This is a genomic window from Pararhodonellum marinum, assembly GCF_015354735.1.
In the GTDB taxonomy this organism is placed as follows: domain Bacteria; phylum Bacteroidota; class Bacteroidia; order Cytophagales; family Cyclobacteriaceae; genus Pararhodonellum; species Pararhodonellum marinum.
Map to the genome: position 1 here is coordinate 57672 of NZ_JACEFJ010000012.1, position 57671 is coordinate 115342.

The 57671-nt window shown below is 41.8% G+C and carries 60 protein-coding genes (2 of these 60 cut by a window edge); 44 read left to right on the forward strand and 16 right to left on the reverse strand.

All coding sequences use genetic code 11. The annotated features are described in order from the left end of the window. Both H1A14_RS18430 and H1A14_RS18435 read right to left on the reverse strand, forming a co-directional pair. A protein-coding gene (locus H1A14_RS18430) for an anthranilate synthase component II (protein WP_194777766.1) crosses the window boundary here: on the reverse strand, positions 1–444 show its 5' portion. Its footprint begins 123 nt before the window's first position; the window shows 444 of its 567 coding nt (coding positions 1–444); the start codon lies at positions 442–444; its stop codon lies off the left edge, out of view. Positions 445–472: 28 nt separating this feature from the next. Then, a complete protein-coding gene (locus H1A14_RS18435; protein ID WP_194777767.1) occupies positions 473–1936 on the reverse strand; it encodes an anthranilate synthase component I family protein in 1464 nt (487 codons plus the stop codon). 194 nt (positions 1937–2130) lie between these two features. On the opposite strand from H1A14_RS18435, the gene H1A14_RS18440 reads away from it, so the two are divergent. Further along, positions 2131–2361, forward strand: coding sequence for a hypothetical protein (locus H1A14_RS18440; protein WP_194777768.1), 231 nt, complete (start codon positions 2131–2133; stop codon positions 2359–2361). A gap of 288 nt (positions 2362–2649) precedes the next feature. On the opposite strand, the gene H1A14_RS18445 is transcribed toward H1A14_RS18440, so the two are convergent. Beyond that, entirely contained in the window at positions 2650–2961 is a 312-nt protein-coding gene (locus H1A14_RS18445) for a hypothetical protein (RefSeq protein ID WP_228527866.1), read from the reverse strand. A gap of 90 nt (positions 2962–3051) precedes the next feature. Beyond that, complete coding sequence (locus tag H1A14_RS18450) at positions 3052–3273, reverse strand: hypothetical protein (protein WP_194777769.1); 222 nt, start codon at positions 3271–3273, stop codon at positions 3052–3054. A 104-nt stretch (positions 3274–3377) separates the two neighbouring features. Here H1A14_RS18450 and fsa point away from each other — a divergent pair, with 104 nt between their 5' ends. The 6 genes from fsa to H1A14_RS18480 all read left to right on the forward strand — a co-directional run bounded on the left by fsa (position 3378) and on the right by H1A14_RS18480 (position 7417). Continuing rightward, the gene (gene fsa / locus H1A14_RS18455; protein WP_194777770.1) at positions 3378–4037 is read left to right on the forward strand and encodes a fructose-6-phosphate aldolase; all 660 of its coding nucleotides are present in this window, start codon (positions 3378–3380) and stop codon (positions 4035–4037) included. A gap of 95 nt (positions 4038–4132) precedes the next feature. Beyond that, positions 4133–4336 (forward strand): fructose-6-phosphate aldolase, encoded by a 204-nt coding sequence (locus tag H1A14_RS18460; RefSeq protein WP_194777771.1) that lies wholly within the window; start codon positions 4133–4135, stop codon positions 4334–4336. 3 nt (positions 4337–4339) lie between these two features. Next, the gene (locus H1A14_RS18465; protein WP_194777772.1) at positions 4340–5050 is read left to right on the forward strand and encodes a cell division ATP-binding protein FtsE; all 711 of its coding nucleotides are present in this window, start codon (positions 4340–4342) and stop codon (positions 5048–5050) included. Positions 5051–5136: 86 nt separating this feature from the next. Next, complete coding sequence (locus H1A14_RS18470; RefSeq protein ID WP_194777773.1) at positions 5137–6519, forward strand: S41 family peptidase; 1383 nt, start codon at positions 5137–5139, stop codon at positions 6517–6519. Positions 6520–6614: 95 nt separating this feature from the next. Further along, positions 6615–7085, forward strand: a complete 471-nt coding sequence (locus tag H1A14_RS18475; protein ID WP_194777774.1) for a GNAT family N-acetyltransferase — start codon at positions 6615–6617, stop codon at positions 7083–7085. A gap of 17 nt (positions 7086–7102) precedes the next feature. Beyond that, positions 7103–7417 (forward strand): antibiotic biosynthesis monooxygenase family protein, encoded by a 315-nt coding sequence (locus tag H1A14_RS18480; RefSeq protein WP_194777775.1) that lies wholly within the window; start codon positions 7103–7105, stop codon positions 7415–7417. A gap of 190 nt (positions 7418–7607) precedes the next feature. Here H1A14_RS18480 and H1A14_RS18485 read toward each other — a convergent pair whose 3' ends face one another. Beyond that, the gene (locus H1A14_RS18485) at positions 7608–8486 is read right to left on the reverse strand and encodes an alpha/beta fold hydrolase (protein WP_194777776.1); all 879 of its coding nucleotides are present in this window, start codon (positions 8484–8486) and stop codon (positions 7608–7610) included. A 248-nt stretch (positions 8487–8734) separates the two neighbouring features. On the opposite strand from H1A14_RS18485, the gene H1A14_RS18490 reads away from it, so the two are divergent. From H1A14_RS18490 to H1A14_RS18500, 3 genes are all read left to right on the forward strand, one after another. After that, on the forward strand, positions 8735–9781 hold the full coding sequence (locus tag H1A14_RS18490; RefSeq protein ID WP_194777777.1) for a sensor histidine kinase: 1047 nt from the start codon (positions 8735–8737) through the stop codon (positions 9779–9781). After that, positions 9771–10475, forward strand: a complete 705-nt coding sequence (locus H1A14_RS18495; RefSeq protein ID WP_194777778.1) for a LytR/AlgR family response regulator transcription factor — start codon at positions 9771–9773, stop codon at positions 10473–10475. The genes H1A14_RS18490 and H1A14_RS18495 overlap by 11 nt, the downstream gene beginning before the upstream one ends. A gap of 131 nt (positions 10476–10606) precedes the next feature. Continuing rightward, on the forward strand, positions 10607–11122 hold the full coding sequence (locus H1A14_RS18500; protein ID WP_194777779.1) for a flavodoxin domain-containing protein: 516 nt from the start codon (positions 10607–10609) through the stop codon (positions 11120–11122). 126 nt (positions 11123–11248) lie between these two features. On the opposite strand, the gene H1A14_RS18505 is transcribed toward H1A14_RS18500, so the two are convergent. Genes H1A14_RS18505 through H1A14_RS18515 form a run of 3 tightly spaced genes read right to left on the reverse strand, consistent with a single transcriptional unit; the run spans position 11249 to position 13875 of the window. Then, positions 11249–11956: a tetratricopeptide repeat protein gene (locus tag H1A14_RS18505; protein WP_194777780.1), complete on the reverse strand. Its 708-nt coding sequence runs from the start codon at positions 11954–11956 to the stop codon at positions 11249–11251. A 12-nt stretch (positions 11957–11968) separates the two neighbouring features. Then, the gene (locus tag H1A14_RS18510; protein ID WP_194777781.1) at positions 11969–13387 is read right to left on the reverse strand and encodes a CCA tRNA nucleotidyltransferase; all 1419 of its coding nucleotides are present in this window, start codon (positions 13385–13387) and stop codon (positions 11969–11971) included. Continuing rightward, the gene (locus H1A14_RS18515) at positions 13384–13875 is read right to left on the reverse strand and encodes a hypothetical protein (protein ID WP_228527867.1); all 492 of its coding nucleotides are present in this window, start codon (positions 13873–13875) and stop codon (positions 13384–13386) included. The genes H1A14_RS18510 and H1A14_RS18515 overlap by 4 nt, the downstream gene beginning before the upstream one ends. 226 nt (positions 13876–14101) lie before the next feature. Here H1A14_RS18515 and H1A14_RS18520 point away from each other — a divergent pair, with 226 nt between their 5' ends. The 9 genes from H1A14_RS18520 (at position 14102) to lepB (ending at position 23298) form a co-directional block, all read left to right on the forward strand. Then, positions 14102–14581, forward strand: coding sequence for a DUF4442 domain-containing protein (locus H1A14_RS18520; RefSeq protein ID WP_194777782.1), 480 nt, complete (start codon positions 14102–14104; stop codon positions 14579–14581). A gap of 163 nt (positions 14582–14744) precedes the next feature. Continuing rightward, on the forward strand, positions 14745–16367 hold the full coding sequence (locus H1A14_RS18525) for a CTP synthase (RefSeq protein WP_194777783.1): 1623 nt from the start codon (positions 14745–14747) through the stop codon (positions 16365–16367). A gap of 65 nt (positions 16368–16432) precedes the next feature. Further along, positions 16433–18247 (forward strand): membrane protein insertase YidC, encoded by a 1815-nt coding sequence (gene yidC / locus H1A14_RS18530; protein ID WP_194777784.1) that lies wholly within the window; start codon positions 16433–16435, stop codon positions 18245–18247. 211 nt (positions 18248–18458) lie between these two features. Then, positions 18459–19163 (forward strand): metal-dependent hydrolase, encoded by a 705-nt coding sequence (locus H1A14_RS18535; RefSeq protein WP_194777785.1) that lies wholly within the window; start codon positions 18459–18461, stop codon positions 19161–19163. Continuing rightward, positions 19151–19933, forward strand: coding sequence for a ParA family protein (locus H1A14_RS18540; RefSeq protein ID WP_194777786.1), 783 nt, complete (start codon positions 19151–19153; stop codon positions 19931–19933). The genes H1A14_RS18535 and H1A14_RS18540 overlap by 13 nt, the downstream gene beginning before the upstream one ends. A gap of 3 nt (positions 19934–19936) precedes the next feature. Continuing rightward, on the forward strand, positions 19937–20854 hold the full coding sequence (locus H1A14_RS18545) for a ParB/RepB/Spo0J family partition protein (protein ID WP_194777787.1): 918 nt from the start codon (positions 19937–19939) through the stop codon (positions 20852–20854). Then, complete coding sequence (locus H1A14_RS18550; RefSeq protein ID WP_317174907.1) at positions 20814–21485, forward strand: DUF5683 domain-containing protein; 672 nt, start codon at positions 20814–20816, stop codon at positions 21483–21485. The genes H1A14_RS18545 and H1A14_RS18550 overlap by 41 nt, the downstream gene beginning before the upstream one ends. Positions 21486–21487: 2 nt before the next feature. Then, on the forward strand, positions 21488–22210 hold the full coding sequence (gene dapB, locus H1A14_RS18555) for a 4-hydroxy-tetrahydrodipicolinate reductase (RefSeq protein ID WP_194777788.1): 723 nt from the start codon (positions 21488–21490) through the stop codon (positions 22208–22210). Positions 22211–22221: 11 nt separating this feature from the next. Further along, positions 22222–23298 carry a signal peptidase I gene (gene lepB, locus H1A14_RS18560; protein ID WP_194777789.1) on the forward strand — a complete coding sequence of 359 codons (1077 nt, stop codon included), beginning with the start codon at positions 22222–22224 and terminating at the stop codon, positions 23296–23298. A gap of 104 nt (positions 23299–23402) precedes the next feature. Here the strand turns inward: lepB and ung are convergent, their stop codons facing one another. After that, positions 23403–24065: a uracil-DNA glycosylase gene (gene ung / locus H1A14_RS18565; RefSeq protein ID WP_194777790.1), complete on the reverse strand. Its 663-nt coding sequence runs from the start codon at positions 24063–24065 to the stop codon at positions 23403–23405. A gap of 68 nt (positions 24066–24133) precedes the next feature. Between ung and apaG the strand changes: the two genes are divergently transcribed. Continuing rightward, positions 24134–24520 carry a Co2+/Mg2+ efflux protein ApaG gene (gene apaG, locus H1A14_RS18570; protein WP_194777866.1) on the forward strand — a complete coding sequence of 129 codons (387 nt, stop codon included), beginning with the start codon at positions 24134–24136 and terminating at the stop codon, positions 24518–24520. Between the two features lie 161 nt (positions 24521–24681). Then, positions 24682–25302, forward strand: a complete 621-nt coding sequence (locus tag H1A14_RS18575) for an O-methyltransferase (RefSeq protein WP_194777791.1) — start codon at positions 24682–24684, stop codon at positions 25300–25302. Between the two features lie 30 nt (positions 25303–25332). Here H1A14_RS18575 and H1A14_RS18580 read toward each other — a convergent pair whose 3' ends face one another. Next, on the reverse strand, positions 25333–25923 hold the full coding sequence (locus H1A14_RS18580) for a methyltransferase (protein ID WP_194777792.1): 591 nt from the start codon (positions 25921–25923) through the stop codon (positions 25333–25335). A 37-nt stretch (positions 25924–25960) separates the two neighbouring features. On the opposite strand from H1A14_RS18580, the gene H1A14_RS18585 reads away from it, so the two are divergent. The 4 genes from H1A14_RS18585 (at position 25961) to rplI (ending at position 28144) form a co-directional block, all read left to right on the forward strand. Next, positions 25961–26881 (forward strand): coiled-coil domain-containing protein, encoded by a 921-nt coding sequence (locus H1A14_RS18585; protein WP_194777793.1) that lies wholly within the window; start codon positions 25961–25963, stop codon positions 26879–26881. A gap of 163 nt (positions 26882–27044) precedes the next feature. After that, positions 27045–27416, forward strand: coding sequence for a 30S ribosomal protein S6 (gene rpsF / locus H1A14_RS18590; RefSeq protein WP_194777794.1), 372 nt, complete (start codon positions 27045–27047; stop codon positions 27414–27416). After that, positions 27413–27664, forward strand: coding sequence for a 30S ribosomal protein S18 (rpsR, locus tag H1A14_RS18595; RefSeq protein WP_194777795.1), 252 nt, complete (start codon positions 27413–27415; stop codon positions 27662–27664). Before rpsF ends, rpsR begins: the two co-directional genes overlap by 4 nt. A 36-nt stretch (positions 27665–27700) precedes the next feature. Beyond that, entirely contained in the window at positions 27701–28144 is a 444-nt protein-coding gene (gene rplI, locus H1A14_RS18600) for a 50S ribosomal protein L9 (protein WP_194777796.1), read from the forward strand. A 104-nt stretch (positions 28145–28248) separates the two neighbouring features. On the opposite strand, the gene H1A14_RS18605 is transcribed toward rplI, so the two are convergent. Continuing rightward, complete coding sequence (locus H1A14_RS18605) at positions 28249–28497, reverse strand: hypothetical protein (protein ID WP_194777797.1); 249 nt, start codon at positions 28495–28497, stop codon at positions 28249–28251. A 278-nt stretch (positions 28498–28775) separates the two neighbouring features. On the opposite strand from H1A14_RS18605, the gene trhA reads away from it, so the two are divergent. From trhA to H1A14_RS18630, 5 genes are all read left to right on the forward strand, one after another. Then, the gene (trhA, locus tag H1A14_RS18610; protein WP_317174908.1) at positions 28776–29462 is read left to right on the forward strand and encodes a PAQR family membrane homeostasis protein TrhA; all 687 of its coding nucleotides are present in this window, start codon (positions 28776–28778) and stop codon (positions 29460–29462) included. 39 nt (positions 29463–29501) lie between these two features. Beyond that, positions 29502–30485, forward strand: a complete 984-nt coding sequence (locus H1A14_RS18615; RefSeq protein ID WP_194777798.1) for a GSCFA domain-containing protein — start codon at positions 29502–29504, stop codon at positions 30483–30485. Between the two features lie 17 nt (positions 30486–30502). Further along, complete coding sequence (locus H1A14_RS18620) at positions 30503–32539, forward strand: thioredoxin domain-containing protein (RefSeq protein ID WP_194777799.1); 2037 nt, start codon at positions 30503–30505, stop codon at positions 32537–32539. A 3-nt stretch (positions 32540–32542) separates the two neighbouring features. Next, positions 32543–35062 carry a replication restart helicase PriA gene (gene priA / locus H1A14_RS18625; protein ID WP_194777800.1) on the forward strand — a complete coding sequence of 840 codons (2520 nt, stop codon included), beginning with the start codon at positions 32543–32545 and terminating at the stop codon, positions 35060–35062. Positions 35063–35295: 233 nt separating this feature from the next. Next, positions 35296–35820 carry a YfiT family bacillithiol transferase gene (locus H1A14_RS18630; protein ID WP_194777801.1) on the forward strand — a complete coding sequence of 175 codons (525 nt, stop codon included), beginning with the start codon at positions 35296–35298 and terminating at the stop codon, positions 35818–35820. A 447-nt stretch (positions 35821–36267) separates the two neighbouring features. Here the strand turns inward: H1A14_RS18630 and H1A14_RS18635 are convergent, their stop codons facing one another. The 3 genes from H1A14_RS18635 to H1A14_RS18645 are packed head-to-tail and all read right to left on the reverse strand — an operon-like array spanning position 36268 to position 40935. Continuing rightward, a complete protein-coding gene (locus H1A14_RS18635; protein WP_194777802.1) occupies positions 36268–37320 on the reverse strand; it encodes a 2-oxoacid:ferredoxin oxidoreductase subunit beta in 1053 nt (350 codons plus the stop codon). Then, positions 37295–39160: a 2-oxoacid:acceptor oxidoreductase subunit alpha gene (locus tag H1A14_RS18640; RefSeq protein WP_194777803.1), complete on the reverse strand. Its 1866-nt coding sequence runs from the start codon at positions 39158–39160 to the stop codon at positions 37295–37297. Before H1A14_RS18640 ends, H1A14_RS18635 begins: the two co-directional genes overlap by 26 nt. Then, positions 39157–40935 carry an FAD-dependent oxidoreductase gene (locus H1A14_RS18645; RefSeq protein WP_194777804.1) on the reverse strand — a complete coding sequence of 593 codons (1779 nt, stop codon included), beginning with the start codon at positions 40933–40935 and terminating at the stop codon, positions 39157–39159. The genes H1A14_RS18640 and H1A14_RS18645 overlap by 4 nt, the downstream gene beginning before the upstream one ends. A gap of 552 nt (positions 40936–41487) precedes the next feature. On the opposite strand from H1A14_RS18645, the gene H1A14_RS18650 reads away from it, so the two are divergent. The 6 genes from H1A14_RS18650 to H1A14_RS18675 all read left to right on the forward strand — a co-directional run bounded on the left by H1A14_RS18650 (position 41488) and on the right by H1A14_RS18675 (position 45911). Then, positions 41488–41937, forward strand: coding sequence for a hypothetical protein (locus tag H1A14_RS18650; RefSeq protein WP_194777805.1), 450 nt, complete (start codon positions 41488–41490; stop codon positions 41935–41937). A 207-nt stretch (positions 41938–42144) separates the two neighbouring features. Further along, on the forward strand, positions 42145–42723 hold the full coding sequence (locus H1A14_RS18655; RefSeq protein WP_194777806.1) for a DUF4738 domain-containing protein: 579 nt from the start codon (positions 42145–42147) through the stop codon (positions 42721–42723). A gap of 295 nt (positions 42724–43018) precedes the next feature. Next, positions 43019–43903, forward strand: a complete 885-nt coding sequence (locus tag H1A14_RS18660) for an RHS repeat-associated core domain-containing protein (protein WP_228527868.1) — start codon at positions 43019–43021, stop codon at positions 43901–43903. 1 nt (position 43904) lies between these two features. Then, positions 43905–44231: a hypothetical protein gene (locus H1A14_RS18665; RefSeq protein ID WP_194777807.1), complete on the forward strand. Its 327-nt coding sequence runs from the start codon at positions 43905–43907 to the stop codon at positions 44229–44231. Between the two features lie 99 nt (positions 44232–44330). Continuing rightward, positions 44331–45002, forward strand: a complete 672-nt coding sequence (locus tag H1A14_RS18670) for a hypothetical protein (RefSeq protein ID WP_194777808.1) — start codon at positions 44331–44333, stop codon at positions 45000–45002. 681 nt (positions 45003–45683) lie between these two features. Beyond that, positions 45684–45911 (forward strand): hypothetical protein, encoded by a 228-nt coding sequence (locus tag H1A14_RS18675; protein WP_194777809.1) that lies wholly within the window; start codon positions 45684–45686, stop codon positions 45909–45911. A 223-nt stretch (positions 45912–46134) separates the two neighbouring features. On the opposite strand, the gene dnaB is transcribed toward H1A14_RS18675, so the two are convergent. Further along, positions 46135–47718: a replicative DNA helicase gene (dnaB, locus tag H1A14_RS18680; protein WP_194777810.1), complete on the reverse strand. Its 1584-nt coding sequence runs from the start codon at positions 47716–47718 to the stop codon at positions 46135–46137. Between the two features lie 218 nt (positions 47719–47936). Here dnaB and H1A14_RS18685 point away from each other — a divergent pair, with 218 nt between their 5' ends. Beyond that, positions 47937–49304 (forward strand): UDP-N-acetylmuramate--L-alanine ligase, encoded by a 1368-nt coding sequence (locus H1A14_RS18685; protein ID WP_194777811.1) that lies wholly within the window; start codon positions 47937–47939, stop codon positions 49302–49304. Between the two features lie 4 nt (positions 49305–49308). Further along, entirely contained in the window at positions 49309–50115 is an 807-nt protein-coding gene (locus H1A14_RS18690) for a 3'-5' exonuclease (RefSeq protein ID WP_194777812.1), read from the forward strand. A 175-nt stretch (positions 50116–50290) separates the two neighbouring features. Here the strand turns inward: H1A14_RS18690 and H1A14_RS18695 are convergent, their stop codons facing one another. After that, a complete protein-coding gene (locus H1A14_RS18695; protein ID WP_194777813.1) occupies positions 50291–51088 on the reverse strand; it encodes a M48 family metallopeptidase in 798 nt (265 codons plus the stop codon). Positions 51089–51257: 169 nt separating this feature from the next. Between H1A14_RS18695 and H1A14_RS18700 the strand changes: the two genes are divergently transcribed. The 6 genes from H1A14_RS18700 to H1A14_RS18725 form a co-directional block, all read left to right on the forward strand. Then, positions 51258–53063, forward strand: coding sequence for a mechanosensitive ion channel domain-containing protein (locus H1A14_RS18700; RefSeq protein WP_194777814.1), 1806 nt, complete (start codon positions 51258–51260; stop codon positions 53061–53063). A gap of 309 nt (positions 53064–53372) precedes the next feature. Further along, complete coding sequence (locus H1A14_RS18705; RefSeq protein WP_194777815.1) at positions 53373–54605, forward strand: hypothetical protein; 1233 nt, start codon at positions 53373–53375, stop codon at positions 54603–54605. 318 nt (positions 54606–54923) lie between these two features. Further along, on the forward strand, positions 54924–55463 hold the full coding sequence (locus tag H1A14_RS18710) for a ferritin (protein WP_194777816.1): 540 nt from the start codon (positions 54924–54926) through the stop codon (positions 55461–55463). 199 nt (positions 55464–55662) lie between these two features. Then, positions 55663–56079, forward strand: coding sequence for a hypothetical protein (locus H1A14_RS18715; RefSeq protein WP_194777817.1), 417 nt, complete (start codon positions 55663–55665; stop codon positions 56077–56079). A 418-nt stretch (positions 56080–56497) separates the two neighbouring features. Continuing rightward, on the forward strand, positions 56498–57148 hold the full coding sequence (locus H1A14_RS18720; RefSeq protein ID WP_194777818.1) for a hypothetical protein: 651 nt from the start codon (positions 56498–56500) through the stop codon (positions 57146–57148). Between the two features lie 384 nt (positions 57149–57532). Beyond that, on the forward strand, positions 57533–57671 hold the start of the coding sequence (locus H1A14_RS18725) for a formylglycine-generating enzyme family protein (RefSeq protein ID WP_228527869.1). The gene runs 833 nt beyond the window's last position; only the first 139 of its 972 coding nucleotides appear in the window; its start codon is at positions 57533–57535; its stop codon lies off the right edge, out of view.

Below are 57671 nucleotides of genomic sequence, written 5' to 3' on the forward strand. Positions count from 1 at the left end.
GGTTTTTGCGGTAACAAACAACTGTTGATCCAAGGTGGCCTCATCGATCACCCAGCTGTGGTAGCGACCAATTCGGAAAGTGTCAGGTAGCCCTTCAAACAAAATATCCTTCTGGACTTTTACAGTAGAGGCAACTCCGTGAACTACTTCTGTCAGATTGATCAAACTGCTTCCGAAGGCCTCTCCAATCCCCTGATGGCCGAGGCATATTCCCAGAATGTCTTTTTGGTCGGCATAATGCTTTAGCAATTTTGGCATGATGCCGGCGTCTGAAGGTACTCCAGGACCAGGGGAAAGTAGGATTTTATCATATTGAGCCACTGACTCCAAAGTGATTTTATCATTTCTGAAAATGTCCATGTTGGGTCCATAACCCAACTCCCTAATGATGTAGACCAAGTTATAAGTAAAGGAATCGTAATTGTCGAGTACTAAAATTTTCATCTTGTCGTAAATCCTTGTTGACGTGGTCTTAAACTTTTTCTGCCATTTTGAGCGCTACCCTTAAGGCTTCTAATTTATTGGTTACCTCCTGCAATTCACTCTCTATGGTGGATTTGGCTACGATTCCCGCCCCAGCCTGATACCGAAGTTGGTTGTTTTCAGAAACAAAAGAACGGATCAATATAGCATGGTTAAAGTCTCCATTGAATCCCAAAAACCCTATGGCTCCTCCATAAAACTTCCTACTGACATTTTCTAGGCTATCAATCAATTCCATGGCCTTGTATTTCGGTGCACCTGATAGGGTTCCTGCAGGAAAGGTATCTGCTACGAGCTGCAAAGGATTGGACTTGTCAGGCAAAACCCCTGTAACCTTAGAAACGAGATGGATGACATGGGAGTAATATTGAATTTCTTTGAATACCTCCACTTCCACCTTTTCAGAAGAGCGACTTAGATCATTTCTGGCCAAGTCCACTAGCATAACATGCTCAGAATTTTCTTTGGGGTCATCGTACAGCTTTCGCGCTAATTCTGCATCAGCTTGATCATTTCCGGTTCTTTTAAAAGTACCTGCGATAGGGTAAATGGTGGCCTTGTTGTTTTTAACCACGATCTGCGCCTCTGGGGAGCTTCCAAAAACCTTAAATGAACCGTAATCAAAATAAAACAGGTAGGGAGATGGATTAACGGATCTCAAGGCCCTATACACATTAAATTCATCCCCTTTGAACCCTGTGGTATAGACCCTGGAAAGAACAATTTGAAAAACATCACCCAGAAAGCAATGCGCTCTTCCTTTTCTAATGATGTCCAAAAACTGCCCATCGGTGTAATTGGATTCTTCTTCACCATCCATAGTGAAGCTATAACTGGGAATATTTTTGTTATTGAGCAAACTCTCGATCTGATCCAGGTCAAATTCACTTTCTATTCCATCTACATGATGTTCAAAGAGGTGCAATTCATTTTTGAAGTGATCGATTACAATGACATTTTTATAAACAGCATACTGAAGCATGGGGACATCAGATGTTTTGGTTTGTTGAAGCTTGATGTCCTCAAAATAGGAAACAGTATCGTACTGCATGTACCCAAAAAGTCCATTTGTGCTAAATTTAAAATCGTCAGATTCCACCAGAAACTTTTGTGAAAAAGACCTCAGTGCATCTATCAATCCATTATTTGCCGTTACCTCATATTTGAGTTGTTTTCCTGAAGGTAAGTTTTCCTTTACTATTCCGGCATTGAAAATAAAGGTGGAGAGAGGATTGAAGCAGATATAAGAAAAACTGTTTTCTTGACCGTGGTAATCAGAGCTTTCAAGCAAAATTGGATTGGGGTATCTATCCCTAATTTGAAGGTAAATACTCACGGGTGTTATGGTGTCAGCAAGTAACTTTTTATAATGGGTGTTAATCTTGAATTGTTCTTTCACTTTTCCTGGTTTGATGGGTATAAAAAAAGGCTTACCGGGATTCCAGCAAGCCATCAATCTTTTAAGATATCAATGATTAGGCAATAAGCAGCTGTCTTCCCTTGTTTAGAAGTTTAGCATGCCACCACCTATATTGCACTTTGATCATTTTCATTTTGATAATTGAACAAATATAGAAATGCATTTTATTTAACAAAAGTTTAATCCGAAAAAAAATTTATTAATTTTATACCCAATTCAAGGTAAACATGACCGAAGCCACGCCACGATATTTTAAAAGAATCTTTGATGATTATACTGTTTTAGTTAAAGTTAATGTAAATGACTTTTCAGGAATTGAATTGATTAAACACCCAAGCGGTCAAATCGAAAAGACCATTTTGGAATTTGATGAAGAGATTTTTGAAGACTTAGAGGTAGATGAATTTCAGCCCTGTAGTCCTTTGGAATTCAATCTGCTTCTGAAGGGTTTGGGATAAATAAATAGTTTGATGCAATCTTACTAACGAAATGTCAGTATTTAAATTCTGAGATACTCATAGATATTGGATATCCATTGATATTTATTGAAAAGGAACTCCCCCAGTTAGAATCCCTAGACTCAGAGTCAGATATATAGCTATTCACAAAGTGGCAGCCACTCAAAAAAAATGCCTTGATTTTACACCAAGGCATTGAATGAAAATTAATATGGGAAGCAACCTCTAAGGTATTCCAAGGCTTATAAATCAGCATAAAGACCAAGCCTTAAAGATATAAGTATTCTTTTATCTAGGTCGATTGTTTGGGATGGTTCCATCAGGGTTTGGTTGATTTTGCATCCATACTGGAATGATTTCCCGCTCTTCGACATTGACTAATTTTCTGTCTTGGAAGGTAATCAAAACATAGAAGCGTTCATCCCTTTGGATTCTGTAAATTTTACCATTGTCCTCCAAACTGCTAATCCTTGCATCACTATTTTGTCTAAGGAAACGGTTCTCACTCATTCCCATCCAAAATTCATCTCTTGGAGTGAAAATTGCGCATGAGCCCAATAAAAAGCTGATGGCCAGTATAAGAAAGGTATTTTTCATCATTATCAAATTAAATAATTCTATAATTGGTTCGGTTTCCCTCTAAGATGAACAAATATGTTGCCACAAAATTTTGATTTGAGCCTCAGTCACTTATTCATTAAACATTGCAAAAATAATCTCAATTTTTGTAATCGGAGAATATTGACTTACATTTGTAGCCGGCGGCACGACCAGCTCCTGCTGAATCCCCCAGGTCTTGACGGAAGCAAGGGTAAGCGGTCGTAGCGGTGCGATGCCGCCTCTTTTTTTAATCTGCTTGCATTCGCCATCCAGTTTCCTTTTTACATAAGAAAATAGGTAATTTGCCTTCATATTGAGGGTTCAACAAACTTATTCCTCTATTCTAGTCCACTGGCTTCAAATTCTTAATTAATCGTTTAACTTTGTGTCATCACAAATCAAAACCTATTTATCCAATGAAATTCTTTATTGATACAGCAAATCTTGATGAGATCAGGGAAGCCTATGATCTTGGTGTGCTAGACGGCGTCACCACTAACCCTTCTCTAATGGCCAAAGAAGGCATTACAGGACAGGAAAACATCATCGAACACTACAAAGCCATTTGCGACATCGTAGATGACAAAGTGAGTGCAGAGGTCATAGCGACGGATTACGACGGTATCATCAAGGAAGGTCTGTCATTGGCAAAGCTGGATGATAAAATTGTGGTAAAAGTACCGATGATCAGGGACGGGGTGAAAGCCATAAAGTATTTTTCCAATGAAGGCATCAGAACCAATTGCACTTTGGTCTTTTCAGCAGGACAAGCGATATTGGCAGCGAAAGCAGGTGCCACTTACCTTTCTCCGTTTCTAGGCAGATTGGACGACATTTCTTACGACGGACTCGATTTGATCGAACAAATTGTACATATTTATCAAACCTACGGATTTGCCACTGAAGTCTTGGCAGCCTCAATCAGACACACCATGCATTTGATCAAATGTGCAGAATTGGGTGCTGATGTAGTAACCTGCCCCTTAAAAGTCATTACCGGTCTATTAAAACACCCTTTGACAGATTCAGGTCTCGCTACCTTTTTGGCTGACCATGCCAAAGCGGCTGGAAAATAATTCAGTTTAAAAACGGAAGGAAAATACTTGATAGGTTTTCCCTCCGTTTTTTTCGAAGAAAGATGAAATCAAAACGTCTTCAATAAGTCCTTCACATGTATATCATCAAAGTCAAAGGAAAAGCAAAGATTCCGGATTATATTCAAATCAGAGACGAAAACTTTGTTCTTGTGGCCTATTTTAGGGCTGACAGGCCGATGAAAAACATGGAAAAATTTGGATTGGAAGGCAAGGAAGCTGAGATGGAATCACTGATCCAATCTCTTCCATTTGGCAAATTGCAAAAATTAGATCTTTAACCCATGGTGTTTTCCAGTGATCCTGTTGTAAAAGTAGAAAAAGCCTGCATCTTTCAAGGCATGAATGCGATTTTGCAAGATGTGTCCTTCAGTATTGAAAAGGATGAATTTATTTTTTTGATTGGAAGAACGGGAAGTGGGAAAAGCTCCCTCCTAAAGACGCTCTATGCAGATCTGACCTTACATATGGGGGAAGCCGAGATAGCTGGATTTAACCTAAAAGGCATCAAAAGCAAAGATATACCCTATTTAAGGAGAAAGTTGGGCATTGTCTTTCAGGACTTTCAATTGTTCAATGACAGAAGTGTTGCCGAAAACCTCTATTTTGTCATGAAGGCCACGGGATGGAAGGACAAAACAAAAATGAAAACCAAGATGGCCGAAGTCCTGATGCGGGTAGGACTTGGTTCGGCAGCGACCAAAATGCCCCATCAACTTTCGGGGGGTGAACAGCAACGTGTGGTAATTGCAAGGGCATTGTTGAATGATCCCATCATTCTATTGGCTGATGAACCTACAGGTAACCTGGACCCGGATGTAGCAGATGGTATTTTTAAACTTTTTCAGGACATCAACAAACAAGGCACTGCTATTTTAATGGCCACCCACAATTATGACTTGTTGAGAAAATACCCATATCGGGTATTGAAATGCGAAAAGGGCGTATTATTAGACAGCAAAACAGCCGATATTAGCCTCAATACTTCTATATAGCAAACCCATCTTTTTTGGCTCAATTTTCGTATCTACAAAAACTAATTCATTATTTTGCCTGTTATTGATTTGCTAAAGATATATTTATGAAAACCAAAAACTACTTGTGGTTTGCATTTGGATTGGTCCTTTTGGCTTTTACCTCATGCAACCAAGACGACCAGCCCCAGCAACCTCCTCAAGGATTAACTTTAAATGAAGAAATCAATACCTGGATCCAAGATGTCATGGATCAAGTTTATTATTTTTTGGAGGACATGAGGCCACCTATTTCTAAAACCGCTGACCCTGAGGCCTATTTTGATGCGCTGCTCGCCAATCAGGATCAATTTTCAGTGATCTATCCGGACTTTCAAGAGCTCATGAATTCTCTGCAAGGAATAGAAACCGAAGCTGGATATGAATTTATCTTGAGAGGAAACCAACAAAACAATGATGTGATTGCAGAAGTGACCTATATCAAACGGGGAAGCCCTGCAGCTGGATTGGACATTAAAAGAGGAGACAGGATCACCCAGTTTAATGGAAGGGGCATCAACCAAAACAATTTCAGAGAATTCCTGAATGAAATCAGAACGCCCCATAGCATAGATTATTTAAGATTTGATGAGAGTGTCGGGGGATTTGTTCCTAAGCCTACTTTGGATGTCAGCACATCAATCGTTTCTGAAAACCCTAACTTTTTGGACACAATCTATACCGTTGGCAATCAAAAAATTGGTTATGTCGTTTATCATTTTTTTGCCCCGGGAACAGAGTCTGATCCAAACCGCTTTGATGCAGAAATGGACAATATCTTTGGACATTTAAAATCGCAGGGAATAAACCACCTCATCGTAGACTTCAGATACAACAGTGGTGGATTTGTGTCAAGTGCAGTCAATTTGGCCAGCTTGATCGGTCCAGGGGTTTCTTCCAGTGATATTTTTTCGAAAACCAAATACAACAGTTTTCTATCTCAATTTTCAGATTTCCAAAATGTCCAGACCCGATTTAGAGATAAGTCCCCGAACTTAGGCAATACGCTTTCTGACAACAGATTGTATGTGCTTACTACCTCTCGGACTGCCTCTGCAAGTGAGTTGATCATCAATGGTTTAAGGCCATATATGGATGTATTCCTTATAGGTACCAGGACCGTGGGAAAAAACCTAGGTTCCGTACCTATAGACGATGATGAAAATCCCGAAAACAATTATGGCCTTTTGCCCATTATTTCACAAAGCTTTAACAGTCTAGATGAATCAGATTATGGGGATGGTTTTGTGCCGGATATTGAAGTCAATGAATTAAGCGAAAGACTTTTGCCCTTTGGGGATACCAATGACATCCTTCTACGCACCGCCATATCCCAAATCACCGGAGAACCAAGTTTGGAACGCTTTCAACAATGGGATCCCAGTGAACTGGGCAGTACCATGGACCGGAAAATCAGATCGGGTAAGTTGATAGAAACCTTGGAAAAATAATTCAGATAAAGGAGCTTTCGAGCTCCTTTTTTTAGTTATTTTGGTCTGTGCTTTGCAAATTGCAGGCAAAACCCAGTAACTAAAAAACCTGAATTATGGAAGATTATTTGATCCGGGAATGCAAAGAAAATGACCTCCCAGAACTTGTTGAACTCTGTGCCAAACACGCAGCCCATGAAAAAGCTGAATACCAAAAAGATGGCAAACTAGAAGGATTGAAAGAGGGGATTTTTGGTCAACCCAAAAAGCTTCACTGTTGGGTGATCGAAGTGGAGGGTAAGGTAGAAGGCTACGCAAGTTATACCATTGATTTTTCCACTTGGGATGCTGCCCCTTTTCTCTACATGGATTGCCTTTACATCAATGAAAGTCAAAGAGGCAAAGGAATTGGCAAAGACCTGATGAAAAAAATCCAACAGGTAGCCCAAGAAAAAAATTGCGTCAACATTCAGTGGCAAACCCCAGAATTCAATGTCAGGGCCATTAAATTTTACGTGGGAATCGGAGGTCTAGGCAAACAAAAGATGCGGTTTTTTATGGATCCCCATGAAGTGAGTCAATTCTAGCTAATTTCAGGGAAAATATGTCCATTGCCCTCACGCCTGAACCCCCATATTACGCTGTCATCTTCACTTCCATCAGGAAAGAAGATTCAACGTTTTATGATGAAACCGCCGCTAAAATGGAGGAATTGGTTTTAAAACAACCAGGATATCTGGGACATGAACATGCACGGGAGGATATAGGCATTACGGTTTCCTATTGGGCCAGTTTGCAGGCCATCAAAGACTGGAAAGACCAAACAGATCACCAGATGGCTCAGAACAAAGGCAAGTCCGACTGGTACCGACATTACAAAATCCGCATCTGTAAGGTAGAAAAAGAATACGGGATGTAAATGAATCTGACTTTATAAAGGGTTTCATAGAGGGGTTCTGACTAATCCCCATATTTTAGGATATTGGGATATTACCTAAGTCTTATGATTATTTGTTGGGTTGATGTTTAGGGTTCTGGATGCTGTTAGAGACAAACCCTTTCTTGGCTTATCAAGAAAGGGTTTGTTTTTTGTATGAGAAAGAAAAGTGTCAATCAGCCAAAAATGCATCCACTTCGTCGAAAAACCATTGGGGTTCATCATAGAACACAAAGTGGTAGCCTTTTTCAGCCAAAGCGATTTTCACATCGGCCACATCTTTCATTTGAGCTTCGTATCCAGTCATCACAGAGGCCTTTGTTGCACCATAATTTTGATACGCTGCCCAAGCTCCAAAAAGCAAGACCGGTTCTTTGATCTGATGCATGAGGGGTCGAATATCTGTGGTGAACATCTCGCCATAGGCTTGGCCGGTCACCTTTGGATGGCTTGCCATCCCCATTTCCACCACTTCTTCCCTCCTGTTTTCTGTGGCAATCATGGTCGCTACGATCATTTCCTGATTGGCCCTTGCACCAGATTCATCCATATTGGCAAAGGAAGCGGTCATGCTTTCTACAATCGGTTTGGCTGATTCTGGTGTGATACCCGGCATCTGTAAGACAGGGAAATATGGCACTCCGTCAATAGAGATGATTTTACCAAACAATCCGGGTGCTTCAGCGGCCGCCCAAAGAGAAATAAATCCCCCCATGCTATGGCCCATCAAAATGGGTTTTTGCAGTTGGTTTCCTTTAACATAGCCGATCAATTCATCCTTGAGCTGCTCCAAGTAGTGGTCACTTTCCACATACTCTTTGTTGCCGAAGCCCTTTACATGGACTAGGTGCAATTCATAGTCTGGACTGTACCGAGCTACCACATCTTTCCAAACTGCAGAGGAGGAAGACATGCCATGGATGAGGATCATCGGATTTCCCTTTCCGACGACGCTGGTTTCCATCAATTGTTGGGCATGGCTCGGGATAAAATTCCCGATAAAGATCAGTAAAAGTGCGACTTTGATCCATTTGATTTTTTCAGTTTTCATGGTTTTAATGTTTTGTTGATGAACCAAAATTGCATTCCCCATTTCAGCTACAAAAATTTTATTGACCATTGGTTTCATCCCATTGACGAAATGGTTTAATTCAGCTGATTATCGTAAATCCGAGCTTTTCAACCATTTTGACTGAAGGTTAGACAGGTTATCCAGCAATTCCTACAATTGCTCTCAGAAATCCAACAGATGGTCAATTAATTTGGTAACTATTGCTTGCGGAGAATTAAATTAGCCTTATGAAAAATTGGAAACGGATGATCAATAGCCTGTACCGATATAAAATCCACCATTTTGTATTTTGGTTGGGCTACTTTGCATTTTGGATGTTTGTTTACAAAGACTTCTACCAAAGTCTTTATACTTTGTTTAAAGTGACGGGGCTTTATTTCATGGCCCATGCAGGGCTTTATTATTTCTCTCAATATGTTCTCCTTCCTAAAATCTTAAAACCCTACAACCCTTGGCTGTTTATTTTGGCTTTCCTGCTGACTGCATTTTTAGCCAGCGCCGCTATGTATTTGACCATTCCATTGGTATTGGAAAGACAGGCTACGGACATTTTCAACAGTTCAGCCACCACGGTGCTATTTATCTTCTTTTTTTCCAACCTCTCCATGGTGGGACTACTCCTTGGTGCAAAAGCCATTTTCACCTCCCGCCAGAACAAAAGGAAAATGGAGCGGATGGAAAAAGAAAGGCTGGAAAGTGAGCTACAGTACCTCAAAGCTCAGGTAAATCCCCATTTTCTTTTCAATACCATCAATTCAGTCTATGTCCTGATCAAAATTGATCCGGATAGGGCCTCTGACACCTTAATCAAACTTTCTGAATTGTTGAGGGCACAACTTTATGAATTCACAGGGGAAAACATTACCATAGAAAAGGAAATTGAATACCTGGAAAATTACATTGCATTGGAAAAGCTGAGAAAGGGAGAACGCCTCCACGTCACTTTTGAGAAAGATCAATCAATGAAGGGATTTAAAATCCCGCCGCTTATGTTAATTCCTTTTTTGGAAAATTGTTTCAAGCACCTATCCAGTCATCAGGATAAAAAAAACGAGGTAACCATAAGGCTTAAATTTGACAACGAACGGTTTGAAGCCAACTTCCAAAACACCAAAGACAATCACCAAACTATATCCAGAGAATTCGGAGGTTTGGGATTGAAAAACATCAAAAGAAGACTGGAATTACTTTATCCTGGTGCTTACAAGTTGGAATTGAAGGATTTGGGAGACAAATTTAACGTTCATTTAGCCATCGATATCCATGGAAAGTAGATTAAAAACCATCATTGTAGAAGATGAACCACTAGCACGAGAGGGCCTAGCCAGCTATATCAGGGAAGTTGCTTACCTGGAACTATGCGATTCTTGCGAAAATGCGCTTTTGGCCTATGAAGCTTTGAAAACCCATGAACCAGACCTTATTTTTCTGGATATACAGATGCCAAAGCTGACTGGCATAGATTTTCTTAAAACCCTTTCCCATGCTCCATTGGTGATTTTCACCACTGCTTATCCTAATTATGCGCTGCAGGGATTTGATTTGGATGTGGTAGATTACCTGGTAAAACCCTATCCCTTTGACCGGTTTTTAAAAGCGGTCAATAAAGCCCGTGAACTTCATGAATTAAAAAATGGCGCATTGGCAAATACACCTTCAAAGACCTTCATCTTCGTAAAAACCGACCAGAAATTTGAAAAAATCAACTTTTCAGAGATACTTTTTGTAGAGGGAATGGAAAACTATGTAAAAATCCACACGCTTAAGGCGAGTTATGTTACGATGATGACCTTGAAAAACATTGAGGCGATACTCCCCACAGAAAATTTTATTAGGACCCATAAAAGTTATTTGGTTGCCATTCCAAAAATCAATGCCATAGTGGGCAATGAATTGCTGATAGAAAACACAAAAATCCCAATCAGCCGACAAAAAAGACAGGAAGTTTTGGATCGCTTGATGGGATAAGGTCCGTTTTTCAATTTTATTTTTGTCACATCCTTCAATTCTTACCGCTCAAACTCAATTATCTGATGTTTATCATGTTTTTTTATTCTGGAAAGCCTTAACTTTATCCTACACGATAACCCAGAAGCGCTATGAATCAAACTGCCATCATATTTGCCACCAGGAAGGGAGGCACCAGACGAATCGTCCAGAAACTGAAAGATGCGATCGACACTGAAAATGTAGACCTCATTGACCTCAAAGAAAACACAGATCCAGACCTTGCGCCCTATCAGGCTGTGATCTTGGGTGGTCCCGTGTATGCAGGGAAATTGTTTCCTCCTGTATATGATTTTGCGGTGGCACACGAGCAGTCGTTGATGAATAAAAAGCTGGGACTTTTTCTATGCGGGATGAACGAACCTGAATTTGATGCGCAAATGGAAAGGTCCTTTTCTGAAAACTTAAGAAATCGTGCCGTAAGCAGACAGATTTTGGGCGGAGAATTTGATTTTTCCAAATTGAACTGGATTGAAAGGTTCCTGATCAAAAGGATCACCGGCATCAAAAAAACCACCCAAAAATACCGACAGGATTGCATCGATAAACTTGTCGATGCATTTAAGGTCAATGACACTATGGAAAAATCAGTGGTAAATGAAAGCTGAAATTTGAAATTGATTCATTATTTGAATTTCATTTTCTTTCATATACCTAAAGAAACTTATTGAACCAATGAGCAAAAAAAAGCCAACCTGTTCCCAGATTGGCTTTTAAGTTAAAATTTCTCACTATCAGTTGATTTCTTTCATGTTGTCCATGGCAATTTCAAAACCAGGATTAAGCGCAAGAGCTTCTTCAAATGCTTTTTTGGCTTCTTCATTGATTCCTTGATCTTTATAAATCAAACCTTTGAGATTCAATGCTGCTGCCCTCATGGTGATTTCCTGTGTTTTGTTGTCTTTGGTGGGGAAAGCCAGTTTGTCTTCACTGGATTTTTTGTTTTTGATCAACATATCAATGGAATTCATTGACTCATCATACTTCTTCAGGGAATACTGTAAATAAGCTGCTTTATAAAGGCTAAACAAATCTCCAGATAACAGGTGAAGGGATTCAAAATGAGGCAAAGCCCTATCCAATGCACCTAGCTGTTCCAAGGAAAAAGCAGCAATTTCAAGCGCTGTTACGCTCTTGTCATTGACTTCAAGAATATCAAGAGACACCAATGCTGCCGAACCGAATTGCTCAGATTCAAAATACAAGGACGCCAATAATTCAGGATATCGGGTGTTGTTTGGGTTCCTGGTCATCAGGTCATACAACTTGGCCTTGGCTACGGAAATGTCATTGTAGCGCATGGCCAGTTGATAAACGCGCTGATCCTGTTCGTTTCTTTGCTTGTTGCTATCTGTGCTTGCAGGCGGGTTGCTTTCCTGTGCAAAGCTGCCAAAACTCATCCCTACCAGGATAAGGGTAATCATTTTCCATTTACTGATCATTTTTTTGATGGGTTATTCTTTTTTGATTAAGCCTTTTTCGGCCGCTAATTTATACATAAACTCGATAGCTTCCGATTTATTATTCTGAATTTGCCCTTCCAATATGGCCTCCTTGATCTCTTCTTTAATTACGCCTACTATTTTGGAAGGTTGCAAGTTAAACATTTCCATGATTTCTTCACCGGATACAGGGGGCTGAAAATTCCTTACCTGATCCAGTTCTTCCACCTCCTTCATTTTCTGTTCCACTTTGTCAAAATTACCCAAAAATCTTTTGACTTTGTTGTTGTTTTTGGAAGTTATGTCGGCCCTACACAATAGCATAAGATCTTCCACATCGTCTCCCGCATCGAACAAAAGCCGTCTGATCGCGGAATCCGTCACCTTATCGTTGACCAAGGCAATGGGTCTTAAATGTAATCTGACCAGCTTCTGCACATACTTCATCCTTTCGTCCATGGGCAATTTCAACCTCCTGAAAATGGCCGGTGTCATCCTCGCACCTTTATCTTCATGCCCATGAAAAGTCCAACCCACTTTGTTGTTGTATCTTTTTGTAGGTGGTTTTCCAATGTCATGCATGACGGCTGCCCAACGAAGCCAAAGGTCATCAGTGGTTGCACAGATGTTGTCCAATACCTGCAGGGTATGATAAAAATTGTCTTTGTGGGACTTGTCCCCTACAGAATCCACTCCTTGCAATTCCACCATTTCCGGAAAAAACTGGTGGAGCAGCTTGCTTACAAAAAGAAGTTTGAAGCCATAAGAGGGTTTATCAGTAAGCATGATTTTGTTCAATTCATCAATAACCCTTTCCATACTTACTATGGACAACCTGTCGGTATTTCTGATGATGCTGTCAAAAGTATCAGGGTCAATGTCAAAATTAAGCTGGGCAGCAAACCTGATGGCCCGCATCATCCTCAATGGATCGTCGGAAAAGGTAAGGTCTGGGTCAGCAGGGGTTTTGATTATTTTTCTCTTCAGGTCATTCAAGCCATCAAATGGGTCCACAAGCTCCCCAAAATTTTCTTTGTTTACAGAAATCGCCATGGCATTGATTGTAAAATCACGCCTTTCTTGATCTTCCTTTAAGGTTCCATCTTCCACAATGGGCTTTCTTGATTCACTTCGGTATGATTCCTTTCTGGCCCCTACAAATTCCACCTCCCATTCACCCAGTTTGATCATGGCTGTTCCGAAGTTTTTAAACACCGACACCGGTACATGTTCCTCAAAACTATCGGCTACCTTCTGGGCAAGGTTTATTCCACTCCCCACACAAACAAAATCAATGTCTTTGCTTGGTCTTTTCAAAATAAGGTCCCTGACATAGCCACCCACCACATAAGTTTCGAGCCCCATTTTATCTGCACAAGCCCCTACCCGCTTAAAAATAGCTACATCATCCAATTCTGCTTTCAGATTCATGCTTTCAGTATTTTCACATCTCCCTCTGGGCTCAGAATCATTTCTTTGGTACCGGCACTCAGCAAGGGAAAATATTCCTGTGTTTCAAAATCAGCTATTTTATCTTCTTCGTATTGGACAATCAGGGGCTGCCCAAAATTGAACAACAATTTTTTCCAAAAAGGCTGTCTGATCAAGGCAAAACGAAGCATCCCATCCTGAATGGGACCTTGTGTCCATATCCGGTTGACCGGACTATGGTAAATGGTGGGTTTGGTCGCAAACTCTACTATATCCAAGGAAACTTCGGAAAAGGGCTCTGCAAGTGTACGGATCTGAAAAAGGTCGAAAAGTAAAAATATGCCCTCCGCCTGGTCATTATTTGGATTCCATACAGATGCTGCCAAAAGGGTAATCACCTTTCCATGCCCTTCTTTGATGGTCACCCTACCTGAATCCCGGAGTTTTTTTACAACTTCTTTGCTTTCCACCTGATCAATTTTTGCCAAAAATAAGCCGAATTCCTGATAGGAAGGCAATTTGACCTTTCCTTATTTGTCCTTTTCTATTATAAAGTTTATTATGGAAGTCAAAAGCCTGAAAATAACTGCCTCTAAATTTTCAAAGCAACATCAAGCTTGTCCGGCTTTTGGTGCTTTAAAAGACCATATTATAAAGAGGTTTTTTTTTAAAAAGATATATTGCATAAATTCCCTTTCCTGAATAACCCCACTGATGAATCCAGCCCAGGAGAAGTTCAAAAATCAAATTAGGAACCCCTTTTATTTCTGGTGGGGCATGCTGTTTAAGCTTCCCACTGTTTTGTTTTGGAGGATAAGAATAACTCACTTGGACGAATCCAACTGTCAGGTCACCCTACCCTATTTTTGGCGAAGCCAAAACCCCTTTAAGTCCATTTATTTTGCAGCCATGTCGGGCGCTGCTGAATTGAGCACCGGAGTGTTGTGTCAATATGCTTTGGCTGGCAAGGGAAAATTCAGCATGCTTGTAGTTGGATTAAAAGCGGAATTCTTTAAGAAAGCCAACCAAAAAATCACTTTCACCTGCCAAGACGGATTAGCCGTCAGGGACTTGCTTGGAAGACTTGAGCCTGGCGAAAGTGAGACCTTGACTATGGTAGCTTTTGGAACCAACCCAGAGAAAGAAACTGTGGCTAAATTTTACATTACTTGGTCTTTTAAGCGCAAAAGCTGATTTTCCTGATGTTAATCACTATTATTTTCAGATCCATTTCTTTTGAGTCCGAAATCAGTAATGTCTAAAAACAAAATTTTAATCCAAATCGCCCACCTTGATTCAATTATTTTACCTAATTTTGAATCCCATAAGAATTTAAACAAAACATCATACCATTCTTATGGCCTCATCCACCAAATACATATTTATTACCGGAGGAGTTACTTCTTCCTTGGGAAAAGGTATCATTGCCGCCTCCTTGGCAAAACTGCTCCAGTCGAGAGGCTTTTCGGTTACCATCCAGAAATTTGATCCCTACCTCAACATCGATCCAGGCACACTCAATCCCTATGAACATGGGGAGTGCTATGTGACGGAAGATGGCGCAGAAACTGACCTTGATTTAGGCCATTACGAACGCTTTCTTAATGTTTCCACTACCCAGGACAACAATGTTACCACTGGGAGGATTTACAACAATGTCATCACCAAGGAGAGAAAAGGCGAGTATTTGGGTAAAACAGTTCAGGTAATCCCACACATTACCGATGAGATCAAAAGCAATTTTTATAAGTTAGGTGAATCAGGAAAATATGATGTAATCATTACCGAAATAGGGGGTTGTGTAGGTGATATTGAATCTCTTCCTTTCATAGAAGCGGTAAGACAAGTCAGGTGGGACTTGGGTTCAAATAATTTTCTGGTGGTTCATTTGACATTGATCCCTTATTTATCAGCAGCCAAAGAACTCAAGACCAAACCCACCCAGCATTCGGTCAAGCAACTCTTAGAGGCTGGGATTCAACCGGATATTCTGGTGTGTAGGACAGAGCACCATTTGCCGATGGACGTTAAGAAAAAACTGGCCCTTTTCTGTAACGTTCAGCTAAACTGTGTGATAGAAGCCATGGATGCGGAGAGCATTTATGATGTCCCGCTCTTGATGAAAAAGGAGAAACTGGACGAAAGGGTCATGGCCAAGCTCAAATTGAGTACCAAGACCAATACCGAATTGGAACAATGGAAGGATTTCCTGGGAAGATTAAAGAATCCAACCCAAGAAGTCCAAATTGGCCTGATCGGTAAATACGTTTCCTTACCGGATGCTTACAAATCCATCATTGAATCGTTTACCCATGCCGGCGCAGCTTTGGAATGCAAGGTCAACCTGCACTTGATTTCCTCTGAGGAAATCAACAAGGACAATGTAGAAAAGAAACTGGAAGGCTTAGATGGAATTCTTGTCGCCCCGGGTTTTGGTGAAAGAGGCCTTGAAGGAAAGATAGAAACTGTTAAATTTGCACGAACCAAAGGATTGCCTTTCTTGGGAATCTGCCTGGGAATGCAGGTGGCTGTGATTGAATTTGCCAGAAATATTCTGGGATTAGAGAAAGCAAACAGTACAGAAATGGATCCTAATACCCCGGATCCTGTCATTGCCCTGATGGAAGAACAAAAGAACATTGTACAAATGGGAGGCACTATGAGACTAGGTTCATATCCTTGTGAATTGACCAAAGGAACAAAATCTTTCACCGCATATGGAAAAGTGAGAATCAATGAAAGGCATAGGCACCGTTATGAATTTAATGACAAATATTTGAAACCCATGGAAAAACATGGTATGATTGCAGCGGGAATTAATCCTGATACCAATTTGGTTGAAATCGTGGAACTTAAAAATCACCCCTTCTTTGTGGGAACGCAATTTCATCCCGAATACAGAAGTACGGTTTTAAATGCCCATCCTTTATTCCTCAGATTCATCAAAGCCACCATAGACAATAAAACCTCAGATATTTAAATCCCCCTCTTAGACCTGCCTTCGATACATTTCGTAGAAGGTGGAGAGCAAATACGTTAAAGATTATGGACAAAAATCAAGCGACAGGACTTATACTTTTCGCAGCAGTCATACTGGTGTACTCATTGTTCTTTGCCAGCAGCCCTGAGCCACGGGAAATAGACACCCCCGAAACCACGGAATTGCCTGCCGAAAGACAGGCTGAAGAGCTCACTGAAACACCCTACAGCGCTACAGTAGATGTACTTCCGGATAGCCTCAGGAACCTCCAAAATGAAGCCACTTATGGTGTTTTTGCTTCTTTGGTCATCGGAGAAGAAAAAGAGGTTCTTCTTGAAAATGATAAAATGGTGGTTACATTCTCCAGCAAAGGGGGCGAAATCAAACGGGTGGAGCTAAAAGAACACAAGACTTGGGATCAAAGGCCACTCTACCTTTTGGATGAAGAAAGCTCAAGCTTTGATTATCAGATGTCCACCTCTTTGGGCATGTTGAGTTTGAATGATTTTTACTTTGAGTTTGATCAGTCGAATGCCGTAAATGAGGAAGAAGAACCCGTTCAAAGTGTACGCTTTACTGCATCAACGCCGTCTGGTAAATTGGTAAGAACCTACAGTCTTGCCAATGAAGCTTATGTGGTGACTCAACAAATTGAACTTCAAGGGCTTGAAAGACAGGTTAGTTCTCCGGAAATCACCATACTATGGGAGGATGAACTCAAAAAGCTGGAAGCTGACATAGAAGAATCCAGAAGAAAAACCTACATGAATTTCTATACGGTAGAAGGAAGTTATGATTACCTGAGCACATCTTCTGATCTGGATGAAAAGCAAGTTGCCGATCCCTTAAAATGGGTAGGCTTCAGTCAGCGCTTTTTCACAGCGGCTATGATTGCGGAAAATAGTTTCAATAATGCCTTTTTGACCCAAATGATACCTACAGACACATCGTTTGTAAAAGGAATGGGCGCCAGAATGCTTTTGCCTATTGAGAACAATGTGGCCAATATGGACTATTATTTTGGACCCAACAATTACAATGTGCTTAGAAAGATCACACCCGGTTTTGAAAAAAATGTCGACATGGGGTATTTCTTTGTCAGTTGGGTCAACAAGTACATCATCGTTAATCTTTTTCAGTTTCTGGAGAAATATTTCACCAATTACGGGGTCATCATCATTTTGATCGTGTTTATCATCAAGCTATTCCTTTTCCCTTTGACTTACAAGTCTTATGTAGGGATGGCCAAGATGAGGTTGATCAAACCCGAAATTGATGAATTGAAGGAAAAATACAAAGACGATCCTACCAAGCAACAGCAGGAGCAAATGAAGCTTTTTGGCCAACTAGGCGTCAGCCCTATTTCAGGATGTCTTCCCATGCTGCTTCAGATGCCGTTTCTGTTTGCCATGTTCTTTTTCTTCCCCAATTCCATCGAACTGAGGCAGAAATCCTTCCTTTGGGCACATGACTTGTCTACCTATGATTCAGTCCTCAATTTGCCCTTTACGATCCCTTTTTATGGTTCACACGTGAGTTTATTTGTCATCTTGATGGCTGTTTCTCAAGTGGCATATACCCGATTCAACAATCAGTTGACAGCAGCACAAGGCCCTATGAAAAACATCGGTTATATCATGCCGATCATGTTTATGTTTGTGCTTAACTCCTACCCTGCTGCCTTGAGTTTCTATTATTTTGTTTCCAACCTGGTAACATTTGGTCAACAAGCTTTGATAAAGCTATTTGTTGACGACACCAAAATCAGGGCTAAAGTGGAAGAAAACAAAAAGAAAAACGTGAATAAAAAGAAATCCAAGTTTCAGCTGAAACTGGAAGAGGCCATGAAAACAGCAGAGGCTAGCAAAAAGAAGAAGTAAAAAGCGTTCTAATGATCATATTTCAAAAGGAAGTGTAGCGATACCCTTCCTTTTTTTTTGAAAAGACCGCTTGCATGCTAATGGGTAAGCTTTAGCTGTTCAGAATCAAGCCATTAAACCCTCACATGATCCAGTGTGGATAATTAACACTATTTTGTACGACATAAACTTATATATTTGTGATATCATTAACCATTAAAAACTAACAAACATGACTGAAATAACCTTCTATGGTCATTCTACATTTTTGTTGAAAATTGGAGAAAAAGAGATCTTGTTTGATCCCTTTATATCTCCCAACGATTTGGCCTCTGAGATTGACATTGAATCCATAAATCCTGATTACATTTTGGTAACCCATGGTCATGAAGACCATGTAGCAGATGTAGAAAGCATTGCCAAACGGTCTGGAGCTATGGTGGTTGCCAATTATGAAGTAGCTACCTGGTTTTCCAAAAAGGGAATTGAAAATTACCATCCGATGAATCATGGAGGAAGCAAAAGCTTCGATTTTGGAAAAGTAAAATATGTAAATGCGATACACAGCAGTACGCTTCCAGACGGAACTCCTGGAGGAAACCCGGGCGGTTTTGTTGTGAAGACGGATTCGGTCTGTTTTTATTTTGCAGGGGATACTGCACTTACCTATGACATGAAGCTTATCGGAAAGCAGTTTGAGGTGGATTTTGCTTTCTTTCCTATCGGAGACAATTTCACCATGGACATTCATGATGCATTGGAAGCAGCAAATTTTGTTGGCACCAAAACCATAATAGGGATGCATTATAATACTTTTCCTTATATTGAAATCGACATTGAGGCTGCAAAAAAAGCGGCTGAGAAATCAGGAATAGCGTTGATATTGCTTAATATTGGGGAAAAAATCACCTTTGATCCGCACAGATGGGAAAAGTAATTGCGATAGCAAATCAAAAAGGCGGTGTAGGGAAAACCACCACCGCCATGAACCTGGCTGCAAGTCTGGCGGTCTTAGAATTTAAAACCTTGGTGATCGATGCTGATCCCCAAGCCAATACCACCTCGGGACTCGGACACAATCCCAGAAATATAGAAACCAGCATCTATGAATGCATGGTAGATGGCACAGACATTTCCACGATTGTATTGAAAACCAATCTGGAGCACCTGGATTTGATTCCTTCCCATATTGACCTGGTAGGCGCTGAGGTAGAAATGATCAATCTGGAAAGTAGGGAAGAAAAAATGAAGGAAGTGATCGGTAAAATCAGAGGGGATTATGATTTTATCATCATTGACTGTTCCCCTTCTTTGGGACTGATCACCATCAATGCCCTTACTGCAGCCAATTCGGTCATCATACCTGTGCAATGTGAATATTTTGCACTTGAAGGACTGGGTAAATTATTGAATACCATCAAGATTATACAAACCAGACTGAATCCTGACCTTGAAATAGAGGGAATACTGCTGACCATGTATGATGTAAGGCTGAGACTTTCCAATCAGGTGGTCGATGAAGTAAGGACTCATTTTAAACAAATGGTATTTAAGACCATCATTCCAAGAAATGTCAGACTGGGGGAATCACCCTCATTTGGACTGCCGGCCATATCATTTGACGGCGATGGAAAAGGAGCAATTGCCTACCTTAACCTTGCCCATGAAATTGCTGAGAAAAACGGGATGGCCAAAATAAACGGATAAAAAATGGCTGACAATAAACCAATCAAGCGAAAAAGTGCTTTGGGCCGTGGTTTGGGAGCCTTATTGGAAGATTCCCCAAAAAAAATACATAAGGAAGATTTCTTGACTGAGGAACCCAAAATAGGGATCCATGAAATCAGTCTGGATGAAGTACAGGTCAATCCCTTTCAGCCAAGAACACATTTTGATAAAGATTCCTTGGCAGAACTAGCAGAGTCAATCAAGGTTCAAGGCATCATTCAACCCATTACCGTTAGAAAACTGACAGATGGTGAATACCAGCTTATCGCCGGTGAAAGGAGATATCAAGCCTCAAAAATGGCTGGTCTCACCTCCATCCCAGCCTACATAAGGACTGCCAATGATCAGCAGATGCTGGAAATGGCCTTGATCGAAAACATACAGAGGGAAAACCTCAATGCCCTGGAAATTGCCCACTCCTATCAGCGCCTATTATCTGAATGCAATCTCAAGCAAGAAGAGCTTGGGGACCGAGTAGGTAAAAACAGGACCACGGTCAACAATTACTTAAGGTTGCTCAAACTGCCACCCGACATTCAGGCTGGTATCCGAGACCAAAAGATAAGCATGGGTCATGCCCGGGCATTGATCAATATTGATGACATTGATAAACAATTGGCATTGTATAAGCGCACTTTACAGGAAGAACTTAGCGTAAGAAAAGTGGAAGCTTTGGTCAAATCCCTTAATGATGGCCCTGCCGAAAAGGCGATCAAGGCGGGAGATTTAGTGGACCCCATCAAGAAGTATGAAATCAATAAGCTTCAGCAAAGGTTGGCCAATCATTTTGGAACAAAAGTTGCCCTGAAGTCCGATAATAAAAGCAAAGGAGAAATCAAAATCCCTTTCAATTCTACAGATGACCTTAACAGGATTTTGGAAATTCTTCACATCATTTAAAGTACTTACCTTCAGTTCCTCTGGTCAAAGTGATAAGTACAGGTATCCGGCAATGACTTTTTCCAAAGTCATTGCTGTTTTTGTATACCTTTTTCTCACTTGCTCAATAGGAATAGCACAGGAGGAAATTGTTTTACCTACGGAAAGACAGGTAGAGAGAGAAATTATCCTCAGAATGGATCAGAAGAACCCTAGAAAAGCCACCTTGCTTTCTGCCATGTTGCCAGGTGCTGGCCAAGTATACAATGGAAAGGCTTGGAAAGTCCCCATCATTTATGGGGGATTCATGACTAACGCTTATTTTACGGAATTCAACAACCGTCGCTACCAGATTTTCAGAGATGCCTTGTTTCAATTCAGAGATCCTACCAATACCGAGCCCAATCCATTCCCTAACCTCAATGAGGATGGGCTGATTAGGAATGTCAACTATTGGAGAAGAAACCGGGATGCCACCTACATCATTTTTTTGGCGATTTATGTATTGAATATTGTGGACGCCAATGTAGATGCCCACCTGTCCAATTTCGATGTGTCTGATGACCTCAGTCTCAGATTTGACCCGACCATGGAATCCTTGGCTTGGGGGGGAAATATGATAGGATTATCATTTAAAATTAAATTTCAGTAAACATGAATATATTGATCTTAGGGTATGGAAAAATGGGGAAAATAATCTCTGACATCGCCGAATCGCGTGGCCATACCATCGTGGAAAAAATAAACATAGAAAACCAACACCTTCTAAAAGATCTCGATCCAGAAAGGATCGATGTAGCCATTGAATTTAGTCAACCTGATGCCGCATTTGAAAACCTGTCCTGGGCCATATCCAAACAAATCCCTGTCGTCAGTGGGACCACTGGATGGCTGGACCGAAAATCCGAAATCGAACGCATGACCTTGTCCAAAGGAAGCACATTTTTTTATGCGAGTAATTTCAGCATAGGCGTAAACATCTTTTTCAAGGTAAACCGATACCTTGCAAAATTGATGAATGAGCAAAGTGATTACCGGGTCTCCATCGAAGAAATTCACCATACTGAAAAAAAAGATGCGCCTTCGGGCACTGCCATTACTTTGGCAGAAGACATCATCAACAAAATAGATCGGATCAGAAGATGGGACTTGGTACAGCAGGTGACCGAAAACGAACACAATATCCCCATAGTATCCAAGCGCATCGATCCAGCACCTGGTACCCATGTTATCACCTATCATTCTGAAATTGACGATCTTGAGATCAAACATACTGCCCATAGCCGGAAAGGATTTGCACTTGGCGCGGTTTTGGTTGCCGAGTGGATCAAAGACAAAAAAGGGGTATTGAGCATGAATGATTTTCTTTCCTTTTAATATTTTTGAAAATGACAAAACCAAATAAGAAAAAATCGGCATTGAGAGAATGGGGTGATGCCCTCCTTTTTGCTGTAATTGCCGCCAGTTTAATCCGATGGCTGTTTTTGGAACCCTTTACCATACCTACGGCATCCATGGAAAAATCTCTTCTGGTGGGGGATTTCCTGTTTGTCAGTAAAATGCACTATGGTACCCGTACTCCAAAAACCATCCTTCAGGTGCCCCTTACCCATCAAAAAATATGGGGAACTGAGCTTTCCTCCTATTCCAGTGCCATAGAATTGCCCTATTTCCGATTACCTGGCTTCAGTAAAATCAAAAGAAATGATGTGGTGGTTTTCAATTTTCCAACAGAATTTGAGCACCCGGTTGATCTCAAAACCAATTATATCAAACGTGCCGTGGGGGTTCCGGGAGATGTGTTGGAAATCAAAGATACACAGCTGTTTATCAATGGCAGCGAAGCTGAAAACCCGCCTCAAATGCAGTTTTCCTACGATGTTTTGACCAGTCGACCACTGAGTGTGGATTTTTTTGATTCTTATGACATCAATCCAGACAGTTTTTATCCATTTTCGGACAATTCCGGCTACTTGGTATTTACTACCAGGGAAAATGCCGAAAAGCTTAAATCCGCACCTGGAGTGACCACTGTCCGAATACGTTTAGAAAAAGAAGGGGCAGGACGGGCAGATGTCTTTCCTGACGGCTCTTTTTTTAAGTGGAATAAGGACAATTATGGTCCAATTGAAATCCCTACCGAAGGCTGGACGATAGAACTCAACCCTGAAAATGTAATGAAATATGCCTTCACCATTGAAAAATATGAAAGGCACAAAAACCTCAAAATAGATGGCAATGACATTTACCTTGACGGTCAGAAACTGGACACCTACACCTTCCGGCAGAATTATTATTTCATGATGGGTGACAACCGCCATGATTCACTGGATTCAAGGTATTGGGGTTTTGTTCCAGAAGACCATGTGGTGGGCAAAGCCTGGTTCCTTTGGTTATCTTTAGACAAACACAAAAACATGTTCAATAAAATCAGGTGGAACAGGTTCTTTAACCCAATCCGATAATGGTGGTGAGTTAAATTCAATCAAAAACAATGGTATAAAGTCCGGTTTCTCAGCCGGACTTTTTCTTTTCATGCTGTTAATCAGAGGGATTACACCTTTAATTATTACCAAAGAATCTCCTTTTTTCCCTTATTTCTCAAATAAGCATTGGCCTGGCTAAAATGGCCACAGCCCAAAAACCCCCGATGAGCTGACAACGGGCTGGGGTGAGGAGCATACAACTTCAGGTGTTTGTCATCAGGTATAAAGGCGGCTTTTTTCTTGGCATAGGCCCCCCAAAGCAAAAACACCAGACCCTCATTTTCTCTGGCCAAAGCATGAATCACAGCATCCGTAAAAGTTTCCCAGCCTTTGTTTTGGTGGGAACCTGCTTGATGGGCTTCTACCGTCAGCGTTGCATTGAGCAGTAAAACCCCTTGTTTCGCCCAGCGATTCAGATTGCCGTTGGGAGGGACGGGGAGATTCAGGTCTCTTTTGAGTTCTTTGAAAATATTCAATAAGGAAGGCGGAAACGGCACTCCTTCCTGAACCGAAAAAGAGAGTCCGTGTGCTTGCCCCGGCCCGTGATAGGGATCTTGGCCCAAAATAACCACCTTGGTTGCTTCAAAGGCACAAGCCTCGAAAGCACTGAATATTTGAGATCCTTTTGGATAGATGGTTTTGGATTGATATTCCTTTTTGACAAAATCCGTCAGTGCCAAGAAATAAGGTTTTTCAAATTCATTTTCCAGCCTTGATTTCCAACTGGGTGCTATTTTCACATTCATATATCCAATATTATGGAGAATTGAGAATAAAGCCTTATTTTCGAAATGAAAAATATAAATTAATGACTATGGTCAGTGCTATTACATCCGGGATCAAAGTTTCAGTAGTGGTAACTTACCAGGCAGAATTTTCCAGCCCTCATCAGCACCATTTTGTCTTCACCTACAAGGTCACCATAGAGAACAGTTCTTTTCAAACGGTACAACTGATGAGAAGAAAGTGGGAAATTCATGATGCCGGTGAAACCCATAAAATCGTAGAAGGAGATGGTGTGGTGGGCCAACAGCCTGTTTTAGAACCTGGGAGTGTACATGAATATGTATCGGGTTGTAACTTGAAATCAGGATTGGGTAAAATGAAAGGAAGCTATTACATGGAAAAAATAGTTGACGGAATGATTCTGGAAGTGAAGATTCCTGAATTTCAACTCATTGCTGACATCTACGATAATTGATGTGGCGTGAGTATTTGTTTCCCTTCAAGGAATACCTACATTATTTTTTACTCAAAGAAGACCAGCACGCTCTGCAGAGTCCGTTTGCATTTGATATGTATTCGGGACTTCTAAAGCACATTAAAGCGTCAAAGGAAAAAAATCAGCACTTAGTCCAAAGAATGACGATGCTTATACAGGATGCTGAGGTATTGGAAATTTCGGATTATGGTGCGGGCTCCAAAAGGCTGAAAAATCAGCGAAGAAAGACTTCTTCAATAGCCAAGCACAGCAGTTCTTCGGCAAAATTCGCTGCCCTTTTACAGTATTTCTGTACCAAAACACCTGCCATCAATGTGCTGGAACTGGGAACTTGCTTAGGTGTCAGCACCGCTTTCATCCAGGAAGCTGTAAAAGGTGAGTTTTTCAGTTTTGAGGGTTCTACGGCCTTGGCTGTCAAAGCCCGGGCACACTTTGGTTTGGAAAGGGTTCAATTTATTCTGGGAGATATCCGGAAAACCTTGCCTGAATTCCTTAAAACCAACCCAAAAATCGATTTTGCCTGGATCGATGCCACCCATACCTATGAAGGTTCTATGAGTTATTTCAACAGCTTGATTCCCCATGCGCATGAGGAATCTATTTTTGTCATCGGAGACATTCACTGGTCCAAAGGCATGAAAAAGGCATGGGATACTATCAAATCACATCCTAAAATAAGCTGTAGTTTTGATTTCTATGAATGTGGCGTACTATTTTTTAAAAAAGGATTAATGACTCAACACTATGTCCTTTCAATTTGACTTCACCGATTTTGTTGATATTCAAATCGATTATTGCTTCTTTTTTAGCATAAAGAAAAGCTCCTCACCCATCCTGGGGGGTATGGAATTGTAACATGGTTCCATCAATACCACTTCAAAATGGGGTTCAAAATATGCCAGATATTCTGCCTTGGTTCCACCAAAAGGTGGGCCTACCTTTGGAAAATGGTGGGAAAAAAGCAACCCAACCAATTTACCCCCTTCTTTGAGGAGTTTTTTCATTTTTTGCACATAGGCTGGTCTAAGGTCTATGGGAAGTGCACAAAAAAAGGTTTGCTCCAAGATCAGATCATAGCTTGAGGCGTGGTTGAAGAAATCTTCATGATGGAGATGTTCTGATGGGAATTGAGGATATTTTTCTTTGAATTGCTTAAGAGGAAAGGCTGAAATATCCAGAACATGGACATATTCAAAGCCGTTTTGGAATGCGTAGGCGGCCTCATAGGCATTTCCCGCACCGGGTATAAGTATTTTAAGATCTTTTCTTGTAATTTGGTCCAAATATTGTTGAATCGGTGGAGCGGCTTTTCCGATATCCCAGCCAATCTCATTGGTTTCGTATCGGGAAGTCCAGTAGCTTTCATTTAATTCTGATTTCATATTGACTATTTAGCATTGAATTCATATATACTATACCATGAGTACAAACATAAGTTCTGAAACTCCAAAGAAAAATGAGAGTTGGAAAAATATTCTGATTATTGTCCTATTGATTCTCATTGTAATCAGTGGCATCAAACTCTACACAGATTCCATAGACCGAACCAAAAAGGCTGAGGAAATCATTGTTTTGACGGAAGAAACCAACGATTTGAACAAGAGGCTGGATTCCATGACCTACCAATTGGACTTACGAATCCAGGAAATTGCTAAACTTGGCGGTGAGGTGGATTCACTCGTCAGCATCAGGGAACAGTTGGTCAGGGAAAGAAATACAGACTCCAGAAGAACTGAGGCCCAAATAGTGGCTTTGAACAAAAAGATAGACACCTACTCCAACCTACTTAAAGAAAAAGATGATGATATCATCAAACTCCGGGAGATCAATGATGAATTACTTTCAGAAAACCAGGAGCTCAAGACTGATAAAGCCGAAATTGAGGAGGAAATGGTCAAGCTTAACCTTAAGCAGCAGGAACTGGAAGAAAAAGTCAATATTGCCGCCAAACTCAAAGCTGAAAACATAATAGTAGCTGCTGTCAACAACAGGGGTAGAGAAAGAGTCGGGGAATTTAGAAACAGACAATTGGAAAAACTCAAGGTTTCCTTTAACCTTGCCGACAACCCGGTATCAGAACCAGGAACTAAAGATATTTTTGTGCAGGTAGTTTCGCCCAACAATCAGATTATCTTTGACATTGCAAGGGGTTCTGGCACCTTTAGGGTGGATGGAAGAGAGGAATTTTATACCGCCAAGCAGGACATTCTCTTTGACAATTCCAGACAGGAACTCACGTACTATTACGAAAAGGGCTCCGATTACAACACAGGCCGTTACGAGGTACGGATTTTTGCGGATGGATTCCTGATCGGCAATCAGGCATTTGAAATCAAATAGGCATTTAGACCGGGTCATTGACCCGGTTTTTTCGTTTTTAAGGGGAGTATCATCCTGTCATCTTTCAGAAGTGTACTTTGATTCCATTTGATATTTGGATAAAACATAAATAACACCTATTTTTGCGGTCTCTTTATCATAAAGTAAATTAAAACACAAAAAAATGTTCCAAAAAAATTACGAGGCGGTATTCATTTTAACTCCCGTTTTGTCTGATGTTCAGATGAAGGATACCGTAGATAAGTTTGTAAACTTATTAAAAGATGAGGGAGCAGAAATCATCAATGTGGAAAATTGGGGACTCAAGAAATTGGCCTACCCTATTCTGAAAAAAACGACCGGTTTCTACGTCATGGTAGAATTCAAATCAGAACCAACACTTATCAAAAAGTTTGAGTTGGAACTGAGAAGAGACGAGAAAGTGATGCGATTCCTGACTACGGTACTTGATAAGCATGCTTTGATCTATGCTGATAGAAGAAGAAAAGGAGAATTTAACAAAAAATCAGAAGTAAAAGAGGAGGCTGCGAAATGACACTGAGAAACGAACCCATCAACAGAGAGCAAATCAAGAAGAAGTATTGCCGATTCAAAAAGCACGGCATCAAATACATCGATTACAAAGATCCCAATTTCTTATTGAAATTTGTCAATGAGCAAGGCAAGATTCTTCCTAGGAGATTGACTGGAAACTCTGCCAAGTATCAAAGAAAAGTGGCCAATGCCATCAAAAAAGCAAGACACTTGGCCTTATTACCTTTTGTAACCGACGGATTGAAATAATCCATCTGATCATTCACATCAAAATCGAATAAGAAAATGGAAGTTATTTTAAAAACCGACATAAAAGGACTTGGCTATAAAAATGACATGGTTGACGTAAAACCAGGTTATGGAAGAAACTATCTGATCCCTCAGGGATTCGCAGTTTTGGCCACTTCTTCCAACAGAAGGATCCTTCAGGAAAATATCAAACAAGCTGCCCACAAAGCAGAGAAAATCAAAACCGAAGCAGAAAACATCGCTGCCAGCATTGAGGCTTTGACCTTGGAAATCAAAGCCAAAATCGGTGAAACGGGTAAAATCTTCGGAAAAGTCACTACCCTTCAGATTTCAGATGCCCTTTCTGAGAAAGGCATCGAGGTGGATCGTAAGAAAATTGCCATCAATGTGCCCGTAGAAGGCGCTGGCGATTTTGAAGCGGACATTGATCTTCACAGAGAAGTCAAAACCAAAGCAAAATTTGTTGTGGTCGCTGAATAAACAGTACCCCAAAATATTAAAGCCGGATTTTAATCCGGTTTTTTTTTGCCCAAAAAAAAGCCAAACAAAAATGTTTGGCTCTAATAAAATGAGTTAAACCCTGATTAATTCAAGGCAACTTTTTCAAGGTCTTCAATCAATTTTTTGGATACAGCCTTGCTGTTTTTTTCCCTTGCTTCTTTCAAAACCTCAAGAGCCTTTTGAGATTTCTCGATCAATCCAACAGGATTACCATCATACTCGTAGCTTCTAAAGCACCAAGCCAATTCTGCAGCCAGAGAAGACTCAATTTTCAATTTTTCCAACTTCTCCAAAGTGGTCTCTACTGTTTTTTCCAGGTTTTTTACTTTCATTTCAGTCTTGTTTAATTTGTAACTGGTTCAATTTTAACTATTTCGCTACAAAACTGGTAAATATTAAATTAATTTGCAACTTATTCACAATCAGTTAACAAAATAATAAAAAACAACTCCTTTTCTTAAAAATTTAACATCTGATTATTTGAAAAAACCGAATGATAATTGTCGTTTTGCCAAAATTTATTGATTTTAAAAGTATATTTTGATCTAAATTTCAAAATTTAATTTTGATGATGAATCCATGCCTTTTTTTAAGAAAAGGTGGTTAAAACGTGAAGGCGTTTCAAATTTTAGGTTTTCAGCTATCTTTGCTTATGGCCATTCCAGAAAGAAAGCAAACCCTTTATGAAGAATTTGCAAACAGTATTACCCATGGATTTGGAATCCTTTTCAGCATAGTGGCCATTTCATTGTTGGTTACCTTTTCCGTCCTCAACGGGACTGCCATCCACATCGTCAGCTGTGCTTTGTTTGGGGGGTCTATTTTATTGCTGTACACCTTTTCCACCCTGTACCACGCCATACAGAATGAAAGGATAAAACCTTTGCTGCGGATCTTTGACCACATCAGCATATACATGCTCATTGCCGGCACCTATACCCCCTTTTTATTGCTTGCAGTGGGTGGGCTTTGGGGATGGATCTTTTTTGGCATCATCTGGGGCCTGACTTTGATGGGCACTGTTTTTAAAATTTTCTACACAGATAAGTTTCCAAAATTTTCCCTGATCCTCTATTTGAGTATGGGATGGATGGCCATTTTCCTGATCAAACCCCTATTGGAGAATCTCAGTGCAGAGGTTTTGAGCATGATCGCTGCGGGAGGCCTTGCCTATACCCTGGGTACGGTTTTCTATGTGCGGACAAATATGCCTTATGCACATACCTTATGGCATATTTTTGTTTTGACAGGTACTGTACTCCATTTCATCGGCATCATGTATTTGATTCAGGCTTGAAATTTTTGGTAACTTTAGGAGTTAAAAGAAAAAGTCCAAATGCATCTATTCACCCATTTTGAGATTCCGGAAATTCATCAGAAAATCAAGTATGAAAGTCGGATAGCACTATTTGGATCATGTTTTTCGGATATGATTGGGAATAAGTTGTCCAAAAGCAAATTCAACACGCTTTCCAATCCTTACGGCACCATCTTCAATCCCATTTCCCTGATTGACTTGCTGCATGATGCACTGCATGAACGGGTGGTTGATGAAAACCTTTTTGTAGCCCAACAGGAATTATGGGTAAGCTATGGCATGCATGCTGAAATCAAGGCCGAAAGTCAAGAAGCCTTAAAAGAGAAGATTGTCAACCTTCAAGAGCAAGTGGCTGTTTATCTCAAGCAGGCGAGCCATTTGTTCCTGACCTTCGGAACTGCCTATGTGTATGCCTTAAAGGACAGGGGGCATTTGGTGGCAAATTGCCACAAACGACCGGGGTACCTGTTTAAGAAAAGGTTGCTTGTCCTTTCAGAAATGAAGTCCCAATTCCGATCATTCTATCTTGCGCTAAAAGCAGTCAATCCCAACATACACGTCTCCCTTACCGTAAGTCCTGTGAGACATACCAAAGATGGGATACCGGAAAACCAACTCAGCAAGTGTCTTCTAAGGGTTCTCTGTCATGAAATCACGCAACAGCACCCTGAAGTGCACTATTTTCCGAGCTATGAAATCATGATGGATGAGTTGAGGGATTACCGGTTTTACAAAGATGACCTGATCCATCCGAGTGATTGGGCTGAAGATTATATTTTTCAAAAATTCCTATCCTCCCATTTATCAGAGGAAGCGATGCAAACCCTTGGCAAGGTAAAGTCCATCAACCTGGATTTGGCACACCGCCCATTTCACCCAAAAGGGAAGGCTCACCTGAGTTTTCTTCAAAAGCTTCTCGACAAAATGGAACAAATGCCCGTGGAAATTGATTTTTCAAAAGAGATACTCATGGTCAAAGCCCAAATCAGTAACCATTTTTAATCCCAAATCAAAATCCAATGTCCCATTCTCCCAATGCCCTGATCCACAGCAAAAGCCCTTACCTGCTCCAGCATGCTTACAATCCTGTCCAATGGTTTCCATGGGGGCCCGAGGCCTTGGAAAGGTCCCAAAGTGATAACAAACCGATATTGGTCAGCATCGGGTATTCAGCCTGTCATTGGTGTCATGTGATGGAAAGAGAAAGCTTTGAGGATGAGGAAACCGCAGCATTGATGAATGAGGGATTTGTATGCATCAAGATTGACCGGGAAGAAAGGCCCGATCTGGACAACATCTACATGGATGCCGTTCAGGCCATGGGCTTGCAGGGAGGATGGCCGCTGAATGTGTTTCTGATGCCCAATCAAAAGCCCTTTTACGGCGGTACCTACTTTCCCAATAAAAACTGGAAAGGCCTGTTGAAGAATATCAAAGAAGCCTTTGCCAAGCACCATGATCAATTGGCAGAAAGTGCGGAAGGTTTTGGAAGGAGCCTCAGCATCAATGAAAAAGAGAAATACGGGCTATCTGATGGTGAATTAGATGTTTCAAAAGATGAAATGTCAAAAATCATCACCCAATTGGAAAATAAATTTGATCCGGAATGGGGAGGAATGAATCGGGTGCCCAAATTCCCCATGCCCTCCATCTGGCATTTGGTGATGGATTATGCTTTGGCGAAGGACGATCAAGGCTTGCTTGAAAAGGTGTTTTTCACCCTGAAAAAGATCGGAATGGGCGGCATTTATGACCAACTCAGGGGTGGTTTTTCCCGGTATTCCGTGGATGGAGAATGGTTTGCCCCGCATTTTGAAAAAATGCTGTATGACAATGGCCAATTGATGGCCCTGTATGCCAAAGCATATCAGGTCAGCAATGACCCTTTCTATGAAGAAAAGCTGACCGAAACCCTGCAATGGCTGGAAGCGGAAATGCTTCAGGAAGAAGGGGGCTTTTATGCTGCCCAGGATGCCGACAGTGAAGGGGTGGAAGGAAAGTTTTACACCTGGATCCATGCCGAACTGAAATCCATCCTTGGCAATGATCAGGATTGGTTTTTTGAACTGTATAACATCAAAGAAACAGGCAACTGGGAAGACGGGGTCAATATTTTGTTCCAGACCCAGGACCTGAATGTGGTGGCCAAAAATCATGGGCTAAATGAGACACAGTTAAAGAATCAGCTAAAAACCGTCAAATCCAAATTGCTGGACATCAGGAACAAGCGGATCTTCCCCGGATTGGATGACAAAGTCATCAGTGGTTGGAATGGATTGATGCTGTCGGGTCTGAGTCAGGCATATTTGGCCACTCAAAACCCCTTGGCGCTGAATATGGCCAGAAACAATGCCACTTTCCTGAAGGAAAAAATGCTGCTACAGGGCATTCTATACAGGTCTTATAAGGAAGGGCAAACTTACACGCCTGCATTTTTGGAAGATTATGCGGCAGTCATACAGGGCTGGATTTCCTATTATCAGGTTAGTCTTGAGGAAAAATGGCTTTTGGAGGCAAAAAAACTGATGGAAAAGGCCATTGAGGACTTTTGGGATGACCAAGATGGCCTGTTTTATTACAACAACCCGAAGGCCGAAAAACTGATCGCCAACAAAAAAGAGATCTTTGACAATGTCATTCCCGCCTCCAATTCCATGATGGCCAGAAACCTGCATCAATTGGGAATTTATTTTTATGAGGACAGCTACATGGAAAAAGCCCGATCCATGGTGGCTTCCCTGCAACCCTTATTGGTCAAGGAGCCTGGTTTTCTGACCCATTGGGCAAATGCTTATCTGGAGCATCTGCTGCCCGCGGCCGAAGTTGGCATCGTGGGAAAAGGGGCTTTGGAAAAGGCCAAAAGCATGACCATGAAATACACGCCCAATTCCCTGGTTGCTGCCTCCGAATCAAGCGATTCCCAACTCCCACTTTTACAGGGTAAAACTGCGGATTCCGATGGAAATGCGTTAATTTACGTCTGCTTCAACCGGACCTGTATGCGACCGGTCTCTGAGGTTGATGCTGCTTTTTCCCAATTCCCAAAACTGTCCTGATCCTTGGAAAGCTTATTTGGAGATACTTATCCGCCTGCTACCGAAAAGGTTTCCCTTTTTGCTGATGTCATCCTTCCGGTACCCATCCCCAAGATGTTTACCTACCGCATCCCAAGGCAAATGGAAGAACAGATTGGCATTGGCTTCCGGGTGATTGTACAGTTTGGCAAAAAGAAAATCCTGACGGGCATCATCGGAAAGGTCCACCAAAAACCCCCTGCAGCCTACGAGGCCAAACCAATCCTGGAAATCCTGGATGAACAGGCCATTGTCAATCCCTTGCAGATCCGGTTTTGGTCGTGGATGTCGGAATATTACTGCTGCCAGATCGGCGAAGTCATGAATGCGGCCCTGCCCTCCGGATTGAAACTGAGCAGTGAAAGCAAAATTCAGCTCCACCCCTATTTTGACCCCGAAGACACTCCACTGGAACTGGATGACCGGGAGATCATCCTGTTGGATGCTTTGGCGCATAAGGAAGAATTGAGTTTTGAGGATTGTGGGTTGCTGCTGGGTCTAAAGTCACCCCACCCCATCATCAAAAGCCTGGTCATCAAAGAAGCTGTTTTGGTCTATGAACAGGTAAAGGAAAAGTACAGCCCGAAAATCGAAAGCAGGGTACGGCTTTGCCCCCCTTATGACCGAGACAAAAAAGCCTTGGAACAGTTATTTGACGAACTGGCCTCCAAGCCCAAACAAGAGCAAGTACTCCTCGCCTATCTCCAACAAGTCCCGGTATACCAACAGGCAGCGCTTAATGAGCTGGGGCTGGAAAAAAAACAGCTTGCTGACATGGGCACATCGGTAAGTTCCCTCCATACTTTGGTCAAAAAAGGTGTTTTTGAGACGTTCAAAAAAGTCATCAGCCGCTTTGGGGAGATGGCTGCACTGGAAGAGCCCCCCAAGCTGGCGGACTTTCAGGAAAGTGCCCTTACTTCCATCAAACAGCAATTCCAGGACAAAAATACCCTGTTATTGCATGGCATCACCGGAAGCGGAAAAACGGAAATTTACATCGCTTTGATCCAGGAGGCCTTGGCTAGTGGCACGCAGGTCTTGTTGCTCCTGCCCGAAATTGCCCTTACCACCCAGATCGTTTCCCGGTTGCAATTGGTCTTTGGCAGCAAAATGGGCATCTACCATTCCAAGTTTTCCGACAACGAACGGGTGGAAGTCTGGAGAGGCGTCTTGTCAGGCAAGTATTCCTTTGTAATCGGGGTCAGGTCCTCCCTGTTTTTACCCTTTGACAGCCTGGGACTTATCATCGTGGATGAGGAACATGAGACCTCTTACAAGCAATATGATCCTGCACCCCGCTTTCAGGCCAAGGACTCCGCCATCATGCTGGCCTGGCTACACCAGTCCAAAATCCTGCTGGGAAGCGCCACGCCATCCTTTGAAAGCTATTTCAATGCCAGAACAAAGAAATACGGATATGTCCAATTGGAGCAGCGCTTTGGAGATGCACAGCTTCCTCAATTCAGATTGGCAGACATGCTGGTGGACCAAAAGAAAAACCTGCTGAAACTGGGAATGACCCGCTTGATGCGGGAAAAAATCCAGACAGCACTCGACCACCAGGAGCAGGTGCTGATCTTTCAAAACCGCAGGGGATATGCCCCGTTCCTCAGCTGTGAAGACTGCGGATGGATTCCGGAGTGTGAGCAATGTGATGTCAGTTTGACCTATCACCAGTTTGCCGAAGAATTGCGGTGCCACTATTGTGGATTCAAAGAAAAACTGCCTACGAGCTGTCCTGCCTGCGGCAGTTCAAAAATTGTGACCGTGGGACAGGGCACCGAGCGAATCGAAGAATCCCTGACTCTTCTATTCCCCGAAGCCAGAATAGCACGCATGGACATGGACACCACCCGAAGCAAGTTTGGTTACCAGCGCATCCTCGAAGATTTTGGTGCCGGCAATGTGGACATATTGGTGGGAACACAGATGATCACCAAGGGGCTGGATTTTGATAAGGTGACCGTGGTGGGCATCGTGGATGCGGACCGCATTCTATACTATCCGGATTTCAGGTCGGGAGAAAGGGCCTTTCAGCAGATCACCCAGGTCGCCGGAAGGGCGGGAAGAAGGGGGCAGGTCGGAGAAGTCATCATCCAAACCCGTAAGCCGGACCATTACGTGTTTGACCGGGTCATTCAGGGTGATTTTCTGCCATTTTACCTGATGGAGATGGCTGAGAGGCAGCGGTTTTTCTATCCCCCGTTTGTCAAACTGATCCGCATCTCCTGCAGGCATAAAAACCAGGCTATTGCTGAAAGGGCGTCTAGGCACCTGACCCAGATGCTACAGGAGATACCGGTCAAGAAAATCATATTGGGGCCTGAAAAAGGCCTTATCGGAAAAATCAAAAATCACTACATTTTTGAAACCATGGCTAAGGTAGATCGTTCCGGCAACCATCAGACCCTATTCAAACAGGAATTGAGTCAAAAGATCGCGACACTTTTGGCTGAAAAGGACTTTCGTTCGGTCAGGTTTGTGGTGGATGTGGATCCTTATTGAATGGAATATTATGAAGTATGGATTTACGTCTGTATGTAAGTTGAGGAAGTTTTCTATTTAATTAGTTGGATGTCGGATGTCAGATGTCAGATGTCCGAAGTAAAATACAAGTGATTCAAGTGATATGGGAAGTTTAATCAGGAAAAAGAAAAAATAGTTGGGAATATAATCAGCGTTGATTCTCAGAAAATACAGGATTTGAAAAAAATACAGGTAAACAATATAATTCATTTATGACTATAAATCTCCAATATCCCATCGGCCGCTTTTCACCGCCTCAGGACCTCACTGCCGGGTTGATTGAAGAATACATTCAGGTGATCGCATCATTTCCTTCCCTGCTGAGAAAGGAAGTTCAACACATGGCCGGGGAAAATCTCCATACACCTTATCGGCCTGGCGGTTGGACTGTAAAGCAGGTCATCCATCATTGTGCGGACAGTCATATGAACAGTTTTATCAGGTTCAAACTTGCCTTGACCGAGGACAACCCTACCATAAAAGAATACTCGGAGGGCCAATGGGCGGAATTGACTGACGGTCAGCATTCCTCTGTGGAGTCCAGCCTGAAGCTTTTGGAAGGACTGCATGAAAGGTGGGTAGCCCTATTGAAATCCCTTAACAAAGAGGAGCTGAAAAGAACCTTTTTCCATCCCGAAAAACAAAAGTCCATTACCCTGGAACACAATGTTGCCTTATATGCCTGGCACTGTCAACACCACCTAACCCATGTGCGATTGGTTTCAAGGGGTGTATGATAGTTATAAAAGTCATCAAAACTTGTCTCGACTTTCTCGGGAGAATGCCTCAGATCCTGTATTTGGAATCTATGGAGAGACCTGTCCGCTGTGGCCGATAAATATATGAATGGGTCATCATCAATAATTCGAACTAAAATATAGGTTTTAATTTGATAAACAACAGGCGGATTTTGGATGACCTCTAAAAAAAAAATGTTGAGTGGTAGCTCTTTTTTAAATTATTTACAGCAGTCTGAAGACTGCAATTTTGTAGGTCCAAGACTAAGTCTTGAACCATATGTGAATTTTTAACAGTTGGTTTCTTTGTTTAACTGATAAACTGATACCCTGTTTATCTGTTTCTCTACTTTCAGCTTTTCCCCGTTTGACGGTTCTCTGTTTAACCTTACTTTCAGCTTTCAGCTTCAAGCTTCAAACTTTTCCTACTCCCCTTCTTATAAAATCCTATCGATAGGCCCTATTGATCTCCTCCAACTTCTTAGCACCGGGACAAAGTTCTTTCTCGGAATAGGTATTTAAGGGCTTATCTGCTGTATTCAGGGTCCCATGCAGGTCTTTCCATTCGGTATTGACGTAAAGCAGTCCGGTCAGGATTTCATTTCTAATCCTTGCTTCCTGGAGTGCGTTGACTACCGAAATCCTGTTTTCAGGGTTCCAATCCGTGGCCAGTTTGTTCAACTGAATCAGTGACCCATCATGCAAGGCCACCCGGGTGGATTTGCCTGGATCATAGCTGGCCGTGATTTGCTTGCTTTCAGGCACAAAATCTAAGGTCGAGACGGTTTGCATGTGCTGACGAACATAATCATAGGACTTGGTAGAACCTGGGTTGTTGTTGAAGGTGACGCAGGGGGAAATCACATTTAAAAAAGCAAAGCCTTTGTGGTGCATCGCTGCCTTGATCAGGGGCACCAACTGCTGCTTGTCCCCACTAAAGCTCTGTGCTACAAAGGAAGCTCCCAATTCTATCGCCAAACTGGCCAAATCTATGGCCTGAAAAGGATTGATGCTTCCTGCTTTGCTTTTTGACCCTTGGTCAGCGGTTGCTGAATCCTGCCCTTTGGTCAGGCCATAACAGCCATTGTTCATCACAATGTAGACCATATTCAGATTTCTCCGGATCACATGGACAAACTGCCCCATCCCGATGGATGCCGTATCCCCATCACCTGAAACCCCGAAATAAACCATGTCCTTGTTCGCCATGCTGGCCCCTGTGGCTATGGAAGGCATCCTTCCGTGGACGGAATTAAAGCCATGGGAATTGCCTAGAAAATATGTGGGTGTTTTGGAAGAGCAGCCGATACCGGAAATCTTGGCTACATGGTGGGGCTCTACCGACATCTCAAAACAGGCCTGCACAATGGCTGCACTGATGCTGTCATGGCCACAACCTGCACAGAGCGTGGAAAGAGAACCCTCATATTCCTTAAGGGTGTACCCGATCTTGTTTTTGGGGAGTTTAGGGTGCCTAAACAGAGGTTTGATGTAACTCATGCTTTTGTTTGTTTTCTTCTAACAGATATGCACTGATTTTCCTTTGGATGGCATCCGCAGTAATGGGCATGCCATCATAATTGAGCACTGAAATCAATTTATCCGAATGGGTCTGCAATTCATTGATCAGCAGCGTCCTTAACTGGGCGTCCCGATTTTGTTCAATCACAAAAACCAACCGATGGGAAGCAATGAAATCCGACACCTCTTTTCCAAAGGGAAAAGCCTTTATCCGGATGGCATCCAACAACAATTCTTCTTCTTCCAAAAGATCTTTTGCTTCCTCAGCGGAATAGGTAGAGGTCCCAAAGAACAACATCCCCAGCTCAGATTCATTTTGATCTTGATACAAGGCAGCTTGGGGAACGAGATTTTTGGCAGTATCCCATTTTCGGATCAACCTGTCCATATTGCGTTTATAAGCATTACCATCTTCAGTGTAAACCGCATATTCATCCCTGGAGGTGCCCCTTGTAAAGAAGGCCCCTTTGGTGGGATGGGTTCCGGGATAAGTCCGGTAAGTAATGCCATCCCCATCCGTGTCCAGGTACCTGCCAAATCGCCCGATTTCCTCCAAGGCGGCAGCATCAAGCACTTTTCCCCGATTGTATTTTTTCTTATCAGTCCATTCAAAGGGCTCGCTCAGGTGGTCATTCATGCCCAAGTCCAAGTCTGTCAACAAAATCACCGGGGTCTGCAGCTGATCAGCCAAGTCAAAAGCCTGGGCTGTCATTTCAAAGCATTCCTTAGGGGTGGAGGGGAACAGCAGGACATGCTTGGTGTCTCCATGAGAAGCATAAGCTGCCAGCAGGATATCCGATTGCTGGGTACGGGTGGGCATGCCTGTACTGGGCCCTGCCCGCTGCACATCGACCAATACAGCCGGCACTTCTGCAAAATAGGCCAAGCCGATAAATTCATTCATCAAGGAAACTCCGGGACCACTCGTGGCCGTGAAGGCCCTCGCTCCGTTCCAGTTTGCACCGATGACCATCCCCATGGCGGCCAACTCATCCTCTGCCTGAACCACGGCATATTTTTTTTGTCCGGTGTGGGACTCTGTTCGGTATTGCTCCGCAAAATGCTCAAAAGCTTCTGCCACAGAAGTGGAAGGTGTGATTGGATACCAGGCCATTACTGTAGCTCCCCCATAAACGGCACCAAGGCCACAGGCTGTATTGCCGTCTACCAGGATTTGGTTTTTTACCAGGTTTCTCCTTTCCAGACTAAATTCCAGCGGGTAGTTGAAATGGGTGAACACATATTCCCTACCCAGGTTCAGCGCTTGTTTGTTGGCATCGATCAAAGCGCCTTTTCCGGCAAACTGCTCTCCAAGCAGGGCTTCCAGGACCTCCAGTTCTATCCCGAGTAAAACCGAAAGGGCTCCAACATAGATGATGTTCTTGAGCAGCTGTCTTTTTCTTGGATCCGAAAAGGCAGCATTAGACATTTCCATCATGGGGATTCCCAAGTATTGAATGTCTTCACGGAAATGCTCCAAACCCAGTTTACGGGTGCTGTCGTAGAGGAAATAGCCCCCTGTCCGAACATTTTTAACATCCTGGGCCATGCTTTGGGGATTGACACAGACCATCAGGTCTATGCCTTCCCTCCTACCCAAATAGCCCTTTTCACTGACCCGGACTTCGTACCAAGTGGGTAATCCCTGAATGTTGGAGGGAAAGATATTTTTAGGAGTAACCGGAATACCCATCCTATAGATGGATTTGGCAAAAAGGTAATTGGCACTCGCCGAACCTGTGCCATTCACATTGGCAAACCGGATGACAAAGTCATTGATGAGAGAATGACCTTCTGGTTTTTCTTGCTTAGGACTCATAAGCTATGGGCTTTGGTAACGCTGTAAAAATATTTCTGCATGTCCCAGGCCGAGGTAGGGCATCTCTCGGCACAAAGGCCACAGTGGAGGCACACATCCTCATCCTTGACCATCACCCTGCCTGTTTTCAGTTCCGCGGAAACCAACAGGTCCTGTTGGGTATTCAAAGCCGGGACCAAAAGTTTCTCCCTTAATTCAGGTTCTTCTGCATTGGTGGTGAAGGTAATGCAGGAGGTAGGACAGACATCCATGCAGGCATCGCACTCTATACAGCGGTTTTCGGTAAATACCGTCTGTACGTCACAATTTAGGCAACGCTGGGCTTCCTTAAAAGCGGTGGGCACATCAAAACCGAGTTCCACCTCCTTTTTCCGGTCCTTCAGCGTGATGGATTTTCTGGCCTGAGGCACCACAAATCTTTGGTCTATGGTCACCGGGCTGTCGTAGCTCCATTCATGGATGCCCATTTTCTGACTGATCAGATTGGTGTAGGGACTGGGCCTTTTTTTGAGGTCTTTGCCTTCACAATAGAGGTGCATGGAAACGGCTGCCTGATGGCCGTGGGCAACAGCGGTAATGACATTTTCTGGTCCAAAAGCCGCATCGCCTCCAAAAAACACCTTAGGATGGGTAGATTGAAAAGTGGTCCTGTCCACCACGGGCATACCCCACTGATCAAAGTCAAGGCCGAGGTTCCGCTCTATCCATGGAAAGGTATTTTCCTGTCCTATCGCAATCAGCACTTCATCGGCTTCGATAAAGGCATCCGGTTCGCCGGTAGGCAGCAATTGCCGTTTTCCCTTGGCATCATAGACGGCCTTTACTTTCTGGAACATCATCCCGATAAGTTTGCCGTTTTTCACCTCAAAACTGAGTGGCACATGGTTGTCAAAAATCTGAATGTCCTCATGGATGGCATCCTCCTTTTCCCATGGGGATGCTTTCATGTCTGAAAAGGGACTTCTGACCACCACCTTGACTTCTTTGCCGCCCAACCTCCTCGATGTCCGGCAACAATCCATGGCGGTGTTCCCACCCCCAAGGACAATGACCTTTTTGGAAATGGATTGGGTGTGTTCAAAGGCCACACTTGCCAGCCATTCTATCCCGATGTGAACAAAAGCATCCGCTTCCTTCCTTCCGGGAAGATTGGGCAGGTCTCTGCCCCTGGGTGCACCTGTACCTACGAAAACGGCATCATAATCCTTGGCAATTATTTCCTTGAGGCTATCGACATAAGTCAAAAACTGGGTATGGATGCCCAAATCCAGGATGTAGTTGACTTCCTCATTCAAGACCTTTTCCGGAAGCCTAAAGGAGGGGATTTGGCTTCTCATCATCCCACCTCCTGCAATTTGCTCATCAAAAAGATGGATCTCATATCCCAAGGGGGCAAGGTCTCTGGCCACGGTCAGGGAGGCAGGACCTCCTCCGATCAGGGCGATCCTTTTTCCGTTGGAAGGAAATGGCCCCTGAGGCATGTGTTGCCGTACATCTCCTTTGTTGTCCGCAGCCACCCTTTTGAGGCGACAGATGGCGACGGGTTCCTCTTCCACACGCACCCTTCTGCAGGCAGGTTCACAGGGCCTGTCGCAGGTTCGGCCCAGAATTCCGGGAAAAACATTGGATTCCCAGTTGACCATATAGGCCTCTGTATATTTTTCGGCTGCAATCAGCCGGATGTATTCCGGGACGGGTGTATGGGCAGGACAGGCATATTGGCAATCCACCACTTTGTGGTAATATTCCGGGTCTTGGGTATTGGTAGGTTTCATGGGTATTTTGGGCAAATTATTAAAATCAAGGCCTCAAATGACTATTTTGGCCTTTTACTTATCAACGAAATAATTTTCTAAATATATGGCAGATAAACAAATTATTCTTGAATTATTTAGGTGAAAAAGGATTTGTTTACGTCAAAGAGGTATCAGGTATAAAAGCTATCACAGATAATTACAAATTTGAATGATTCCTTAAGACAAGGATCAAATATTCTCGCCAATTCCAGTAAGGGTTGTGCTGGAATTAAAAGACATGTCTGAAAAAATGCAGCTATGGTAAATTTTTAAAACCGCCTTACCTTGAAAGGAAGTAGAGATTAGGTAAATATAGAATCTTAACTAGAAAGAGTATATTTAAAAAAATGATAGTCATGACAAAAGAAACCTTAATCAATAAATCTTTAGAGCAAGGAATTCATTGAGGACATCGGTATTCAATTTTATGACTACAGGGCCAGGATGTACGATCCGGCTATTGGGAGGCGGAACAACATTGATTTAGTTTAAGAATTATTTTTATCTAATTCCTTTTTAAATTCATCAAGAATGACCAAAACCACTTTTCTAATCCTCTTTTTGTTTACTGTTTTACATGTATCATGTAAACCAAGTTCCGAGAAATCTAATATTGATCTGATTGAAGATTTCGATTGCTTCCGAAATAAATTTTATTCTGATAGCATTTTTCAACTTTCACGTGTATTGTTTCCTCTACCCGGTGCAGATTCGGACGTAATATATGGTGATGCGAAAGTTGAAGATCAAGAAAATGAAGTGTTTTTGATTGAAAACAACCAGTTGTTTTGGAAAAGAAACGGCTGGAGATTTATTGAAACTCCATTAGAAAACATTGAATTTGTTATTACTCGTGAATATGAAGGATCAATTGTGAGAGAGAAAATTCGTTCTAAAGAAACGGACTTGGTTATCACCTTAAGGTTTTCTTTAATAAAAGACCAATGGATGCTAACCTATTACAGCCATGAATGGTATTAAATGACGAAAATGTCGGAGATTACCCATTTAAAAAATTGAAAATAGGGTTTGTTTGTTTAAATATTACCGCAATACAAGCAAAAATCCTCCAACCCAAATTATGAGATATGAACTATGCCTATACAATTACATATTCAGTTGGATTTGGTGATGATATAATAAATAAAGTACTATAGTTGAACCGAAAAAACTGACACATAAATTAGTATGAGACTCGAAATCGGAATTGTTTTTCTGTTTGTGACAATATCATGTGGTGGAAAAGAAAATGTGGAAGGCAACGATTTGATACAGGATTCATCTTTAAAAAAAGAAACAAGCTATCAGTTAACAGATTTAAAGGAACTTTATTTGGAGAGCGTAAAAACCTATAATTCCACTAAAAAAAATGATGTGATTTCATCACCACCAATATTTTTTGATACACTAATTAACCAAGTTCGAATCCAGACTATTCTGAGAGATACCAAGCATACAATTGTTCGGGGTGGAATTTCAAACCAAAACTTGATTACTTATTTTGATACTGAATTGATTTTGTTTTTGGCTAAAAAGGATAAAATTATTCATGACAAAAAAGTAATAAAAAAAACAGACTTTCTGGAATTTGTTTACGAGTCTGATCTGGAGAAATATTCGATTACAAATTCTTCCTTCGAAAAACTGACATCTGAGGAGACTAATTTGACCGTAATGATTTGTCAGCCTGATACAGATATATGTTTTAGAATTCTGCTAGTGTTAAAATACGATGGTACTATCGAGTATGTGGATTTGGATGAATGATACCCCCTAATACTGCATTCTGGCGGCCTATCTTCAAAAAAATCAGCTCCGGAATTTTAATTGATTTATGCCCTCTATGATAAAGATAGGAATCGAAATGAAGTGTTGAAGAAAGTCCTAAGCGGAAATGCTGCAAACCAACATGAGGTTTTGGAGGAGAATCTGTATAATTTTAAGGATGGATATGCAAAAACCTAATTAAAACCTCAGAAAAGGTCTTGTTTGACAATATGATGCTGATATGCATGTCATCACAGTTAGCTCAAGAACTCATTAAGATCCTTGGGAGCTGAAATTGATAGGAATTGAATTTCACTACGGGGGGATTAAGGTGAATAAGTATCTCTATAACGGGAAGGATCTAATTGAGGAAAATGGGCTTCAATTTTATGACTACAGGGCCAGGAGCTATGATCCGGCTATTGGGAGGTGGAGCGTAATAGATCCTCTTTCTGAGCAGATGCGCAGACACTCACCTTACAATTATGCTTTCGATAACCCGATCAGGTTTATTGATCCGGATGGGATGAGGCCAGATGACATAATTGTTGAAAATACGACAACAAAGACTTTAACCAGGGTTAAAACAGATGATCCCAGTGATACTTGGGTAAGGGATGGTGTGACAACCGAAACAGGCTTGTCAAAAGCTCAAACTGAAGGAAGAGTAGGGATGATCACCCATTGTGATTCTGGATGGAAATCTAATGATGTTAGTATACTTTATGGTCAGGATGCTGACAAATCCAAGGTTTCAAACTACACGGTTTCTGTTTTGGTTAACGCAATGAATGAATCAAATAATAGTTCTATTCAGATTAATAGTACTTTGAGGACTTCCGAAGATCAAGCCAGAATAATGTCCGACTTGGTTAATGCTAATGGTATGGCGCATACAAAAAAATTGTATGGTTCAAATGGTGATTTGGTATTAGATAATTTTCCTGACCAACAAGCTATGGTTGATAAAATAAATTCAATTGGGCCAAGTAAAGTCTCCAACCACTTGGGAGATCCTTCAAAAATAAATGTGGTTGATGTATCCCCATGGAGGGGAGGTATTACAAACCCAAGAAATTTCGCTAATAAAATTGGATCTTTAAATGGCGTAAGAGTTTTGTCTCCCTATAACAGTAACGATAAGGCAATACATGTTGAAATCCCTCAACCAAAAAAATAGAATGTTCAAGATTAAAAAAATAACATTATTAGCATCACTATTTTTCATGTTTACAAGTTGTAATACAAATAGCAAGATAGATAAAAATGATTTAATAGGAGATTGGGCAACAAGTCCAGATGAAAATATAGTATTTTCAATTACCAATGAAAATATTAAATATTTTGAAGATGATTATTTATACAATTACAAAATAGAACAAGAAACATTTTCACTTGTCGATTCTGGTCACCTGATAGCTAGCTATGAAATCATTTTATTGACTAAAGACAGTTTGATCTGGAAGGCAGAAGAAGGCAATATCTTGAAACTACTCAAGAGAAAATAAATGAGGGTTGATTTAAAGGCTCCCCCAAAAGGGCAAGCGGTTCGAATCTGATGGCCCTGTAAAACTGCGGCAATAGGGAGGTGGGGAGTTGTGGATCCGTTGGCAGATCATCCTAATCAAGTATCAAGTTCAGTATATAGTTATGGTGCTAACAATCCTGTGTTCCATACAGATCCAGATGGTAAATGTCCTCCATGGATTTGTGGGGCCATAATAGGCGGTGCTTTGGATTATGGACTCCAAGTAACCGTTAATGTAGTAAAAGATGGCTTATCTGCGGATGCATTTACCAATGTTGATATTGGCTCTATAGTAACATCGGCTGCAGCAGGTGGATTAAGCGGCGGACTTTCAACGTTAAAGCAGATCAAAAATGCAAGTACAATAGTTAGAACGGGTGTTGCAGCTTTAACTGATGCTACTGCCAGCACAGCGAATCAATTGGTCACCGAAGGAGAAGTCAGCTTGGAGAATGTGATTGTGGATGTTGCAATAGGCCAGATAGTCGGTAAAACGGTTAGTGATGCGGTTGAAACGAAAGCCAAGAACTCACCAGCGGGAAAAGACTTAAAAAATGCTGCTGATAGGACTCAAAGAGTTGCTGATCAACCTAAGCGTTCTCAAGCTAGGCAGGCAGCCAAACAGAGGCAAGCAGATGATGCGGCTAACAAATTGGATAGCTATGGAAAAGGCAGGGCTGCTGCGGCTGGAGCTGCTAGTAGTTCAAGTACATCGACATTAATAAAAGAATCGAAGGATGAGGATAAATAGTTCAGAGGTGATGGTATTGAAATTGAGGGTTAAGGTATTCAATTTTCTGCAGGGACATTAAATTTAGGGAGATAAAGAAGATAATGATAGATTATAAATCGCTCATCACTAAAGCAAAGCAACCAGTAAGCATATTTTACATACTGCTTTTTGGAGCTGCAATTTACTTTTTAGCAAAAGAGGCTGGCATAACTGGAGCCATCCGTTTTATAGCAACAATATATTGTATTCTACAAGTTTTTAGGAATTATACTAGGTTACAAATACTCATACGAAACAATTTTAAACTAAAGAAATCGCAATACATTCCTTTAATTTTAACGAGTATAATTGTTGTTCTCCTTGTTCTCTTAGTTTTAAATGATTATTTAAGTCGTTTCGTGATCTTTGGTACTTTCCTCATGGGCATAGGTTTTATTCTATTTGAAGGATACCAAATTTTAAAAAAAAGAACCTAAGGGCTGCAACTAATTAGAAACCCCAGCTTCTAATAAGGAGCAGGGGTTATTAAGGATCGCCGCAATGGCCGATAGATTCTATCGGCATAGCCCCTTGAGGCATTGGGCAATTCAATCAGCGTGATTGATCCCAGTGGAATGGCTGCATTCTCGGGAGATTTTTTTTGGAGAAATCGGCAGGAAGCTGGGAACCGATGGAGTTGATGATAGTAAGCTGTATGTTGTGACGAACAAAAAGGAGGCCAATAGCATACAAGCCAAGAATAAGGCATGTGGTACAAAACAGGTCAGTGAAGTGAGATCCGCTGTTCAGTTGCCTAGCGCCTTTTTCAGGGGAGAAATTGGATTAGCAGTTGAAAATGCAAAAAAGCCAAATGAATCCATAGACGATGCAAAAGGGAGTTTTCACGAAGAAGGGGGCATGTTTGGTTACGGATGCAAACGGGAATGAAAAGCTGGTGCGCGTACAGCAGATTTCTGGCCAGGATGGGTATACTTTTCCAATAGGTCGAAAACCCAGAAGCCCCCATCTGGGGGGCAGGGGGGAAATTATAAGAATATTTATAACCGCCAAAGGCAACCAGACAACAAAGACAACCCGACAACTTTTTTAAAAGACCACAATCGTCCAACACTAACAAATTTGACAACTTCTACAACTTATCCAAACCAAGTCAAAACGGCGCCTTACCCCCACTCCCTAACCCTCCGGGAAAACCTTCCTCATCACCGCCGTTGGCCTTGGACTGCACCCGGATCATGTTGCTGTCATCAAATCCCTGTCCGCTCGCCGCACTGGGAAATTTGCTGCCATAAAAAGCATCCTGGGCCTGATAAGGTGTATTCATCTCAAGGTCGGTGAATTTGGTGTATTTTCCGATAAACCGCAATTTGACGTTTTCCAGTGAACCGTTTCTGTGCTTGGCGATGATCACCTCCCCCACTCCGGCAGTGGCATTCCCATCTTCATCTTCGGTGATGCCATAGTACTCCGGTCTGTAAAGAAACATGACCATGTCGGCATCCTGCTCAATGGCTCCGGATTCCCTCAAATCAGAAAGCTGGGGCCGCTTGTCTCCTCCCCTGGTTTCCACCGCTCTGGAAAGCTGGGACAAGGCAATCACAGGCACACTCAATTCCTTGGCGATTTTCTTGAGCGCCCTGGAAATGCTGGCAATCTCCTGTTCCCGGTTGCCTCCTCCCCCGCCTTTGGCATCTCCCGACATGAGCTGAAGGTAATCGATCACGATCAATTGGACATCATGCTGGGCCTTGAGGCGTCGGCATTTGGCCCTGAGTTCGAGGATGGAGAGAGCAGGGGTGTCATCTACAAACAGGTTGGCTGCAGAAAGTTTGCTGGTTTTATGAATCAGCTGCTGCCACTCATGTTCTGCCAGGTTTCCTTTTTTGATTTTTTCGGAATCCAATTCTGCCTCCGAAGAGATCAACCGGTTCACCAGCTGTACCGAAGACATTTCAAGTGAAAAAATGGCCACCGGGCGATTATGGTCCACAGCGGCATTTCTCAAAACGGAAAGAACAAAGGCCGTCTTACCCATGGCCGGTCTCGCGGCGATGATCACCAAGTCAGACTTTTGCCATCCGGAAGTAACCCGGTCCAAAGCAGTAAAACCACTGGGAACACCAGTAAGTCCGTCTTTTTGGCCTTTCTTGCTCTCCAGTTCCACTATGGCTGCCCGCATGATGGAACTCATGTTGGAGTAATCTTTTCTGATGTTGCTTTCAGAGATGTCAAAAAGGGATTGTTCAGTTTTGTCCAGCAGTTCAAAGACATCGGAAGTCTCCTCGAAGGCTTCTTTTTGGATTTCCGAAGCGATGCTGATCAATTGCCTTTTCATCGCCTGTTCAGAGATAATCCGGGAATGGAACTCTATGTTGGCCGCAGAAGAAACCCGCGAAGTAAGTTCGGTAATGTAAAAAGGCCCACCTACAATCTCCAACTTACCGTTTTTACGCAGTTGGTTGGTTACGGTGAGCAGATCTACAGGTTCACTGGCATTGAAAAGATCCAAAATGGCCTGATAGATTTCTTTGTGGGCATCTTTGTAGAAGCTGTCCGGTTTCAGGATGTCCACTACCTCAGTTAGGGCATCCTTTTCCAGCATCAATGCACCCAATACGGCTTCTTCGAGATCCAAGGCTTGGGGAGGCAACTTTCCCAGCCCCATGGTCAGGTCAAGGTTTGGTTTTCTATTGATGGAACTACGTTCTTTTGGATTTGATCTTCCTTCTGCCATATCAACAAATGTAAGTGCTTTGGTCAAAACCTTTTGAACAATTTATTCACTCAGTTATCAACAAAGCCCTAACTTACTTACGAACAATTGGTTAGGTCTATTGTGGAAGCTAAAAAATATAATCATCAATACAAATCCATTTCCAAAGTGTATTTAGCCCTATTATTGACCAATTTCCTTATTCCTTTTTCGTAGTTTTGAACTTTCAGAATTTACCCATGTCAAAGCAGTATCATTTTATCGCCATTGGAGGAAGTGTCATGCACAACCTGGCTCTTTCTATGGTCAGAAAAGGAGATGTCATCACTGGATCTGATGATGAAATCTATGAACCCTCTCGAACCCGGCTGAGAGAAGCCGGCATTCTGCCTCCCTCTCTAGGCTGGTATCCGGAGAAGATCCACAGTGGGCTGGACGGCATCATTCTGGGGATGCATGCCCGGGCAGACAACCCTGAACTACAAAAGGCCCTTTCCCTAAGTTTACCCGTCTACTCTTTCCCTGAGTTTATCTATGCCCAAAGCAAAGAGAAGAAAAGAATAGTCATTTCAGGTAGCCATGGCAAAACAACCATTACCTCCATGGTGCTTCATGTCCTGAAATCTTTGGATATGGCATTTGATTTCCTCGTGGGAGCTCAAATTGAGGGTTTTGATCTGATGGTGAAAATTTCCGATGCGCCGATCATGCTTATTGAAGGAGATGAATACCTCACCTCCCCCATGGATCCAAGGCCTAAGTTTTTTCATTACCACCACGATGTCTTGTTGATGAGCGGCATTGCCTGGGATCATTTCAATGTGTTCAAGACCTTTGAAGATTACCGGGTGCAGTTTGAAAAGCTGGTCAAAATGACACCTGCTGACGGCACTTTTATCTACTGTGAAAGTGACCCTTTGGTCAAGGCCTTGGGAGAAGGAGGATTCACGGAAGCAGCATTGATCCCCTACCAGACCCATCCCTACCGGGTAAAGGATTCTGTCACTCAATTACTGGCCCCTTCGGGTCCATTGGAAATCGCGGTTTTCGGAGAACATAATTTACAGAACCTTCAGGGTGCCCTTGAAATATGCAGACAGGTGGGTGTGGCAGATCAAGACTTTTACCAAGCGATCAAAACCTTTAAGGGAGCGGCAAAAAGACAGGAGATTCTGGCCAAATCCGAAAAAAGCATCTTCTTTAGGGATTTTGCCCATGCACCTTCCAAATTGAAGGCCACGGTAGATGCTGTAAAACAACAATTCCCTGAAAGAATTTTGGTGGCTGTGCAAGAATTACATACCTACAGTTCTCTGAATGAAGATTTCCTTCCCAATTATGCCCATACTTTTGATCAGGCTGACGAAGCCATTATTTATTTAAATCCTAAAGCCGTATCTTTAAAAAAACTGTCCCTGATGGACGAGAATACGCTCCGAAATGGATTCCACAGGAAAGACCTGATATTGTTTACTGAAATTGATGAACTTAAAAATTTTCTGGAATCCAAGAATTACCACAACTCTTGTTTGCTTCTGATGAGTTCGGGCAACTATGACAACATGGACCTGAACCACTTAATTGAAAAAATAAACCAACCCAACTGAGATCATGCAATTGAATCTAAAAACCCCTCTTGCCTTTTTTGACCTTGAGGCCACAGGCACCAACATTTCCACAGACCGCATTGTGGAAATTTCCATTTTCAAAATCCATCCCAATGGCAAGGAGGAAACCAAAACCATGCTTATCAATCCTACCATTCCCATACCTTTGGAATCTTCATTGATCCATGGGATTTACGACAAGGATGTAAAAGAGTCACCTACTTTCAAGGAGGCCTCACGAGAGTTGCATCAGTTTTTTGAAGGGGCGGATCTTGCGGGTTTTAATGTGTTGAAGTATGACATTCCGCTTTTGGTAGAAGAGTTCTTAAGGGCAGGAATTGATTTTGACATAGAAAAAAGAAACCTGCTGGATGCACAGAAGATCTTTTTCATGATGGAAAAAAGAAACCTGACCGCCGCCTATAAATTTTACTGCGGCAAAAACCTTGAAAATGCCCACAGTGCCGAGGCAGACACCATGGCTACCTATGAGGTTTTTAAAGCCCAAATCGAGCGGTACACCGGAGAAGAAATGGAAGACCTTCAGGGCAATTTGGTCGGCGTGGTGGAAAATGACATGAAGAAGATCCACAGCATGATCAATGAAAAAATGGTTGACTTGGCCGGCCGCTTTATTTTTAATGCCGAAGGTGTGGAGTGCTTTAACTTTGGCAAACACAAGGGCAAACCCATCGAGCAGGTGATCAAGGAAGAACCAGGATATTATGACTGGATGATGAAGGGTGATTTTCCTCTGGATACCAAGAGAAAGTTTACCCAAGTAAAACTTCGCAGTTTCAACAACCGATAAGAAAAGCCCGGACCTAATACGATCCGGGCTTTTTTTATTTGAATATTTTTAATCACTTACATGACGATTACAGATCCCGCAAATTCATAAGTTTGCATCAAACAAAAATATCTTAATATCAACCAGTATCAATAAATATCAAGTTTTAGCAGAATCTTACTCTTAAGCAGATTATTTATTTATTCTTGTTATAATATTCCAATGCCTCCGGCATTTGTTTGTTTAATTCTTCAATCCTTCTACCTGGTCCTGGGTGAGTGGAAAGAAATTCTGGAGGGCTTTGTCCGGCACCCGCGCTCATTCTTTCCCAGAAACCAGGGGCTTCACGGGGATCATATCCTGCAATAGACATGAAAATCAATCCCAACCGGTCCGCTTCCAATTCATGGTTTCTGGAAAACTGAAGCATGCCCAGTTGGCCTCCAGCTCCTATGGCCTGCATAAAAATAGCTTGGGTCAGATTTGGATCTTGTCCCATGGCCACTTGAACACCACCCAATAGGCCATTGATGGCCATTTGATTGGACATTCTCTCTCTCCCATGACTGGCTACGGCATGGGCAATTTCATGACCCATCACTACCGCGATTCCCGCCTCGTCTTCGCATATTGGAAGAATACCTGTGTAGAAGGCCACCTTGCCCCCTGGCATGCACCAGGCATTGACTTGGTCACTTTCTATCAAATTAAATTCCCAGGCAAAGCCTTCCAGAATTTCAGTATACCCGATTTCTTTAAGGTAAGTTTCTACTGCATTTGCCATGTTTTGACCTACCCTGACCACTTTCTGGCCTTCAGGACTGTTGGTAACGACTTTGCTTTCGGCCAGTACCTCACCATACTGTTGATAAGCCATGGGAAGGATTTCTGAATTAGGCATCAAGTTCAACTGTCGTCGACCCGACAAGGGCACTTTGGCACAGGAGTATGCCATCAGCCCTATAAAAAAGAGCGCTATTAGTTTTTTTGTCATGGTTTAGTTTTTTGTTATACAAAAATGTCCAAAAAAGATGCCAGTTCAAAATCAAGCGATCAAATAATAAAGCATAGGCTCATTTCACAAGAAGGACTTTCATTCCCTCACTATCCCAATAAATCAAAAAAAAAGTTTAAATTTCTACGAAATTTATTTTGACCCAACCATGAAAAAACAAATTTTTGCTTTTTTTTTAGGTGCTTCGGTGATTTTTCAGTTCCAAGTTTTTTCTATGGAGCAAGAGCAATCAAATAGCTCGAAGGACTTGTCCATCCCTGCAGATACTACAGAAGGATTGCCTGAGCATCAAGAAGATCTTACCCAAATGGAAGAGCAAAACAAGGTTCAGATCCCGCCTTTGCGTCAACTTTCAGAAGAAATGAAGACTCAGATGGAAGATATCATCCAAAGAGATTCCATCCATCGAATCTATGTCAAATATCAAATGGACGAACTTAAGGCCATTAGCGAGGGATATCCAGTAGCACCTTTTAGGGATACGCTATTTTTCATTTATACCCGACTGGGCCAACTGAGCGCCGCTGAAAGGGCTGAAAACATCAATTTTAAAATAAAGGAGGTTTTCAAAACGGGTAAATATGTGTCCGATTCCTTAAAAGTTGTTTCCAACAATGGTTTTGAGGACATCTCATACCAGGATTTGATCTTGGTATCCATTAGTCCTGTTGATGCGCTGTGGTATGAAAAAACAGCCCCTGAGCTGGCAGAAATTTACAAAGAATCCATAAACCAGGCATTAGGGCTCCATTTTGAAAGCAATACCATCAAGGAATGGTTGAAAAAATTAGGTCTTGTCTTGTTGATCATTTTAGGGGTGAGCCTTATTGTGGCGGTAATCAATAGGTTATTTAAACGTTTAGGACATTACCTGAGTAGCAAAAAGGAAGCTTTCACCCATGGTTTTTCATTTCGAAATGTGCAGCTCTTCAATGCAAAGGATTTCGAGCGGGTAACTTTACAGATTCTTTATTTCACCAAATTGCTGGCCATTTTTTTTGCCATTTACTTATCCTTGCCCTTACTCTTCAGTATTTTTCCCGAAACCCAAGAGTACACCAACACCTTATTGGGTTGGGTATTAGAACCAGCACAGAAGGCGCTCAATGGCATGTTAGGCTTTTTGCCTGATCTTTTTACCATTTTGGTGATTTATTACATATTCCATTATGCCATCAAAGGCATTCGTTTTTTTGTCACTGAAATTGAACACGACAAAATTCAGATTTCAGGTTTTCCGGCAGAATGGGCGCAACCGACTTTCAGCATTGTAAGGTTTTTGCTGTACGCATTTATGCTCGTCCTGATTTTTCCCTATTTGCCGGGTTCGGGATCCGAGGCTTTCCAGGGAGTGTCTATTTTTGTCGGAGTGATCTTTTCACTGGGTTCTACCGGTGCAATTTCCAATATGATCGCTGGCTTGGTCATCACTTATATGAGGCCATTCAAATTGGGAGACCGGATCAAAATCAATGATATCACGGGGGATGTGATCGAAAAAACCATGTTGGTCACAAGACTACGAACCCCTAAAAATGAAGACATCACCATTCCTAACTCAACCATTCTTTCCAGTAATACGGTCAATTTTTCTGCCAATGCCAAAGAGGATGGCCCTGGTCTGATCGTACATACCACCGTTACCATAGGCTATGATGTTCCTTGGAAAAAAATACATGCCGCATTGATCGAAGCAGCCTGCAGAACCAATATGATCATGCCCAAACCCAAACCTTTTGTTTTACAAACCAGTTTGGATGACAATTACGTGGCCTATCAGATCAATGCCTACACCAAATTTGCCAACAAACAGCCCACCATCTATTCCCTATTGCACCAAAACATTCAGGATGTCTGCAAAGAAATGGACATTGAGATCCTGTCTCCCCACTATCGGGCCAACCGGGACGGAACAGAAAGCACCATACCCTCAGATTGGAAATCACCTGAATAAGTGAAAAGTCATGGAAATCAATATTTTCGCACCACGATTCCTAAAGTAAATCTATCGCTTTTACACGCTGCTACCTGGCAGAGAACCTAGACGGATTCCAACGTTTTTTCCAAAAAATAATTTCTTAGGTTTCATCTAAACAGATTCAAATATTTGCTACATTTCCTCATTAAATAACCCATATTGACTTTAAAAACTTTTCATCATAGCTTTTCTTATCGACCCATTTTCGATTTTTAAAAAAGAAACATGGCAAAATAAACCTGAAAATTATGGTTTAAGGTGTTGGACAACTTTAACTTCCCAGTCATGAAAAAATTACATTTATTGGCTATTGCGATCCTATTTCTCTGTTCATGCGCAGAAACGGAAGAACCTACTACAGTTTCAGAAACGGAATTGCTTTCAATCAAAGTCTTGTCTACTGCTTTAAATTCAGGTGAACAAGGAATAGTAATGACACACACTGAAACAGGGTCACCCATCGGCTATGCCAGGTTCAGCAATGGGGCCACATTGAATATAGATGTAGAAAAAGGCAAGAAATACCATCTTACTGTAATAAGTAAAAAATTCAATATTTATGAAATTGAAACTTACAGTTTTATGCAAGACAGGCAAATCACCCTAGGTAACAAAAAACCTGAGATGGAAAATTTCATGGCAGGAAATGGAATTTTCGTAACCTTTATCACACATCATAGCGATATGGATTATGGAAATCTTTCCAGTAACCTGGGGATTATCAGTAATAAATGGTCCTTAAATTCCAAAAAAGTTCAATTGGAAAACAGCTATTTCGCAAATTCAAGTCAATATCTACTTTCTGCAAGGACAAGGAACGGTGAAATCAGGTATAAATTGATCGATAGGCCAGAAAGGAGTAGTTTTGACACCTATGAATTTTCCAAACTGTTGCGATATGATAAAGAATTAACATTGCCGACAAAGCACCTCCAACGGTTCATTTTTAAAATCTCCAGTTTAAAAAGAGAAATCGGAACTTGGCGATATCATTATATCATCGATCAAGCAAGTATAGGCGACAATCCTTTCCCAATGCCTGAATCTACCAAATTGGGTTTTATTGACCAATTCGAAGATTACGAAACCATCGTTACTGGAATTCCAAATGCCGTGATGAGTTCAGGATATTATAAAGTAGGTGCAATTCCCACAGATATAAAACTTCCAGAAGGACAAAAAATAGATATTGAATCGAGGTCAATAATTGATTTCAAGTATTCCACCTCGTTTACACACAATCACTTTTCAGCGACTTATTATTATTCTCCTCCTACGACTTTTACCAAGGTGAATTGGACTATACATGGGGACCGGAACAATCTAAAAGTCAAATCCTTACATGCTGATGCTAATTCCTTAGACCCTGCCCTACCCAATATCAACGAATTAAGACTTACAAGCATAACTGCTATAAACAGCAGTATGAGCTATACTGAAATCCTGAAGGAAAAATTCCAAACACCTGATCCCTTTCTTAAACTGGAATACACGTGGTTGAAAAGCAACGCAAATTAGAGACAACATGGCAAGCTTTAACCCCGTAAATTTTCATTAAAGCTAAAGGTTGTTTGGTTTAATTTTCAAGATTTAAATGCAGGGTAAAGAATACTTAGGAAATAACAAAAACCTTCTCTGCCCTATTATGTCTTCTGCGAACTGGATTTTTAATCCTACAGTATTCCAAATCTTTATTTATATTTAATTTAAATAAAAATTTACCAAATTTTATTTTATAAATTTTTACTTATTCCAATTCTAAATTGGAAAAAATGAAATCAAGCTGGAACTTAGCACTTAAATTTTGGTTATGTTTGTATATAAAATCTAAATACAATGAAAAACAAAGAAATTGTAACGTTACAACGTTCCCTCTTGCACGATACAGAAAAACTGCTCAACCAACAGATAGAAATGGAAGGCAAATCCTCCGCTTACTATTTATCCATGGCTTCCTGGTGTGACATGATGGGCTATGACAATGCCGCTGGATATTTATATACCCATGCCGAGGAAGAAAGACAGCACATGCTGAAACTATTCCATTATATCAATGAAGCAGGTGGCCATGCCATTCAGCCAGAAATATCTGGAGTAAGGCAGCATTTTAATTCTTTGAGAGAAGTTTTTGAGTTGATCTTGGAACATGAAATTCAGGTGACCAAATCCATCAACAGCATTGTTGACCATTCCTTTGGCGTGAAAGACTTTGCTACTTTCAGCTTTATGCAGTGGTATGTAACAGAACAACGGGAAGAGGAAACCTTGGCCAGAAGAGCGCTGGAACTGTTTGATATCATCGGTGAAGAAGGGGTTGGCCTATGGACCATAGATCAGGAATTGGGCAAATTGCACGAAAAAACGGCAGGAAACTGACCTTATAAATTTAAAAAAAGCAACCTTATCCCAAAGGTTGCTTTTTTTATGCCCCTTATTTTTTTAGCTTTAAAGAAAAGTTGGTTGATAAGCTGAGTGGCAAAGCTTTTTCACATCGGTTTTTTCAATGTTGCCCTAAAAGGATGCCCAAAAAGTAATTCTACCTACCAAAATTATCAAAAAGCAATAGCCCGATTCAATGGTAAACAAACTGCTCAAAATAGAAAAGATAGGCAAGCACTTACTCCGGTCAGGAATCATTCTTTACCTGGCTGCCATCATCTACCTTACCTTCAATTTTGACATCAATCAATCCGGCACCTATGGCAGAAGTGCCATTACAGTCACCATTTTATTGATCATCATTTTCCTTTTGTACCACTATAAAAATCCCAAAGCCGGAATAGTGGGGGGCATAGGGGCCATTATTTTTTTTATAGGGTCAGCCATTGTAGTAGGCTACAGCGACTTTCAGGTGCCCGGACTTCCCTATTCTATGATTTTTCTCCACACCATTAAAGATATCCTATTGGCTTTCGGGGCATTGATCCTTACAGGGCAATCTGTGAAAGAACTTGTCAGACTAAAAATCACCCAGCCTTTTCCGAAGGTTTAGATGACGTCCCTTTGGGTCCATTCCATTCACTTTTTTAATATAGTTGACATTAAACCAACTCCTTTGGCATTTTAAGGCTCGGTCTAATCAATTGGATTTTGGGAAATCTTCCCAATTCAATTCCAGTCATCAGCTGAATTATTACTTTTCAATACGACCGCATTTCAAAGATCCCTCAAATGGTAAAACCTGCTGAATTAAACTCAGGATCAGTTGTTTCCAATTAGCCAAAACTGACTGAAACCTTTAACTTTCTCCTCATATAAGCCGGGTTTTCATTGAAATCAAATTTCCTGATTCCAAATGCACACTTTTTAGTTCTTGATTCCAAATAGTACCTAATCCATTAAAAAGTCAATTCGAATATTCCATACTTTGAAGGTGCGGCGTCAGCACTTTAATCACTGACAAAGATGACATGAAATCAAAATTCATTGCCCAAATGACAAGTTACTTGCTTGTGGTAATTGTTTGCCTGCATTTTTCAAGTTGTGTGACCGTCTTCTCAGAACTTCAAAGTGCAAGAACTGTAGGTGAAGGAAGGTTTGATATTACACCGTCCTATTCCACGGTTGGCCAATTTTATGAGGGTGAATCAGAGGGGGTACAAAACCACATCGGGTTTCAGGCGGCGTACGGGATCAGTTCTCGGTGGGATATCAGAGCAAGGTATGAAAGGGTTTGGGTCAAGGATACCGAATTTGGAGAAGATGGTGTCAATGTCCTTGGTTTTGGCCCGAAGTACAGTTTGCTGGAAAACAAGATTGCAGCTTATCTCCCTGTGGGAGTAGGATTTTTTGAAGGCGGGGAAAAAGAATGGCAGGTCCATCCCACCCTCCTGTTTACCTTGCCTCTTATGCCTGACAAAGCCGAAGTGACATTCTCTCCCAAATATCTTATTGATTTCAATGGCACCAATTTGGTTGCGACCAATTTGGGATTTGCCTTTGGGGATTTAAGAAACTGGGCCATAAGACCGGAATTTGGATTGCTGTTTAACCCGGGTGAGCAGGGAAGCAATTTTCATTTTAGTGTAGGATTTACCAAAAGCTTCGGAGCATGGAAATGAAGGACTTAACAGCACTGACTTCCAGCTTTAATGTCCCACGTTCGATTTTTGTGACCTTTTTTCATAGGCAATTTTTAGGTTGATGTGGCCTTGATTCAGGTGTCGGTGAATTTCCCTTTTTGGCAATTTTTTCCGACACCTTGCTCTATTTGATTTGGGTTTAAAATTTTCCTAGTTTTAGGGGTAATTGATGCTGCCACTTCTTTCCCTATCAAAGTCAGATCAATCAAAACCCTGAAAACAATGCACTTTAAAACCATAATTAAATCTCACTTCTACATTTTCCCCTTTTTACTGCTGTTCGGCTGCCAAGAAAAGAAAGCTGAAACTAAAAAAGAAAACCTTATTCAAGGTTCAAAAAACAGGGTTGAACAAAATGACTCTATGGATAAGGTCAAAGATGGCATGGTATGGATTCCCGGCGGCACCTTTACCATGGGAACCAATGAAAAAGAAGCCTATCCAGCAGAAAGACCAGCTGTCAAAAAGAAAGTAGAGGGTTTTTGGATGGACCAAACGGAAG

Bases quoted from the DNA above. Each gene is read 5' to 3' on its own strand.
- lepB (WP_194777789.1), top strand. From the start codon at position 22,222: ATGACAAAACCAAATAAGAAAAAATCGGCATTGAGAGAATGGGGTGAT.
- H1A14_RS18640 (WP_194777803.1), bottom strand. From the start codon at position 39,160: ATGAGTCCTAAGCAAGAAAAACCAGAAGGTCATTCTCTCATCAATGAC.
- H1A14_RS18520 (WP_194777782.1), top strand. From the start codon at position 14,102: ATGAATCCAGCCCAGGAGAAGTTCAAAAATCAAATTAGGAACCCCTTT.
- ung (WP_194777790.1), bottom strand. From the start codon at position 24,065: ATGAATGTGAAAATAGCACCCAGTTGGAAATCAAGGCTGGAAAATGAA.
- H1A14_RS18545 (WP_194777787.1), top strand. From the start codon at position 19,937: ATGGCTGACAATAAACCAATCAAGCGAAAAAGTGCTTTGGGCCGTGGT.
- H1A14_RS18685 (WP_194777811.1), top strand. From the start codon at position 47,937: ATGTCAAAGCAGTATCATTTTATCGCCATTGGAGGAAGTGTCATGCAC.
- H1A14_RS18635 (WP_194777802.1), bottom strand. From the start codon at position 37,320: ATGAGTTACATCAAACCTCTGTTTAGGCACCCTAAACTCCCCAAAAAC.
- H1A14_RS18470 (WP_194777773.1), top strand. From the start codon at position 5,137: ATGAAAACCAAAAACTACTTGTGGTTTGCATTTGGATTGGTCCTTTTG.
- H1A14_RS18505 (WP_194777780.1), bottom strand. From the start codon at position 11,956: ATGATCAGTAAATGGAAAATGATTACCCTTATCCTGGTAGGGATGAGT.
- H1A14_RS18580 (WP_194777792.1), bottom strand. From the start codon at position 25,923: ATGAAATCAGAATTAAATGAAAGCTACTGGACTTCCCGATACGAAACC.
- H1A14_RS18550 (WP_317174907.1), top strand. From the start codon at position 20,814: ATGACCTTAACAGGATTTTGGAAATTCTTCACATCATTTAAAGTACTT.
- H1A14_RS18620 (WP_194777799.1), top strand. From the start codon at position 30,503: ATGTCCCATTCTCCCAATGCCCTGATCCACAGCAAAAGCCCTTACCTG.
- H1A14_RS18630 (WP_194777801.1), top strand. From the start codon at position 35,296: ATGACTATAAATCTCCAATATCCCATCGGCCGCTTTTCACCGCCTCAG.
- H1A14_RS18690 (WP_194777812.1), top strand. From the start codon at position 49,309: ATGCAATTGAATCTAAAAACCCCTCTTGCCTTTTTTGACCTTGAGGCC.
- H1A14_RS18540 (WP_194777786.1), top strand. From the start codon at position 19,151: ATGGGAAAAGTAATTGCGATAGCAAATCAAAAAGGCGGTGTAGGGAAA.
- H1A14_RS18465 (WP_194777772.1), top strand. From the start codon at position 4,340: ATGGTGTTTTCCAGTGATCCTGTTGTAAAAGTAGAAAAAGCCTGCATC.
- rpsR (WP_194777795.1), top strand. From the start codon at position 27,413: ATGACACTGAGAAACGAACCCATCAACAGAGAGCAAATCAAGAAGAAG.
- H1A14_RS18655 (WP_194777806.1), top strand. From the start codon at position 42,145: ATGAGACTCGAAATCGGAATTGTTTTTCTGTTTGTGACAATATCATGT.
- dapB (WP_194777788.1), top strand. From the start codon at position 21,488: ATGAATATATTGATCTTAGGGTATGGAAAAATGGGGAAAATAATCTCT.
- H1A14_RS18650 (WP_194777805.1), top strand. From the start codon at position 41,488: ATGACCAAAACCACTTTTCTAATCCTCTTTTTGTTTACTGTTTTACAT.
- H1A14_RS18495 (WP_194777778.1), top strand. From the start codon at position 9,771: ATGGAAAGTAGATTAAAAACCATCATTGTAGAAGATGAACCACTAGCA.
- H1A14_RS18460 (WP_194777771.1), top strand. From the start codon at position 4,133: ATGTATATCATCAAAGTCAAAGGAAAAGCAAAGATTCCGGATTATATT.
- H1A14_RS18645 (WP_194777804.1), bottom strand. From the start codon at position 40,935: ATGAAACCTACCAATACCCAAGACCCGGAATATTACCACAAAGTGGTG.
- H1A14_RS18605 (WP_194777797.1), bottom strand. From the start codon at position 28,497: ATGAAAGTAAAAAACCTGGAAAAAACAGTAGAGACCACTTTGGAGAAG.
- H1A14_RS18585 (WP_194777793.1), top strand. From the start codon at position 25,961: ATGAGTACAAACATAAGTTCTGAAACTCCAAAGAAAAATGAGAGTTGG.
- rpsF (WP_194777794.1), top strand. From the start codon at position 27,045: ATGTTCCAAAAAAATTACGAGGCGGTATTCATTTTAACTCCCGTTTTG.
- H1A14_RS18435 (WP_194777767.1), bottom strand. From the start codon at position 1,936: ATGGCTTGCTGGAATCCCGGTAAGCCTTTTTTTATACCCATCAAACCA.
- H1A14_RS18700 (WP_194777814.1), top strand. From the start codon at position 51,258: ATGAAAAAACAAATTTTTGCTTTTTTTTTAGGTGCTTCGGTGATTTTT.
- fsa (WP_194777770.1), top strand. From the start codon at position 3,378: ATGAAATTCTTTATTGATACAGCAAATCTTGATGAGATCAGGGAAGCC.
- H1A14_RS18445 (WP_228527866.1), bottom strand. From the start codon at position 2,961: ATGATGAAAAATACCTTTCTTATACTGGCCATCAGCTTTTTATTGGGC.
- H1A14_RS18490 (WP_194777777.1), top strand. From the start codon at position 8,735: ATGAAAAATTGGAAACGGATGATCAATAGCCTGTACCGATATAAAATC.
- H1A14_RS18475 (WP_194777774.1), top strand. From the start codon at position 6,615: ATGGAAGATTATTTGATCCGGGAATGCAAAGAAAATGACCTCCCAGAA.
- H1A14_RS18705 (WP_194777815.1), top strand. From the start codon at position 53,373: ATGAAAAAATTACATTTATTGGCTATTGCGATCCTATTTCTCTGTTCA.
- H1A14_RS18710 (WP_194777816.1), top strand. From the start codon at position 54,924: ATGAAAAACAAAGAAATTGTAACGTTACAACGTTCCCTCTTGCACGAT.
- H1A14_RS18450 (WP_194777769.1), bottom strand. From the start codon at position 3,273: ATGAAGGCAAATTACCTATTTTCTTATGTAAAAAGGAAACTGGATGGC.
- H1A14_RS18535 (WP_194777785.1), top strand. From the start codon at position 18,459: ATGACTGAAATAACCTTCTATGGTCATTCTACATTTTTGTTGAAAATT.
- H1A14_RS18480 (WP_194777775.1), top strand. From the start codon at position 7,103: ATGTCCATTGCCCTCACGCCTGAACCCCCATATTACGCTGTCATCTTC.
- dnaB (WP_194777810.1), bottom strand. From the start codon at position 47,718: ATGGCAGAAGGAAGATCAAATCCAAAAGAACGTAGTTCCATCAATAGA.
- H1A14_RS18720 (WP_194777818.1), top strand. From the start codon at position 56,498: ATGAAATCAAAATTCATTGCCCAAATGACAAGTTACTTGCTTGTGGTA.
- H1A14_RS18525 (WP_194777783.1), top strand. From the start codon at position 14,745: ATGGCCTCATCCACCAAATACATATTTATTACCGGAGGAGTTACTTCT.
- yidC (WP_194777784.1), top strand. From the start codon at position 16,433: ATGGACAAAAATCAAGCGACAGGACTTATACTTTTCGCAGCAGTCATA.
- H1A14_RS18440 (WP_194777768.1), top strand. From the start codon at position 2,131: ATGACCGAAGCCACGCCACGATATTTTAAAAGAATCTTTGATGATTAT.
- H1A14_RS18500 (WP_194777779.1), top strand. From the start codon at position 10,607: ATGAATCAAACTGCCATCATATTTGCCACCAGGAAGGGAGGCACCAGA.
- H1A14_RS18715 (WP_194777817.1), top strand. From the start codon at position 55,663: ATGGTAAACAAACTGCTCAAAATAGAAAAGATAGGCAAGCACTTACTC.
- H1A14_RS18695 (WP_194777813.1), bottom strand. From the start codon at position 51,088: ATGACAAAAAAACTAATAGCGCTCTTTTTTATAGGGCTGATGGCATAC.
- H1A14_RS18665 (WP_194777807.1), top strand. From the start codon at position 43,905: ATGTTCAAGATTAAAAAAATAACATTATTAGCATCACTATTTTTCATG.
- H1A14_RS18485 (WP_194777776.1), bottom strand. From the start codon at position 8,486: ATGAAAACTGAAAAAATCAAATGGATCAAAGTCGCACTTTTACTGATC.
- rplI (WP_194777796.1), top strand. From the start codon at position 27,701: ATGGAAGTTATTTTAAAAACCGACATAAAAGGACTTGGCTATAAAAAT.
- H1A14_RS18615 (WP_194777798.1), top strand. From the start codon at position 29,502: ATGCATCTATTCACCCATTTTGAGATTCCGGAAATTCATCAGAAAATC.
- H1A14_RS18510 (WP_194777781.1), bottom strand. From the start codon at position 13,387: ATGAATCTGAAAGCAGAATTGGATGATGTAGCTATTTTTAAGCGGGTA.
- H1A14_RS18575 (WP_194777791.1), top strand. From the start codon at position 24,682: ATGACGATGCTTATACAGGATGCTGAGGTATTGGAAATTTCGGATTAT.
- apaG (WP_194777866.1), top strand. From the start codon at position 24,134: ATGGTCAGTGCTATTACATCCGGGATCAAAGTTTCAGTAGTGGTAACT.